This is a genomic window from Roseovarius sp. MS2, assembly GCF_051447875.1.
Taxonomy (GTDB): Bacteria; Pseudomonadota; Alphaproteobacteria; order Rhodobacterales; family Rhodobacteraceae; genus Roseovarius; species Roseovarius mucosus_A.
The window spans coordinates 57672-115342 of sequence record NZ_JBKHVF010000003.1 but is presented as its reverse complement, the minus strand read 5'-3'; the positions used below and the strand labels follow the sequence as shown (position 1 = coordinate 115342).

Annotated in this window: 46 protein-coding genes and 9 pseudogenes (2 of these 55 cut by a window edge); 16 read left to right on the top strand and 39 right to left on the bottom strand. The window is 57.0% G+C overall.

Going from position 1 to position 57671, the window contains the following annotated elements:
* The 3 genes from ACLGGT_RS21205 to ACLGGT_RS21195 all read right to left on the bottom strand — a co-directional run.
* Positions 1 to 448: the 5' portion of a regulator gene (locus ACLGGT_RS21205; RefSeq protein WP_437197602.1), read on the bottom strand. Its footprint begins 146 nt before the window's first position; only the first 448 of its 594 coding nucleotides appear in the window; it begins with the start codon at positions 446 to 448; its stop codon lies beyond the left edge, outside the window.
* Between the two features lie 74 nt (positions 449 to 522).
* Complete coding sequence (locus ACLGGT_RS21200; protein ID WP_437197600.1) at positions 523 to 2505, bottom strand: ParB/RepB/Spo0J family partition protein; 1983 nt, start codon at positions 2503 to 2505, stop codon at positions 523 to 525.
* A 154-nt stretch (positions 2506 to 2659) separates the two neighbouring features.
* Positions 2660 to 3049 (bottom strand): DUF3768 domain-containing protein, encoded by a 390-nt coding sequence (locus ACLGGT_RS21195; protein ID WP_437197598.1) that lies wholly within the window; start codon positions 3047 to 3049, stop codon positions 2660 to 2662.
* Between the two features lie 194 nt (positions 3050 to 3243).
* On the opposite strand from ACLGGT_RS21195, the gene ACLGGT_RS21190 reads away from it, so the two are divergent.
* Positions 3244 to 3891, top strand: coding sequence for a glutathione S-transferase family protein (locus tag ACLGGT_RS21190; protein ID WP_008279832.1), 648 nt, complete (start codon positions 3244 to 3246; stop codon positions 3889 to 3891).
* 99 nt (positions 3892 to 3990) lie between these two features.
* Here ACLGGT_RS21190 and ACLGGT_RS21185 read toward each other — a convergent pair whose 3' ends face one another.
* Together ACLGGT_RS21185 and ACLGGT_RS21180 are read right to left on the bottom strand one after the other, a co-directional pair.
* Positions 3991 to 4929 carry an ArdC family protein gene (locus tag ACLGGT_RS21185; protein ID WP_437197597.1) on the bottom strand — a complete coding sequence of 313 codons (939 nt, stop codon included), beginning with the start codon at positions 4927 to 4929 and terminating at the stop codon, positions 3991 to 3993.
* 40 nt (positions 4930 to 4969) lie between these two features.
* Positions 4970 to 5440: a hypothetical protein gene (locus ACLGGT_RS21180; protein ID WP_437197596.1), complete on the bottom strand. Its 471-nt coding sequence runs from the start codon at positions 5438 to 5440 to the stop codon at positions 4970 to 4972.
* 293 nt (positions 5441 to 5733) lie between these two features.
* Here ACLGGT_RS21180 and ACLGGT_RS21175 point away from each other — a divergent pair, with 293 nt between their 5' ends.
* A complete protein-coding gene (locus tag ACLGGT_RS21175; RefSeq protein WP_045685466.1) occupies positions 5734 to 6936 on the top strand; it encodes a Fic family protein in 1203 nt (400 codons plus the stop codon).
* A gap of 212 nt (positions 6937 to 7148) precedes the next feature.
* Here the strand turns inward: ACLGGT_RS21175 and repC are convergent, their stop codons facing one another.
* The 4 genes from repC to ACLGGT_RS21155 form a co-directional block, all read right to left on the bottom strand.
* On the bottom strand, positions 7149 to 8204 hold the full coding sequence (gene repC, locus ACLGGT_RS21170) for a plasmid replication protein RepC (RefSeq protein ID WP_437197595.1): 1056 nt from the start codon (positions 8202 to 8204) through the stop codon (positions 7149 to 7151).
* Positions 8205 to 8442: 238 nt separating this feature from the next.
* On the bottom strand, positions 8443 to 9411 hold the full coding sequence (gene repB / locus ACLGGT_RS21165; RefSeq protein ID WP_024099295.1) for a plasmid partitioning protein RepB: 969 nt from the start codon (positions 9409 to 9411) through the stop codon (positions 8443 to 8445).
* Positions 9411 to 10610: a plasmid partitioning protein RepA gene (repA, locus tag ACLGGT_RS21160; protein WP_437197594.1), complete on the bottom strand. Its 1200-nt coding sequence runs from the start codon at positions 10608 to 10610 to the stop codon at positions 9411 to 9413. Before repA ends, repB begins: the two co-directional genes overlap by 1 nt.
* 348 nt (positions 10611 to 10958) lie before the next feature.
* Entirely contained in the window at positions 10959 to 11861 is a 903-nt protein-coding gene (locus ACLGGT_RS21155; RefSeq protein ID WP_437197593.1) for a recombinase family protein, read from the bottom strand.
* A 226-nt stretch (positions 11862 to 12087) separates the two neighbouring features.
* Here ACLGGT_RS21155 and ACLGGT_RS21150 point away from each other — a divergent pair, with 226 nt between their 5' ends.
* Positions 12088 to 13155: a helix-turn-helix domain-containing protein gene (locus ACLGGT_RS21150; protein WP_437197591.1), complete on the top strand. Its 1068-nt coding sequence runs from the start codon at positions 12088 to 12090 to the stop codon at positions 13153 to 13155.
* 93 nt (positions 13156 to 13248) lie between these two features.
* The gene (locus ACLGGT_RS21145) at positions 13249 to 13518 is read left to right on the top strand and encodes a DUF3427 domain-containing protein (RefSeq protein WP_437197590.1); all 270 of its coding nucleotides are present in this window, start codon (positions 13249 to 13251) and stop codon (positions 13516 to 13518) included.
* 183 nt (positions 13519 to 13701) lie between these two features.
* Here the strand turns inward: ACLGGT_RS21145 and ACLGGT_RS21140 are convergent, their stop codons facing one another.
* Positions 13702 to 15069 carry a radical SAM protein gene (locus ACLGGT_RS21140; RefSeq protein WP_437197589.1) on the bottom strand — a complete coding sequence of 456 codons (1368 nt, stop codon included), beginning with the start codon at positions 15067 to 15069 and terminating at the stop codon, positions 13702 to 13704.
* Positions 15070 to 15186: 117 nt separating this feature from the next.
* Positions 15187 to 16017, bottom strand: a complete 831-nt coding sequence (locus ACLGGT_RS21135; protein WP_437197587.1) for a DUF547 domain-containing protein — start codon at positions 16015 to 16017, stop codon at positions 15187 to 15189.
* Positions 16018 to 16226: 209 nt separating this feature from the next.
* Between ACLGGT_RS21135 and ACLGGT_RS21130 the strand changes: the two are divergent.
* Positions 16227 to 16390 (top strand): annotated as a pseudogene (locus tag ACLGGT_RS21130) (IS6 family transposase); the annotation flags it as partial.
* A 96-nt stretch (positions 16391 to 16486) separates the two neighbouring features.
* On the opposite strand, the gene ACLGGT_RS21125 reads toward ACLGGT_RS21130, so the two are convergent.
* The gene (locus tag ACLGGT_RS21125; protein WP_437197586.1) at positions 16487 to 17845 is read right to left on the bottom strand and encodes an ISKra4 family transposase; all 1359 of its coding nucleotides are present in this window, start codon (positions 17843 to 17845) and stop codon (positions 16487 to 16489) included.
* 67 nt (positions 17846 to 17912) lie between these two features.
* On the opposite strand from ACLGGT_RS21125, the pseudogene tnpC (ACLGGT_RS21120) reads away from it, so the two are divergent.
* Positions 17913 to 18551, top strand: a pseudogene (gene tnpC / locus ACLGGT_RS21120) (IS66 family transposase); the annotation flags it as partial.
* A gap of 375 nt (positions 18552 to 18926) precedes the next feature.
* On the opposite strand, the gene ACLGGT_RS21115 reads toward tnpC (ACLGGT_RS21120), so the two are convergent.
* From ACLGGT_RS21115 to ACLGGT_RS21080, 8 genes and pseudogenes are all read right to left on the bottom strand, one after another.
* Positions 18927 to 21371 carry a hybrid sensor histidine kinase/response regulator gene (locus ACLGGT_RS21115; protein ID WP_437197584.1) on the bottom strand — a complete coding sequence of 815 codons (2445 nt, stop codon included), beginning with the start codon at positions 21369 to 21371 and terminating at the stop codon, positions 18927 to 18929.
* Positions 21372 to 21524: 153 nt separating this feature from the next.
* Entirely contained in the window at positions 21525 to 22289 is a 765-nt protein-coding gene (locus tag ACLGGT_RS21110) for a type II secretion system F family protein (protein WP_437197582.1), read from the bottom strand.
* Positions 22290 to 22448: 159 nt separating this feature from the next.
* Complete coding sequence (locus ACLGGT_RS21105; RefSeq protein ID WP_437197581.1) at positions 22449 to 23420, bottom strand: type II secretion system F family protein; 972 nt, start codon at positions 23418 to 23420, stop codon at positions 22449 to 22451.
* On the bottom strand, positions 23417 to 24853 hold the full coding sequence (locus ACLGGT_RS21100) for a CpaF family protein (protein ID WP_437197580.1): 1437 nt from the start codon (positions 24851 to 24853) through the stop codon (positions 23417 to 23419). Before ACLGGT_RS21100 ends, ACLGGT_RS21105 begins: the two co-directional genes overlap by 4 nt.
* Positions 24837 to 26162, bottom strand: a complete 1326-nt coding sequence (locus ACLGGT_RS21095; RefSeq protein WP_437197578.1) for an AAA family ATPase — start codon at positions 26160 to 26162, stop codon at positions 24837 to 24839. Before ACLGGT_RS21095 ends, ACLGGT_RS21100 begins: the two co-directional genes overlap by 17 nt.
* A 19-nt stretch (positions 26163 to 26181) precedes the next feature.
* Complete coding sequence (locus ACLGGT_RS21090; protein WP_437197576.1) at positions 26182 to 27060, bottom strand: hypothetical protein; 879 nt, start codon at positions 27058 to 27060, stop codon at positions 26182 to 26184.
* Between the two features lie 400 nt (positions 27061 to 27460).
* Positions 27461 to 28027, bottom strand: a complete 567-nt coding sequence (locus tag ACLGGT_RS21085; protein WP_437197575.1) for a hypothetical protein — start codon at positions 28025 to 28027, stop codon at positions 27461 to 27463.
* A 330-nt stretch (positions 28028 to 28357) separates the two neighbouring features.
* Positions 28358 to 29002 (bottom strand): annotated as a pseudogene (locus tag ACLGGT_RS21080) (IS6 family transposase); the annotation flags it as partial.
* Here ACLGGT_RS21080 and tnpC (ACLGGT_RS21075) point away from each other — a divergent pair.
* Positions 28995 to 29906, top strand: a pseudogene (gene tnpC / locus ACLGGT_RS21075) (IS66 family transposase); the annotation flags it as partial. The pseudogenes ACLGGT_RS21080 and tnpC (ACLGGT_RS21075) overlap by 8 nt on opposite strands.
* 24 nt (positions 29907 to 29930) lie before the next feature.
* Here the strand turns inward: tnpC (ACLGGT_RS21075) and ACLGGT_RS21070 are convergent.
* Positions 29931 to 30862 (bottom strand): annotated as a pseudogene (locus ACLGGT_RS21070) (IS3 family transposase); the annotation flags it as partial.
* Positions 30863 to 32148: 1286 nt separating this feature from the next.
* Here ACLGGT_RS21070 and ACLGGT_RS21065 point away from each other — a divergent pair.
* Positions 32149 to 32784, top strand: coding sequence for a response regulator (locus tag ACLGGT_RS21065; RefSeq protein ID WP_437197573.1), 636 nt, complete (start codon positions 32149 to 32151; stop codon positions 32782 to 32784).
* Positions 32785 to 32853: 69 nt separating this feature from the next.
* Positions 32854 to 33018 (top strand): annotated as a pseudogene (locus ACLGGT_RS21060) (transposase); the annotation flags it as partial.
* 69 nt (positions 33019 to 33087) lie between these two features.
* Here ACLGGT_RS21060 and ACLGGT_RS21055 read toward each other — a convergent pair.
* Positions 33088 to 33480, bottom strand: a pseudogene (locus ACLGGT_RS21055) (ATP-binding protein); the annotation flags it as partial.
* Positions 33481 to 33667: 187 nt separating this feature from the next.
* Here ACLGGT_RS21055 and ACLGGT_RS21050 point away from each other — a divergent pair.
* From ACLGGT_RS21050 to tnpC (ACLGGT_RS21040), 3 genes are all read left to right on the top strand, one after another.
* Positions 33668 to 33961 carry a transposase gene (locus ACLGGT_RS21050; protein ID WP_437197571.1) on the top strand — a complete coding sequence of 98 codons (294 nt, stop codon included), beginning with the start codon at positions 33668 to 33670 and terminating at the stop codon, positions 33959 to 33961.
* On the top strand, positions 33958 to 34311 hold the full coding sequence (gene tnpB, locus ACLGGT_RS21045) for an IS66 family insertion sequence element accessory protein TnpB (RefSeq protein WP_375553144.1): 354 nt from the start codon (positions 33958 to 33960) through the stop codon (positions 34309 to 34311). The genes ACLGGT_RS21050 and tnpB (ACLGGT_RS21045) overlap by 4 nt, the downstream gene beginning before the upstream one ends.
* A gap of 79 nt (positions 34312 to 34390) precedes the next feature.
* Entirely contained in the window at positions 34391 to 35929 is a 1539-nt protein-coding gene (gene tnpC, locus ACLGGT_RS21040; protein WP_375554200.1) for an IS66 family transposase, read from the top strand.
* 17 nt (positions 35930 to 35946) lie between these two features.
* On the opposite strand, the pseudogene ACLGGT_RS21035 reads toward tnpC (ACLGGT_RS21040), so the two are convergent.
* From ACLGGT_RS21035 to ACLGGT_RS21015, 5 genes and pseudogenes are all read right to left on the bottom strand, one after another.
* Positions 35947 to 36357 (bottom strand): annotated as a pseudogene (locus ACLGGT_RS21035) (ATP-binding protein); the annotation flags it as partial.
* Complete coding sequence (istA, locus tag ACLGGT_RS21030; RefSeq protein WP_437197611.1) at positions 36347 to 37807, bottom strand: IS21 family transposase; 1461 nt, start codon at positions 37805 to 37807, stop codon at positions 36347 to 36349. The gene istA and the pseudogene ACLGGT_RS21035, both read right to left, overlap by 11 nt.
* Positions 37808 to 37863: 56 nt before the next feature.
* Positions 37864 to 38109 (bottom strand): IS66 family insertion sequence element accessory protein TnpB, encoded by a 246-nt coding sequence (tnpB, locus tag ACLGGT_RS21025; protein WP_437197570.1) that lies wholly within the window; start codon positions 38107 to 38109, stop codon positions 37864 to 37866.
* Positions 38110 to 38131: 22 nt separating this feature from the next.
* Positions 38132 to 38455, bottom strand: a complete 324-nt coding sequence (locus ACLGGT_RS21020; RefSeq protein WP_437197569.1) for a transposase — start codon at positions 38453 to 38455, stop codon at positions 38132 to 38134.
* Between the two features lie 120 nt (positions 38456 to 38575).
* Positions 38576 to 38878, bottom strand: coding sequence for a hypothetical protein (locus ACLGGT_RS21015; protein ID WP_437197568.1), 303 nt, complete (start codon positions 38876 to 38878; stop codon positions 38576 to 38578).
* 821 nt (positions 38879 to 39699) lie between these two features.
* Between ACLGGT_RS21015 and ACLGGT_RS21010 the strand changes: the two genes are divergently transcribed.
* Complete coding sequence (locus tag ACLGGT_RS21010; protein WP_437197567.1) at positions 39700 to 41478, top strand: BapA/Bap/LapF family prefix-like domain-containing protein; 1779 nt, start codon at positions 39700 to 39702, stop codon at positions 41476 to 41478.
* 103 nt (positions 41479 to 41581) lie between these two features.
* Here the strand turns inward: ACLGGT_RS21010 and ACLGGT_RS21005 are convergent, their stop codons facing one another.
* From ACLGGT_RS21005 to ACLGGT_RS20975, 7 genes and pseudogenes are all read right to left on the bottom strand, one after another.
* Complete coding sequence (locus tag ACLGGT_RS21005; protein ID WP_437197566.1) at positions 41582 to 42763, bottom strand: tetratricopeptide repeat protein; 1182 nt, start codon at positions 42761 to 42763, stop codon at positions 41582 to 41584.
* Between the two features lie 847 nt (positions 42764 to 43610).
* On the bottom strand, positions 43611 to 44159 hold the full coding sequence (locus tag ACLGGT_RS21000; protein WP_297541433.1) for a fasciclin domain-containing protein: 549 nt from the start codon (positions 44157 to 44159) through the stop codon (positions 43611 to 43613).
* Between the two features lie 631 nt (positions 44160 to 44790).
* The gene (tnpC, locus tag ACLGGT_RS20995; RefSeq protein ID WP_437197565.1) at positions 44791 to 46443 is read right to left on the bottom strand and encodes an IS66 family transposase; all 1653 of its coding nucleotides are present in this window, start codon (positions 46441 to 46443) and stop codon (positions 44791 to 44793) included.
* Between the two features lie 60 nt (positions 46444 to 46503).
* Positions 46504 to 46854 (bottom strand): IS66 family insertion sequence element accessory protein TnpB, encoded by a 351-nt coding sequence (gene tnpB, locus ACLGGT_RS20990; RefSeq protein ID WP_437197564.1) that lies wholly within the window; start codon positions 46852 to 46854, stop codon positions 46504 to 46506.
* Positions 46851 to 47153, bottom strand: coding sequence for an IS66-like element accessory protein TnpA (gene tnpA / locus ACLGGT_RS20985; protein ID WP_437197610.1), 303 nt, complete (start codon positions 47151 to 47153; stop codon positions 46851 to 46853). Before tnpA ends, tnpB (ACLGGT_RS20990) begins: the two co-directional genes overlap by 4 nt.
* A 271-nt stretch (positions 47154 to 47424) precedes the next feature.
* Positions 47425 to 47526, bottom strand: a pseudogene (locus ACLGGT_RS20980) (ATP-binding protein); the annotation flags it as partial.
* A 190-nt stretch (positions 47527 to 47716) separates the two neighbouring features.
* Positions 47717 to 49324 (bottom strand): pilus assembly protein TadG-related protein, encoded by a 1608-nt coding sequence (locus tag ACLGGT_RS20975; protein WP_437197563.1) that lies wholly within the window; start codon positions 49322 to 49324, stop codon positions 47717 to 47719.
* Positions 49325 to 49791: 467 nt separating this feature from the next.
* Here ACLGGT_RS20975 and ACLGGT_RS20970 point away from each other — a divergent pair, with 467 nt between their 5' ends.
* The 3 genes from ACLGGT_RS20970 to ACLGGT_RS20960 all read left to right on the top strand — a co-directional run bounded on the left by ACLGGT_RS20970 (position 49792) and on the right by ACLGGT_RS20960 (position 53996).
* The gene (locus ACLGGT_RS20970) at positions 49792 to 51072 is read left to right on the top strand and encodes a BamA/TamA family outer membrane protein (protein WP_437197562.1); all 1281 of its coding nucleotides are present in this window, start codon (positions 49792 to 49794) and stop codon (positions 51070 to 51072) included.
* Positions 51073 to 51141: 69 nt separating this feature from the next.
* A complete protein-coding gene (locus ACLGGT_RS20965; RefSeq protein ID WP_437197560.1) occupies positions 51142 to 51942 on the top strand; it encodes a tetratricopeptide repeat protein in 801 nt (266 codons plus the stop codon).
* 236 nt (positions 51943 to 52178) lie between these two features.
* Complete coding sequence (locus ACLGGT_RS20960) at positions 52179 to 53996, top strand: hybrid sensor histidine kinase/response regulator (protein ID WP_437197558.1); 1818 nt, start codon at positions 52179 to 52181, stop codon at positions 53994 to 53996.
* A 22-nt stretch (positions 53997 to 54018) separates the two neighbouring features.
* On the opposite strand, the gene ACLGGT_RS20955 is transcribed toward ACLGGT_RS20960, so the two are convergent.
* The 5 genes from ACLGGT_RS20955 to ACLGGT_RS20935 form a co-directional block, all read right to left on the bottom strand.
* Complete coding sequence (locus ACLGGT_RS20955) at positions 54019 to 54408, bottom strand: hypothetical protein (RefSeq protein WP_437197557.1); 390 nt, start codon at positions 54406 to 54408, stop codon at positions 54019 to 54021.
* 67 nt (positions 54409 to 54475) lie between these two features.
* Positions 54476 to 55039 carry a hypothetical protein gene (locus ACLGGT_RS20950; protein ID WP_437197555.1) on the bottom strand — a complete coding sequence of 188 codons (564 nt, stop codon included), beginning with the start codon at positions 55037 to 55039 and terminating at the stop codon, positions 54476 to 54478.
* Positions 55036 to 56442, bottom strand: coding sequence for a type II and III secretion system protein family protein (locus tag ACLGGT_RS20945; protein WP_437197553.1), 1407 nt, complete (start codon positions 56440 to 56442; stop codon positions 55036 to 55038). Before ACLGGT_RS20945 ends, ACLGGT_RS20950 begins: the two co-directional genes overlap by 4 nt.
* Positions 56439 to 57620 carry an HlyD family efflux transporter periplasmic adaptor subunit gene (locus ACLGGT_RS20940; protein WP_437197552.1) on the bottom strand — a complete coding sequence of 394 codons (1182 nt, stop codon included), beginning with the start codon at positions 57618 to 57620 and terminating at the stop codon, positions 56439 to 56441. The genes ACLGGT_RS20945 and ACLGGT_RS20940 overlap by 4 nt, the downstream gene beginning before the upstream one ends.
* Positions 57617 to 57671: the end of a type I secretion system permease/ATPase gene (locus ACLGGT_RS20935; protein ID WP_437197551.1), read on the bottom strand. The gene runs 2126 nt beyond the window's last position; 55 of the gene's 2181 nt are visible here — the last part of the coding sequence; the start codon falls outside the window, past its right edge; it ends in the stop codon at positions 57617 to 57619. Before ACLGGT_RS20935 ends, ACLGGT_RS20940 begins: the two co-directional genes overlap by 4 nt.

The window sequence follows — 57671 nt, the reverse complement described above, 5'->3', positions numbered from 1 at the left end:
CGCCGAGGCCCGAGGGCACCTCGTAGGTTCCGCCGATGAGATAGTCCGAGGCCCGGCGCACGAAGACGCGGATGCTTTGGCCATCGGTGGCGAGCCGGATGGCCCCCTGCCCCCGGTCGATGAGCACCTGCACATCGTCCAGGATGTCCGTGTAGAACTGCCCAGTCAGATCACGAAACGCCATGCGGCGCTGCGCCATCCAGTCAGTGTCGCGAAACGGGTTCATGCCGTCGGCGAAGGCGAAGGAGGGATCTGCCTGCTCGGTCGTGACGATGCGGGTTGTCGTGCCATCGATGCCGTTTGAGCGCAGATGCACACCATTGCCGACGATGAGGATCAGGGCCGGCCTGTCCACGGGCCCGTTCCAGTTGGGCAGGAAGGTTTTGCAGGCGCGCGCATGGGCGATCTGCGCCGCAACAGCGGAGGCAGAGAACTTGAGAATAGCCATGGGGATGTCTTTCTGTTCGGTGTTGGAAGATGGACCCGCGCGGGCATTGCGCCTCGCGCGGGTCGCGTGAGGACTCAGGCCGCTTGCGCGATCTCGCTGTCAGGCTCCGGGGTTTCCGCAGTGGGCTCCGCGTCATCAAAAGCGACACCGGCGGTCTGCATCATCGGCGGGCACCAGGCGGCCACGGCAGCGCGCTGCGCGTCCGTGAGCGTGGCGAAGGGCTCGGCGAAGAGCTTGTCGCAGAAGGCGACGATCTCCTTCTTGCTCGACGAGGCCAGCGTCACCGCCTCCTGGGCCAGGCCCAAATCCTCGCCGAGGATCTTCAGGAGCCAGGCCTTCTTGAAGCGGTTGAAGAGCGCCGCATTCGGCGTCCAATGGGCGCGGATGTCGGGCATGATCTCGATCTCGAAGTCATGCATCAGGCTGTCGCGCTGGCGGTCCCGTGCGAAGCAGGACTGCGTCGTGCTGGCGGTCGCATAGGCGACGAGCTTGGCCTTCTCGCCTGCCTCCAGCGCGCGGAACGCCGCGAACTGATCGGCAGGGGACCGGGTGTCATCGAGCCAGGAGAGGTCCAGCGCATCATGCGCCGCCGCCACCTGCTCGAGCGAGGTCTCGTCGATCTCGTCCATTTTGGCATGGCTGCGGTATTCCTTGCGGGCCTCGATCTTGATCGCCTGCGTGACACTCATGCCGCTGGCCAGAACGTCACTGACCAGCTTGAAGAGCGTCAGATCGAGCGTGGCCTCCGGATGCAGCGCCATCGCGGCGCCGAGGGCCATGGCCCGCTCGGTCTTGAGGTCCTCGGCCAGTGAGGCAGGATAAGTGATTTCGCCGGCGTCCGGTGCCTCCTCCCCCGTCGGGTTGACCGACGAGCCGCGCGCGCCTTCCACTTTCACGGTGTCCTCGGGGCGGACGAGGCCAACATGGAGCGTGACCTGCCCACCCTGCCACGACGCGATCACCCCGGACCGCGCGAGGTCCTCGGCGCTGTAGGCCTCCTGCAGATCGCGCACTTCTTCTTCCAAGGCGTCCACGCGCTCGTAAAGGGCATTGTAGGCACCGTCCTCGAGCCCTTCATCCTCCATCTCGAGCTGCAGCTTCTCGAGTTCTGCGGTGATCTCATCGATGCGCTTCTGGGCCGCTTCATCCGGCTCAATCGGGCTGGGATAGACGCGGCCATAGTCCGCCATGGTCGCGTAATCATAGCGGACCATCGCATCGGCCCAGGCAAAGCCCAGCCTCATACGGGCCTCTTCGGCGGCGGCACCGAGCTTCTCGAGCAGGATGGTCTCGACCAGTGCTGCATCCTCAAGCACGGAATGCTCTTCCAGAAGGTCAGCCGCGACAGCACCGCCCCGCGCCTCGTAGTCCGCGCGCACAAAGGCCCCAATATCATCGCTGACCTGCACGCCGCGGGATTTGAGGGCCTGACGGACGGTGTAGGCCTGCAGATAGCCGCCGTCTTTCGTGAGCGCCTCGAAGACCTCGCGCTGCGCCTCCTGGCTCGGGTGCTCGGCGAAGGCCTTCATCGTGTCGAGCGTGATCACCTTGCCCCGGGCTGCGGCGCGGATGTCGGGGTGGATCAGGCCATAGCGCAACCGGCCTTTCACGGCGGCCACCGTGGTGCCGAAGGTCTTTGCGATGGTCTCGGGCGTCTGGCCGTCGACCTCCATCATCCGCGCGAAAGCCTCGAACTCGTCAATGGCGTTCATCGGCGCCTGGGTAATGTTCTCGGCGAGCGACAGCGCCGTGGTGACGTCGCAGTCGTCTGGGACAAGGCGACAGTCGACCTTGGTTTTCGCAGTGAACCCCTTGGTGGCCTTGTCGGCGATCAGCTCCTTCAGCGCGGCATGGCGCCGGCCACCGGCAAGGACAGCGTATTTGCCGTCAAGCTTCTGGACCAAGAGCGGCTGGAGCAGGCCCAGCACAGCGATGCTGGCCTTCAGATACGCGATGTTCTCGGGGTCATAAGTTTCCGGCGCGTTGCTGCGCACGTTGGCTGGATGCGGGACCAGATCGCCGATGGCGACGGTGAGAGGGGCAAAGCTTGTGGTCATGGGATATCCTTCCAGGTGGGTGAGATGCGGCCCGCGCGCTTGCGCGTGACCAATCCCCGGCTTCAGGGATCACCAAGACAAAAGGCCCACTTTCCCTTTGAGGGGTCAGTGGGCCTTGAGTTTTCAGATCGGCACTTTGGGAAGCCCTCCTACCCTACCAGTCACGCGCCAGCATGATGGTCAGCACGCGCATGGTTGTGGCAGGATTGTCCGGGGTCTCGGCCCCGTAGCGGAAATCCGAATCTGCCTCATAGAGATCGATTTTCCAGAACACGGTCTCGCCCCGGATCTCGACCGCGCCAAAATCGTGCCATCCCTCGGGATCATTCTCAGGCTCGAATGTACCGAACGCACCGGTTGCCTTCACCGCCTCGGCCATGAAGCCGTCACCGGCCTCCATAAGCGAGCGGGCGACATGCATTCGGCCCTGGGTGGGCTGCGCGGGCGCCACCCCAAGGCACGCGAGCTTGCGAAACGCGTCGTTCTGTGTCGCGATCACGGTCGGATCTGGACGGTCTGGCTGGGTTTGGACGGTCATGGACATGTGGATCTCCTTTGAGAAGTTGAAACACCCTTCTCAAAGCCCGCTTTTTCTTTTCCGCCCGGCGGAGGAACCCGGTCCAAACCTGCCCGAACCAAACAGTTCCAATAGTCCGCTCTGCGGACCTTGCAGCCACTGGACCTCATGCTTTCGATGGCGGCTTTTTGCACGGATACTTGTTATGGTAGGAGGCGTAGATGGAACATTCAGTTATTCTTCGCGGCTATCGCTACAGTGTTTACAACCGCATTGCGCGCGTCGTGCTGCACGAAAAGGGCGTCGCGTACGAAACTGACGAGATTGATCCTTTCGCACCGGATGTCTCGGAAGACTATCTCAAGCGCCATCCTTTTGGTCGGGTGCCTGTTCTGAGCCATGGTGAGTTTGATGTATTCGAAACTTCCGCAATCTCTCGGTACGTAAATGCGGCCTTCGGGGGACCGGAGTTGATGCCAGCCAAAGCTAAGACATTGGCACGCGTCACGCAGGTGGTCTCAATTGTCGATAGTTACGGCTATCGCCCTATGGTCCGACAGGTTTTTGCCCATCGAGTTTTTCGGCCTGCTGCAGGTGAATGGGCAGATGAAGCTGAGATCCGGGCGGGAATCGATGCGTCTCACGTCGTACTAAGTGCACTGAATAGTATCGCAAAAGAGGGGGGCATCTTGGATGGTCAGAGTTTCACCCTTGCAGACTGCCACCTTGCACCGATGATCGCTTACTTTGTTCAAGCACGAGAAGGTGCTAATGCATTGAAGGCTTACTCAAAGCTTGCAGATTGGTGGGCAGCCGTGTCGCAACGGGAAAGTCTCCACGCCACTGAACCCGGCCTTCCAAGCAACTGACGCATTTCGCCCTTTCGGGAAGCGGTCACTCATGCAAGTCGCAGCATTCGGCGCACCGGGCTCGAAGCTGCCATTTTCTGCGTTGCGGCAAAGCATAGGTCATGCTGCCTCAGCGCCCTCCCCTGCCCTGCCCGTCTCCGATCTGGCGATCAGATAGTCGCAGGCGCGCTGCGCATCCGCGGCGTGCCGGAAGATCGCGCCCTTGTCCGACCGAAGAACGCGCAACCAGTTGTGGAGATAGGCGGCATTCATCTCGAGCGTATGCGCCGTGAAGCCGAGCGTCTGACCCAGGAACACCGAGGTCAATTCCGCGACGATCTCCTCGCGCGCATAGGACGTGTTGCCAAACTTCGAGAATCCGAAATCACGGTTCAGTCGATGGGGGGCCTTCGTGGCATGGGCCAGCTCATGCGCCCAGACCCCGTAGAAATTGCGCGGGTCCTGGAACCGCGTGATGGATGGCATGTAGACCTTGTCCACGGGGGGCAAATAGTACGCCTCCGTGCCCGTGAAGACGGTCATGATGTCGATGGCATCGAAAAACGCCTGCATGTGCGGGATGGGCTCGGACGGCGCATGCTCGGGCACGGGCTCCGGGTCGGGGAAGAAACTGTCGGGCAGGCCATCGATCTGGCAGGCATTGAACACGCGGTAGGATTTCTGGAAGCGGAAGATGCGGGCTTCCTCGGAGCGATCATCGCCATCGCTGCGGTCGTCCTCGCCGCCCGCGTCTTTCCGGCTTTGGCCGTAATAAACGACGACAGAGGACTTCTCGCCCTTGCGGACCTTTGCGTCCAACGCATTGGCTTGCGGCAGCGTCATCCAGAAGGGAGAGCTGTGGCCCGCCATCACGGTCCGCATCGTCAGCAGGAAGTTGTTCACCCCTTGGTAGGGTTCTCCGCCCACGCGCAGGGGACGAGAGCTGCCACCTGCGGTCAATGGCTTGCGCCACGGCAGGACGCCGCGCTCGATGATGCGGATGATTTCGTTTGTGATGACCTCGGAGGCATCGAATTTGGGCGTGCGGGATCGGGCCATGGCTGGCCTCCTTTCGAGTGTTGGTGAGAGGGAATGGTGATCAGGTTGACTGGCGGGGGCGCGGATCGTTGGCGATCCTGGCACCGAGGGCTTCGACCATGTCGATGTAGGTGGTCAGCGAGACGGACCTGCCAGGACCGTAAGGGTCAGGGTCGACCGATCCGTCCCGCGCCACGCACGGCAAGTTCGCGAAGGCGGTGACATCGGTGACGGATCGGATATCGATGAACGGCGTTCCTCGTGCGACCGCGAGGGCGGCCAAGGGAAAGCGCTCGATCGGCGCGAAGGTCGACACGGTGGTCCAACCGAGATGGAGGAATGTCCCACCCTCCCCGCAGATCACATGCGCGTTTGGCAATGACGCCGCCTGCTTCAGATAGCCGAGATCACGCAGGACGGTCTGGCGTTCGAGCCGCTGTGCCAGCGCCGTCTGGCCAGTTCGGCGCAGCTCTCTATGCCGCCACCAGGAGGCGGCGGTTGCGCGGAGCACGCGCAAGACACCTGATTGCATAGGAATGCCCTTCATCCGGAACGGCAGACCGGAACCCGGCCCGGACCCATCTGAGGGACCCCAAAGGCCCTCATCCGTCAGTCACAAAACCCGAAGAACACTTTTTCTTTTTCCGGCCCCTTTGGGCACACAACAAAACCGAAAAGCCCGGCCCTTCTGCCGAAGCCATTGATTTCATGCAGCAATTCCAGATCGGCAGGCAAGATCGGCAACGCATATCGGCAAAACCTTGCTTGAAAGTACGAAATGTGTTTATTTTTCAATTACTTTGCAAACATGGAAGATCGGCAAAAATGCTGGAAACACCCGCCAGGATCGAACCCTGCTTCTTCGAGGAGCATATTCCCACAGAACTGGCAGACCTTTCGGTCGACATCCAGAGGGAAGCCACCGGGCTGGGACAAGGGTTGCATCCTGACAGCGCAGCCGAACTTGCCGATCTCGTCCGTGTGATGAACTGCTACTACTCCAACCTGATCGAAGGACACAACACGCGCCCCCGCGACATCGAAAGGGCGCTGGCTGGTGCCGAGCTTGAGGAAGAAACCCGTCCCCTCGCCCTTGAGGCCCGGGCGCACGTCATCGTTCAACGGGCCATCGACGAGATGCATCGCAAGGGCACCCTGCCCCGCCCCACATCCGTCGAATTCCTGACTTGGGTCCATAAGAGCTTCTACGACGAGATGCCGGATGAGTTTCGGGTCATCGAACATCCCGACGGCACACAAGAGCCCATCGTTCCGGGACGCATGCGCCAGGATGATGATCGGGAAGTTGCGGTCGGGCGCCACCTACCTCCTTCATCGTCGCGCGTCGCGGCATTCATGGACCATTTCGACAAACGATTTCAGATTGCGGCGCGGTCTTCGAGCGGACGGATCATCGCGATCGCCTCTGCGCATCACCGGCTCAACTACATCCACCCTTTCCCGGATGGTAACGGCCGTGTCAGCAGACTGATGTCTCATGCCATGGCCCTCACAGCGGGGATTGGTGGCCAAGGGCTCTGGTCCGTATCACGTGGGCTGGCCCGCGGGCTAACCGACCGGGGCGAGTACAAACGGATGATGGATCTGGCCGACAGTCCACGCCGCGGAGACCGCGACGGACGGGGGAACCTGTCAGAAGCGGCACTGAAGACGTTTAGTGAATGGTTCCTAAAGGTGACGCTCGACCAGATCACCTTCTCAGCAAGATTGTTCGATCTCGGCGGACTAGACCAACGGTATCGTCGTCTTGTTGCAGATACCATCGATGACAAGCGAGCGCCGGAACTAATCTCGGCGGTTCTTCGGCATGGGGCACTGGAACGAGGCGATGCGCAGATTGTGCTCAAGACGTCCGAGCGTACTGCTCGCAACACGCTGAGTAAACTGACCGCCGCCGGATACATGACGTCCGCCTCGCCGAAGACGCCGGTTCGGTTGGCGTTTCCGTTGGATTATCGAGAGCGGCTCTTTCCAAACCTCTTTGGAGACGGTGACCTCCCACAATAACTTTAGGCATTTAGGGTGTAATGCCTGGCCGCCGATTTCTTCCATGGGCGGCCAGATTTTCATCAAGGCTTGCTCGTGTGTCACTTGTCCACCGCGGTGGACATCTGCTGGTCTGAGATAAACTGAAGAACCACCACGCGCCGCTATGTGCGTTTGGACAGTTTTGGTTGCCACAAGCGCCGCTTCTCGTTCGAAGTCCACCGCGGTGGACATTAGACAGTTCGCTCATTGTTTTCGGACAGTCGCTTGATCAAAGCTAATGGATCAAATTGGTTTTGCCTTTGACCCAGGGTGATACTGTGAAAATACGCTCCAAAATCCCTGATGCGTTTTCCAAGCTGTAGCATGATGAAGATCGCGCATGACGCTTTCTGAGCTCCTACAGCATTCTTGGCTTTCTCGAAAGTCTCTGGGTGAATGCCCATCATGGGTGCAAGTGTTCGAGCATGGTTTTCAATGTCCAACCAGTTTCTAAGTCTCTCTGTGGAGAACGATGTCGCCTGATCGCAGACTGAGGTCAGCAAGTCTGGTTTCAGGGCCTCAAGGCCTATGTTGCTATCTAAATCTTTTTTTTCTTCTTCAGACTTAGATTGATGCCGGACAGTTTGTCCGTCATTGGCGGGCAATTCCATAGTTTCAGGCGGGTCATCCGGGGTAGACAAACTCTGGCATTCTGCATCTGTATTGGCGAGCAGAGCGTGGTATTCGGGGAGGCTCAGCTTCCTGCGTAGAGCTTTCCGTGCGTGGTTGATGAATGCGTTGCTAGGATCGTGCTCTTCCAAATGGGCGAGCTTTGTAAGGATCTGTTTGCGGACAAATATCCGATCTCGCCGGTTATTCTCCATCTCTTGCGCGATGGCTATAAGCTCGCTCGCACGTTGGAGCAGGGGGGTGAGAGACAATCCATAACTGATGCACTCCCCGCCGGATGAGCGAACGCGGTAGCGCTTTCGGTTCGAGCTGTCATTGCGCTTGATGAATCCGAGTTCAACGAAGCGGTTGATGTGCCTCCGGAGTGTCCGTTCGTCGATTCCGCCAACGCGCTGGCAAAGTGAATTGTTAGACGCAAAAACCGTTTCGCCATGGCCAGGTTTCAGAAAACTGAGCATTGCTTGAAGTGTCTGTATGTGGCCAGGACGTAGACCAAACACGCTGCGTGCATCTCTCAGGGCTCTGAAGATGGTCCAGACGTCGGTTTCAGATGGGTGAAATGAGCCGCGGGTTGCATCAGCACCTGCGGCTTCGATCGAGAGTTTTGTAAATGCCATGGCTTGTTCACGACGACCGTTCGGCCCACAACTTCCCCGTCTCTTTCCTCGAATTTTCGCGGAAAAAGGCAAAAAATATCAGTCCACCGAATCGGTGACTCTTGACCGGTATGCTGGAGGTTGCTACATCAAAGATGCTAATCAGATGATGAGGGCTCTCCAGGGGAAACTTTGGGGGGCTCTTTTCTTTCGGGTCTTCGCTTTTCTCCTCTGCTCGTGTTGCTCTGTGTGGCCTGGGTTAGGACCCAGAGCCTCTCTCATTCCGCCACTGTACGAAGAGTTGCAAAAGCGTAGCTTCCGCGTGCTCTTCGAGCCATTGGCCGAATTCTGGATTGTCCTTCTTGGTGACCTTGAGCGCGATCGCCTTCTCATCGATTGTCAGCGTGCCCAATGAACTGCCGTTCTCATCATTGATGACCGAAGTCAGCCCACGATTGGGCGGCTTCTTGTCGCTACGTGCTTTGCTCGAGCAAGCCGAATAGACCGCTTGGAACTTTTCGGAACTAGGAGTGTCGTCGGGCAGGGCGGCGAGCGCCTCTTTGGCGATGTCCACCAAATCTACCTTCACCGACAAGGCAGCTAGATCACCCCACTGCCGTCGTCCGATCCCATGTGCTGGCCCGATGAGTTGAACAAGACCGTCTGGCAGTTGTTCTATGACGACCCTGTGGTTGGATACGCCTTGCCGGGTCAGACCTAGAGCATCTTGAATGACACCGGGTTTGTACCCGGATTCTTGCATCTCTTTGATAAAAAGAGACTTTTCTATAAAAGACGGATCAAGCCTGAGGTTGTTCTCCTGGCCTTGAGCGATCAGAGATGCGTCATCGTCCAAGGTTCGAACAATTGCCTTGACCGTTCCACCGACCTTGCGGATCGCCGCAAGCCTGCGGCGGCCGTAGATGATGCGGTATCTGTCCGGTTGGGCTGATGGACGGACCATGATGGGCACTTGTTGGCCATGCTTGCGAATGCTCTCGGCCAACTCATCGATACTGGAATCTTCCAGCACCAACCGATCGCGCAGCCCATCCATGTCAATCTGATCGGGTTCGATATCGCGAATCGAGTTTGCTGTGATCTCGCGCAAAGAGTCGCGCAATCCTCCAACAGATCCCGGCAGCTTTGCCGCTTTTGGCGGGGTAGGGGAGGGGGCTCCGCTCTCCGTCTCATTCCTTGGAGGCTGGTTGAAGATGTTTCGGGCCATCAGCGACGCCCCCATGCCATTTGGATCGTCTGCTCTAGCTCATCGCCAACGCCATTCACGCTGGTCAGGGCGCGATCAATTGTCTTTCTGATGAATTGGCTTGGATCGACTTCGTAGACGGTCTGCTGGGTCATCCCCGCGTCGGAGATCGCCGTAGACTTCAGCATTGGCTCTGTCATGACCTGACCTGCCAGAATTGATCTCAGGTAGCCTGCCATTTGGGTCTGCGGACCGTCCGATGGTTCATATCTGGTAATCAGGAACTTGACAAAATCCCATGTGACACGCCGACCGATGGCTTCCTCCACGGCCTTGACCGTTTCTGAAGCAAGCTTCAGGAATTGGCTCATGGATGCGATGTCAAGCATGCCAGGTACCACGGTAACCAAAAGCCCCGTCGAGGCTGCCAGCGCAGTCAGGGTTAGAAACCCAAGCTGAGGCGGGCAGTCGATCAGGACGATGTCGTAGTTTGCCTCAACCTCTTCAAGCGCCAAGGCGAGGCGCTCTGCAAAGATGGGCTGTACGCGACGGGCGAGAGCGTTTGCGGTCTCGGTTTCGTACTCCGAGAGCATCAAACCGGCGGGCACCATGTCGAGCTTATGGAAGTAGGTCTTTTGGATGACGTTCGAGAGAGGAACTTGGTCCTCATATCTCAAAGCATCATAGATTGTGCCGCCATCGGCGAACTCAAGCTCGGGCCGAAAGCCGAAAAACGTGGTCAAACTTGCTTGCGGATCGAGGTCTAGGACCAGCACGCGGTAACCGCGCAAGGCATACCTTTGCGCAAGATGAATCGTTGTAGTAGTCTTTGATGAGCCGCCTTTGAAGTTGACGACGGATATCACCTGGAGACGATCGCCATCACGTCGACCTGGGCGGTAGCTTTCTGCGTTCTTTCCAGTGCGTCCAAGAACATCGCGCAACTCATCAATCTCTTGGGCTGTGTAGAACCGGTGTCCGCGGTTGTCTGTATGCACTTCCGGGAAGCTGCCGTCCTTGTGCCGGTTGCGCAGGTTAGATGTGCTTACGCGCAGGAGGCCGGCGACTTCGGTGGAACTGAAGCGACGTAAGGACTTTCGTTCTTCGGGTTCGAAAGCGATCTTCATCTGGCGATCCAAAGACTCAGCCAGATTGTCGGCAAATGCTCCGATATCGGAAGAGCCTATGCCTTGCGTGTATCCAATGTTACGATCATCCATGTCCTGCCGCCCACTCTCGGCCTCTGTTGAGGCTCTTAGTCATTCTGACGGTGTACAGCGTGTCTGACGCGTTTTGCCGTCAGAATGGGAATGCCACGATCCAGTGAGTCCGGCAAGAAGAATCTAAATGTAGTGTGAAAGTTATCCACAACACCTATAGGTGTTGTCGTGTAAAAAAACTCAGCAAGTCATTGATATAGATATATTAAATGCAGATCTAACCAAATCGAGCCGCTACTCTGTTGAGTTGGCATATTAGCAGCTAACCCCAAGCAACTAATGGCACTTTCTGCCTCCTGCGGAGTTTTCTCCCGGTCAAATTTTTTGGATTCGGGTCAGAAGCTACATCTAATTTTGGCTCGATTCGTACGGCATGAGGCCAAGTCGTTCCGCCCGCTCCAACAGCATTTTCACCGAAGACGGCTGCCATCTTGTTCGGCCACGAGGCGTGCGTTCGCGCATCGCTTCCAGCCGGGTGCAGATCGCCTGAAGCGTGATGTCGGGGTCCGCGCCCTTGATGCCGGCGACGATGGCGGGCAGACGGTCGTCGGTTTCGCGGCGCCCGGCGCGGGCTAGCACCTCGGCCGGCAGGAAGCCGTCGCCGACATAGGCCTTCACAGCGCGCAAGAGACGGCTTTGGGTCCAGCGACGCGCCTCGGGCAAGGGGCCGTTGATGATGCGCACCACGTCTTCCCAGGCCAAGTCGGGTCGCAACCGGCGCACATGGGGCACCCAATCTTGTGCCGTCTCGTTCAGACGCTCCATGTAGCCGTCTTGTCGCGCCAGCCGTACTTTGCGAAGAGCAGCAGGGTCTTTGGCCCGCAGTCCAGGGTTCCCGCCGACCCGGCCCTTGGTACGGGCGCTCGCCAGCCCTGCTTTGGTACGTTCCCGGATCAGCGCCCGCTCGAACTCGGCCGCGGCGCCCAGAACCTGCAGAGTGAACTTGCCTTGCGGGGATCCGGTGTCGATCGGGTCCTGAATGGAACGAAAGAACGCCCCCTTGGCCTCCAACCGTTCGATCACCTCGAGAAGGTGCGACAGAGACCGTGCGAGCCGGTCGATCCGTACGACAACCAGCGTGTCGCCCTTGCTAATGCGCTCCAGCAAGCGGGCAAGCACCGGCCGGGCACGATTGCCGCCTGAGGCGTGCTCTTCGAAGATCTCGACGCATCCCGCAGTTTGCAGGGCCTCAGACTGGGGCAGGGGGGTTTGATCCTCGGTTGAAACGCGCGCGTAGCCTATCAATGGCATCAAAACAGTCTTTTTGCAGTTTCATATAGCGCCAATAAACGACCGTTTGTAAACGAATGCAAGTAAGTGCTCTCTCGTCGGGCTCGCCCAAAAACCCTTGGTTTCCCTGCGCTGAGCGCCATCTGAGAGGTTCTGCCGGCAGTCGCGCGCGCATACTATATACAGGGCGTCGGCAATCGCCACAAAATCACTTGGGTAATGTGCAAAATACTAGTATTTTGCACATATGAAAACACAAGTCTCTACCTTGACTGATGATTACGACAACCCCCTCATCACCATCGAGGAGGATGAAGAGGCTCACGAAGACGATCTCTGGTTTTTACCTGGGCCACTCGAGGAAGAACCGGATGATTTGCCACCTGGGCCACGGGCGGAACCGCCAGACACTGCTGTCATCGAAGACTGGGCAAAGGCAGAAGGCGTTCACGCTGCGCGACTGGCAAGAGTGGCTGGACGCCTGGGTGCTCTGGATGACAGGCTGCTGCGTGGCCCGGAAGGCTGGCGGCATCGCCTCGCTCTTATCGAGGCAGCGGACCTTAGCTGGTTCGCAGGGGATCGGGTGAGTTCTGATCGTCTGGCGCTTTGGATATCGATGCGGCTGTCAGGTGCACAGGATGACCAGAAGGCCTTGGCACGCGTAGGATGGGCTGTTCGGCGCCTGACAGGCGGTCCCGGACCGAAGGCTGACTTGGCCGCCTTCCTGGATCGCCGCGATCCCAAGAACATTGAAGACAGCGCTGAGCGCCTCAAAGATCGCGCGGGTGGATGGCTGGACGTCATGGCGGCTGCGGGCGACTTGCATCCGATCACTCGAGCCTGCATGGGCTTTCATCTCTGGAGCCTGGCGGGCCTCGGACAGCAGGGAGACCAGATCGAAGCCGCCGTCACCGCGTCTAGGATTGCGGCAAGCGACGGAAGCGGTGCCATCTTTGCGCCGCTCGCCATGGGCGGGGCAGGTGGGCTGCGTGCCTCGGGCTTGCCACCCGAACGCTTGGCCCGCTGGTTGGACGGGATGAACAGCGCAATACTAACGGCGATGCGACATCTGGATTTGATTGAGACTTGGATAGTTCAGGCAGAAGGCGAAATGGCTAAACTGTCGGGCAAGACGCCTCCTGCTTTGCGTGCTTTCTTCGCGGAATGGCCGCTGGTGTCCGCGCCGATGACTGAGACTCAGATCGGTGCCAGTCGCGCGGCGGTGCAACGAAACCTCGCGTGGATGGAAAAGTACGGCTTGATCCGCGAGGTTACAGGGCAGGGGCGGTTCCGGATGTGGCGGATAGAAGCTTAGTATCTGCCCTTGTGATGGCTCAAACACGCGTAAGCGCGCTTATGTCAACTTCCAGACAGTTGCGCCAAAATGCGTCGTCAGGTTTACCAGGTTATGTCGTCACGGCTGAAATGGTTCAGCCAGAAGCAGACGCGGCAGGACAGCAAGCATGGCCGGGTCATCAGCGGTGAGGAAGGCCACGAGGTGCATTTGTTCATCCGCCGCGGTAACAAGGTGAATGGCAAGGTCAATCCGTTTATTTATTGCGGGCAGCTCAGGTTCGCCGGATGGGAAGGAGAGAAACCAATCGAAATACAGTGGGAATTAGCTTCGCCAGCACCGCGCGCGCTTTGGGCGGAGCTCGGAATTCCAGATCGGGATTGATCACTTGGACTGATGCCGCGTGGCGATCCGGACAGCGCCATGCCCATGGCTGAGACAGCCGCGTTGCGGAAATTGGCGGTCGTTGGCATGAAGCGGAACAATGGCTTCTGCTTTCCACTTCTGGAGGCCGTTCCCCCTGAAGAGTTCCAGATGTCATAGCACCAGAAGCGATGAACCCTAGCCTCAAGGCCGGCGAGGCCCTCTTTGCCGCGCCACGGCGGCACGTTGTCGGCCTTTCAAGAGCTTGAAAGGCGTTTGCATGGGCTCTTCCTGATCCGGCGACTTGGTCATTTTCCCTGTGGCAGCACTCCACCACTGGGTGCCTTGTTCATTTTGCACGGGAACAGGTTTGAAGATCAGCGCATCGCGTTTGGCGTTGAAGGCGCACATCGACATCGGACCGTCCGACGTGATCGTCATGAAGACACAGGAGGCGCAGCGCTCCCTGTCCAATTTGTCCGCATCCATGAAACTATGGATCAGAACACTCATCCGGTGCACGCGGGCCCGGCTCGCAATCAGCCCTCCACGCAGCTGCCACAGCAATCCGACCGCTCCCAGAAGACCTCGCAGAGCCAACCCCGGATGTTTGCGCAGCAAGTGCCAGACTACCGGCGCGTTGCGCTGCCCCCCCGGTTGTTCAAGCGCCGGAACCAGCCGGCGCAAAAACGCGGCATCCTGCGTTACTGAAACCGCCTTCTTGGCCGCGACTAGCAAGATGTCATAGCGATTGCACTCGCGATGTCCGATAGCCACGGTATTGTTCAGGTCCGTTTCGAACCCTTTTGAAAGGGCCTCCCAAACAGTGTCGCGCGACAAGGCGCCCGCATGGTGATCCGAAACGCCACGCCCCGTATCGGCACCCATTTGAAATGAAACCAGGGTTACATCCGCGGCGTGGTCGCGAAAAAAACGAGCCACCTGCGGCACCTCCCGAATGTTGCCTTCAAACACGGTCATGTTGAAGAGAATGCGCAGCCCAAGACCTTTCGCCCGTGCAATATAGTCGCGTCTGACGGCGTTCAGGCTGACCTCCGTTGGATAGCCTTTCCGTTCTTCTGTCAGATCAACGTGAAATGCGACATCATTCAGCCCTGCTGCCCGGAGGCGTCGGAGCATGGCTCTCGTTGCGCGGATGCCATTGGTCATCAAACAGGACCGAAGGCCGAGGCGGCGGATCTCCTGGCAGATCGCTTCAAGGTCCTCGATCGAGCGCAATGTCGGATCGCCGCCGCTGATCTGGACTGGCGTATCGGGCCCATAGTGCCGCTCGATCATTGCGATACGGGAAAACAGGATCGGGAGCGGAACGTCGTGGGCAAGCTCGGCACGATCAGACAGATAGCACAGGGTGCAATCGAGGTTGCAGCGCTGCGTTATCTCAAGCGACACGCACGCCACCGGATAGAACCGCCCCGCCGTTTGCAAGTCACCGAATTGACCCGCCGCGAGCAGACCCTCACGCAGAGGTGCTCGCTTGTCTGTCCCCATGAAGTTGCGCCCACGCGCAGCAAATGCCGGATCGCTCGGCGTATCAGTGTCCTTTGCCATGTCGCGCCCTCGTCACTGGTTGATTTCAAAAAAGTTTTTAACAAAGGCTTGCGAGCACGCTTTTGGTGTCATGCGGACGTCTTGAGGGTCAGAGAGTGCAAGGCATATTTCCGGTCGCTACCGCACCTCATTCAACGACCAGTCGTAGTCATACCGATCTATCCGCCCGCGCGCCTCAAGAGCCGCACGCGTTGGAGCCGGGGACTTTGTGATCAGACGCTCAAGCACTTCACCCTCATTGTCTCCGAAATCCTCACGGAACCAGATGTAGATTTTGGAAACCGTGACGCGCCCGTCGTCTCCGATCAGAACCCCTCGCGAATCCGCAAGATAGGCACGTTCTGCGGCCTCCAAAGCCTGCTCGAGGCCTGCACCGCGCCAGGCTTGAGGAGCGAGATTGGGGCAGGAGACCGCAGCGCAATTCAGCGCGTAGTGAATGCGGGGTTCGTTGAAGCTCGGTCGAATGATGCCATGCTCGATATCGTTCAGGCTCAGCGCAACGCCATTAACTGCCAGGTCTTTCCGGTTCCAGGGCCCGATGCTGAACGGCCCGTCCTTGATTTTCCGGATGCTGCTGACCGGATAATGGTCAAGCACCACCCGAATGGTTTGCGCGTTGTAAAGATTGATCCAGAAAGCCAATTGATCGTCACGGGTCAAGTTTCCAGGCGTTATCTGCTGCAAGCCGTTGATGAAACTTACCAGATTGGCGTGATCTGACGCAGTGACGGCATTGTAATTCACACGCGCGACACCTGAGGTATCTTCCGCCCAATAGCGCCTCAGAAACTGGTTGTAAGCCGCGTAGTTCACCCGTTCTGCCCGTTCAGACCTCTGCAAGGCGAAATCTTCGGACAGCAAGACAGGCTTCGGCAAGGCAACCCGTTCAATGGATGCGCAAGCGCCCAGAATGACTGCGAGTGTCGTTGCGATCAGAGCGCGCAGCATGACCAGGTATTCCCTTGTTGGATAAACCGAAGATACGCAGCACGCGGTGAGCGCCACAAGATCGCTCGCGAAGACGTGCGCATTCGCGAGGGGCAGGTGAATGAACTGGACCTGTAACGCTTTCGTGCCGCCCCAAGTGCTTGTTCAAGCCACTTTCCGTTCGGGATTGCCAACTTGTTTGCGGTGCGGCGCCTGGTTAGGCGTTGGGTATGAACATACCATCCTCCATGCCGCGCCTGAAAGGCTACCGTTTCCCTCGTGAATCGTTGCATATGCCGTCTGGGTCTATAATCGCTTCGCGCTCAGCACGGCGGATGTCGAGGATCTTCTCGCCGATCGGGGTGTGATGGTCAGCCGGTGTCGCGTAGCACTTAAATGCGGTATATGAAAGTCAACAAAATCAACGGGGCCGCTTTGCCATTAAATATGGGATCTTGTCTTTAAATCGGGAGTGGGCAAAACTTGGGGGTCATGCGGCTGCTCTTTGGTAGGCGCCGGTTAGCCGACCGTCGAGAACGGCGGCGCGGAGAACAGCCACCCGGTGGGCTCCCTTGGGTGACCATCTCATGCGGCGTCGCTTTCCCATGCGGGTGTTGCCGATGTCGTCCACGCAGCCCTCAGCCCGGGACGAAGAAATCGGAAGACCCGTGCGGTACCGCCGACTATAGTCGGTCAGGCTGTCCATATTGTTCGCAAGGTAGGAATAGAGGTCTCGGCAGCGAGCTTGCACTCGCCGAGCCGCTTCAGTCTCCACGCGGTCATCTGTAACGAGCCGCGCGCAATCGACCATCAACCATTGCAGACTGGTCGTGGCCGTAAGAACTTTTCCATGCCAAAGGTACCATCGCAGCGTTTCGGCCGGACGTTTGAACAGCACTGGAATGCCGGAGAAACTCCTGCTCTGCAGCAGGCCCTTTACGGCGTTCTCGACATGCTGAATGCGCATCGAGATATGCCACCAATCGAGGATGTGGCGGACCTTCCCACCGACGGCATTGCGGACGAGGTTTGGCAGGGCTGGTTCCCCGTCCGAAATTACCGTGACGGCTTGTTCGTGATCCCACCCGAGAGCCCTCAAGTCCTGGCGAAGCTGACTAGCAGGTGACAGGACCGCCTGTTGCACCAAGCCGAAGCGGCGGCACCTATCGTGGCTTTCGATCTTGCCGACCACAACATCGAGGTGTCGCTTCTGATATTCCGGCCTGCATCGGATATGCGCCCCGTCCAGGAAAACCGTCAGCGCAGGCGCCTCTTCGGCGGCTGAAGGAACCAGCGGCTCAGTTTGCTCGCTGTCGCAGATCTCCCGGGCAACTTTACCCAGTCGATTGCGCACCGATGTGTGCATCTGCTTCGCGCAAGGCAGAAAGGTTTCCAGGATACGCGCCGCTTCCCGGAAGGAATGACGCGCCCCAAGTTCGGCTTGAAGGCGTCGCAGTTCCGGGGTCGATCGATCCGGAAAAAAGTGAGTGAGAGGCGAAAGCGGTCCGCCCAACACAACATCGGATTTTGCATTGCAGGCACAGCGGCGAATGCGCGGCACCTTGACCTCGAACCTGCCGAAGAGCGTGTCGAGCACCCGAGACCGATAATCATGTATGGCCCGGACCCCGTCGCAGTCGGGACAGATCCTGATTGCTTGAGAAATCTCCTCGATCTGGTCGAGCAGGATCGCTTTCTGCAACTGCCCGAGGATCGTCTTTGCATCTTCGAGCAACAACCCGAACCCCTCAGGCTGCGTGCGTCGAAACGGGCGGGACAAACGGTCGAAATGATGCCTCTTTGTGGTTCCGTTCTCAAGGGTCGTCTCGACAATAATCCGCACTTCCATGGCAGTCCCCTTCTCAATGAACCACCAACATACACAGACACCCCAAGTTTTGCCCACTCCCCAGTGTGCCGGATTTAAAGGCAACGCGACAGCGCCAGAGCCTGACGGCATGCAGCGTTTGCGGGAGGCCGCCTGTTGGGCGCATCTGCGGCGCGACTTCCATGACTTCTGGACCTCGACCAAATCCGAGATCGCTCGCGAGGCGCTCGATCGGATCGGCAAGTTCTACGACATCGAGCGCGATATCAACGGTCAGCCCGCCAACGTCCGCTATGCGGCACGTCAAAAACTTACCCAGCCCAAGGTCGAGGCTTTCTTTGCCTGGTCTGAACAGCAGCTTCTGCGCATCCCCGGCAAAAGCGATCTGGCCAAGGCGTTCCGCTATGGCCTCGCGCGGCAGGAGGCCTTCAGCCTGTTCCTGACCGACGGGCGTGTGGCCATCGACAACAATCCGGCCGAACGCGCCCTGCGCCCGATTGGAATAGGACGTAAAAACTGGCTCTTCGCGGGCGCAGATACCGGCGCGGAAACCCTCGCGCGCGCGATGACGGTCATTGAAACGGCCAAGCTGAATGGTCTCGACCCGCTGGCCTATCTCGCCGACATCCTCGACCGCATCCACGATCACAAGATCAACCGGCTCGATGACTTGCTGCCGTGGAACTGGTCGCCAGTGGCATCCGCAATGAGCAGTCAAGCCGCGTAGGCCGCGGTATCAACGAGGCGGTTACCGTAAGGTCGACCATAAGGTCGGACTTACCATCACCCAACGCGCCCCGTCAGACGGCCCCCGCCGGAGCGTTACACTACAACGAGGAACGGCCACACAGTGCGATCGGCAACAAAGCCCCGATCATGCTTACGAAATAAGGGAGCATCACCAGCCTGTCACCCTGAGCGAAGCCGGAAAACTCTGCCTTCGGGCGGTCCAAGGTTGGGGTTCGGATCAGAAGCCAAACGGTTCCCAGTCCGGCTGGATGAAAGTTCAGTGGCAGGTCACTTTCTCATATCAACTTTAGGCGGCTTGACCGCCTCGGTCGTGCTGGCAACCCAAAGCCTGTCAGGATCACATGAAGGGTTCTTAGGTCTCGAAAAACTCACTGGCAATTTTGCGCAACTGGACAATTGAAAGGGGTTTCTCCAGTGCGTAATTGGCTCCTGCAGCCTCCAGTTCAGCACACTCCGACCCCATGGTGGATGCTGTGATGCCGACAATCGGCGTGTCGGTGTCCGTTTGCCGGATCAGTTTTATGAGTTCTGACCCGAGAAGGCCGGGCAAAAGTTGATCCATCAGAATGAGGTCCGGCTTATTCTTTTGATACGCAATAAGCCCCTCATCGCCGCTTTCTGCCCAAAGCGTTGTTCCGAATATCCGGCGCAATCTTGCTGTGGTGATCTCACCGACCACGCGATTATCTTCAACCAGCAGTACGGTCTTGCTTTCGTATGTGATGTCTTGCTCGCTCATATTCTTATGCTCCATCTTCGTGTAGCGCGACGATTTCTCCAAGCGTGCCGGATGGGTGAACACAAAAGTGCACCCCGTTTTAGTTATCCCGTCATAGGGCCCTGTCGCCGGTCCATTGATGTCGGAGCGCAGATTATCTTGGTCTACCTTATGTCCCTTGAGATAGACGTCCCCCCCAAGCGTGCGTGCCGCCTTTCTGGCAGTGTAGAGGCCTAGGCCCACATGGTCATCGCCAGCGCCGGTGCCACTTGAATCGAAAGGCCGGAAGATAGTGTCTACCTCTGCGGCAGGGATACCTTGTCCATTGTCACTGATCTGCCAGATGACAGTCAGATCATTGCCGCTATTGAGGCTCAGAAGCACGCTCAGAGTGACCTCTGTCCCGCCGGAATGGATGATAGCATTGTGAAGTAATTTCAGCAGCGCAATATAGACACGACCATAATCACCGCTGAGCAGCGTACTGCTGGTTTGGGACAAGGAGAAGATCAAAGAAACCCCATTGGCAGCGGCCGCACCTCCAAGAGTCTCGCGCAGGTGATTAGCGACTTCATTCAGAGTGAACACCATTTGCTGGGTGCGTAACTCGCCGCCGCTGCTGTGCAGTCTCAGATCGTCTAGAACAGCGACAACCCGCCCGAGGGACTTGCGGAAATTGCCTGACACTTCCCTCCATCCAATACCGGAATCAAGCTCTTCTGCTAGCATACTAAGGATCGCGGCGGGAGTGCGAAGCTCATGTGCGGCCACAGACAGCAGTCGTTCTTCGCGAACCAGTGCCTCTCCCAGCAATTTCTCGAAATGCTGGGCCCGCGTTTCATGTTCAAGTTCCTCGGTCACGTCGAGTGCTCCGATGACCGCGCTGCCAGGGCCTTGAGCCAATACGTGAATTTCGAACAGCCGAGAAGATGACTGCGCTTCAACATTGTGATCGTCGAGACCTGGTAACTGGTCGGCCATAAGCGGAAGCGTCATTACGAGGCGTGGTTGATTGGACGCGCCTTTCCTTCCTTCCATTATGTCGATCAACCGGAGCAGTTGGGCCGGCTGTGATCTGGCAAAGAACCGCGCAAACGAAATCGGACGGCTTCGGGAATCATATGCCGCGATCGGTGAAATCGTCTTGTGCTGCAAGTCGACAGAATAGAGCTTTCCTGCTCCACGATGCGTGAAGAGATGCCAAAGCTTGGCGATGTGGCGGCCTTCACTCTGGCCCCGACGCAATGTTGAGACGTCCTGCTCACGAATAAGGATCAGGGTCACGAACGCGGTAGCTCCCGCTAACAGCAAATCTGCCGGAGCGCCAGCCGCCATTCCGATCGGCATGGGATAGTAGAACAACACCGCGGGCACCAAGAAGATCGCTCCAACCAGCCCAATCGGAGCGGTCAGCCCCCCATCAATCACAACCGAAAGAACAATCATGATCAAGACTACGAACATCAACGCTTCGGTCTCTGCCCCCGGGAGCGCTGTGCGCATACTGGTCAGCATCAAGCCTCCTGCCAAAGCCAGACCGAGTGCAATTCCCCAGATAAGGTTATGCCCGGATCTCTCAACCGCTTGTCCCGCAAACTGCACCACCAGCAACGTCGCCACCGAGAGGCACATGGCGCCAGCGATGCTCTTTGGTAGGGCGTCGAGGCCCGTAGCCAACGTTGTCCCTAAAAACCAATGTGTGGCAAAGAAAATTCCACCGGTCAAAACACCGAACTGCATCAGCAGAACAATGGTCGCTTGCGCTCGGTTAGCCCGCCTCACTGACGCGGGCCATAGTTCTCTCAGCATCCGCGCGGTGGCGTTTAGAAAAATCGCCAATGTCAGCCCGAGGGCAAAAGCGGAAAATCTAGCAAACCAGTCGCCGGTCCACTCTGAGGTTGCGCGCACAAGAATTGCGGGGCCGATCGTAATCATCAAACCGCAGAGTGTGACAATGATCCAGTTGCGCGCGTTGCGCCATTGAAACAGGCTCTGATCCAGAGCGAAAAGCCCGGCTGCCGTCGAAATGCTTAGAACGGTCAGGTAAAGTGCCACATCGTTGATGGGCCACACCGTCATCAGAAGCCAATAACAGATGCTTGCTGCCAACACGAGAACTACGAGCACTCCCCTAGCTTGTCGCGATGACAGGAGGCCTGGATCAAGGGTCGACGTTGCGGTGTCGACCGCTGTCCATTTTTGAGATGATAGTTCGTTCATTTCGCTGTGGGATCAGAAGCTCTGTAAAATGCTGTAGACTGCCGGTGTCAGCAGCAGCAGTAGCAACGATGGCACGGTAAACATCATGGTGCCTAGTGTCATTTTCGTTGGCAGCATATTCGCTTTTTCCTCTATTCTGCTAAAACGGCGCTCTCGTTGTTCTTCTGCATAAATTCGGAATGTGTCTGATATCGGCGTGCCCATGCTTGACGCTTGCAAAACCACCGCTGCAAAGGATTGCAGGTCTAAATTGTCCGTGACATAGGCAAGACGCGCAAAAGCGTCTGCGCGATCTTCTCCAGCTTTTAGAGCCTCTGACGTGGCCGCGAACCTCGCTGCAAGTTCCGGATGAATGCGTTTCATGGACCGCGCAACACGGGTTAGGCTCTGATCTAGGGATTGTCCCGCCTCAACACAGACCAGCATTAGATCCAGAGCATCCGGGAGGTCGCGCGCAATTCGATCGACATAGCGCTGGGCCAACCTCCTAACCAGCAAACTGGGCAGGGTATACCCCATCAAAAAGCCAAACGCGCAAAACAGTAACCAACGATCAGTTGGGAGGTTCGAGAGGATAGACAAACCGATAAGCATGCAAAACGCAATTATGGCGGCGGTCAGCCCGCTTAGCAATTTCACGAACGAGTATTGATAAAGAACGCCCGGCCCCGAAAAGCCTGCCTGAAATAGCCTTTTACGTCGATGTTCCTGTTTGGCACTACCGCCATTTCCCGACAGAAGCCGCATGATCGAAACCAGCTTCGAGTCAGTGTCCATAGTCTGTCGTAGCGAAATTCGAACCTCTTCGGTCTCTTGTGCGCTGGGCCTTTGTGTAACGACACTAACTACTGCCAGCACTATCAGAGCGATGCCTGCCATGGTTGAGACTGACAACAAGACAGGCGAGAAAGACTCGATCATCGGATTACACGGGCCCTATGCTTGCAATCTGATCATGCGCTGCATGAATAAAATGTTGCTCAACAACAAAAATGCGATCAAAGCCAGCATCGGCCTAAAAAAATCGGCCTGTGAAACTTCCGCGAAATAATCCGGCTGAATAAGGAAAAGCATCACAGCCGCAAAAATTGGAAACGCTGATAGAAAGCGTCCCGACCATCGTGCCTCTGAAGTGATAGTGGCAATCTTCCTCTTTAACTTTTGACGGTTGCGGCAGATGATAGTCAATCGCGTCAGTACATCCACCAAATTGCCCCCACTGTTGTTGTGAATCTCGACGACAGTCGCAAAAAAGTGGATGTCCTGATTTTCACAACGATAGGCTAATTCTTGCAATGCAACCGTGAGATCATGGCCATAGCTGATTTCCTGTGCCGTAGTCGCGAACTCTTCGCCGATGGGACCGTCAATGGCGGTTCCGACCATACGCAGCGCATTGTTGATGGGCGAGCCGACCTTTAGAGACCGGATGATCACATCCAGCGCTTCGGGTACCTTTTCGGAAATGAGCGTCAGACGTCGCTTGCGGAGGTGCTGATGTAACACGACTCGCGCCCCAACAACGGCAATGCCGGCTATAAGAAAGGCAAAAACGGGATTAAACTGCAGGACCCACGCGAGACCCAACCAGATCAGAAAAACGGCTGGCACAATCATGAGCGCCTCACGCTTGATATGCCCAACATACCACGTGATTAAATGGCGGGCAGCATCCTTCAGCGAACTCGCTTCATTCCACGCTGCTATTTGTACATCGCGACGCAGAACAATCCGATCCGTTTGAATAGCATTCCCTGCGCGCACATGGTTCGGATTGGACTGCGCATAGCGTGACAACAACCGGTTTCTGCGTTCGCGCCTGATACTGAGAATGCGCAGAACGGTCGACATCAGAATCAGAGTCATACCAATGCTCAAAGTGGCCGATAAGAGCACATCAAGGATCATGCTTCCGAGGTTCCGTAGAGATTCGCAGGTAGGACTACGCCCCATCGTTTGAAGCGCTCTGTGTAATGCGATCTTATACCGTTGCTGACAAATTTGCCCTCAACCCGCCCGTCGGGATCGGTGCCAAGATGCTCGAATTGGAACAACTCTTGCATCGAGACCACGTCCCCTTCGCATCCAGTGATTTCAGTAAGAGATACAACGCGGCGCGTTCCGTCCTGCATGCGGCTGATCTGGATAATCAGGTTGACTGCGCTGGCCACTTGACGCCGCAGCGCGCTCAGAGGCATCTCAAATCCGGCAAGAGCCACCATGTTTTCAATGCGGCCTACGGCATCACGAGGTGAATTTGCGTGAATTGTTGTCATGGAGCCATCATGACCAGTGTTCATCGCTTGCAACATGTCGATAACTTCTTCACCACGCGTTTCACCGACGATGATCCGATCAGGCCGCATCCGAAGCGCATTCCGCAAACAATCGCGTTGTGTCACTTCGCCCTTGCTTTCCATGTTGGACGGCCGGCTTTCTAGACGTCCAACATGTTCTTGTTGCAGATTGAGTTCGGCAGTGTCTTCGACTGTCAGGATGCGTTCACGCGGACCGATGAAAGCAGAAAGGGCATTCAATAAAGTCGTTTTGCCCGATCCAGTACCGCCAGATATCACGATGTTCAACCGGCTTTTCACCGCCGCGCGCAGGTAAGCTGCCATGCTCTCGGACATAGCCCCGAATGCCATCAGTTGATCAATGCTTAGCGTATCCTTACGAAACTTGCGAATGGATACCAGAGTGCCATCAACTGCAATGGGTGAGATGATTGCGTTAAGACGGGAACCATCGGGCAGCCGGGTGTCCACATAAGGATTGAGGTCGTCGAGACGGCGACCCACTGCCGAGACAATCTTTTGCAGGATGCGCCGCAAATGCGCTTCATCGCTGAACTGAATGTCGGTTTTATCAAGAATGCCGTTCTCTTCAACATAGACCCGATCCGGACCGTTGATCAGAATGTCCGATATCCGTTCGTCCTTCATCAGGATTTCCAACGGACCTAGACCCATCACTTCATAATAGAGATGATCGACAATCTGATCCCGATCTGATCGAGAAAGAACAACAAGTTGATTGGGCATCAGCTTGTCGACAATGACACCAATCTCTTGCCTGATATCGGCCTCAGTCGCCTTCTCCAATGCTGAAAGGTTCAGCGTGTCAAGCAGCATGCGATGGGCCTCAGATCGCATCTGCGAGAGAGCCGTCCGCCGCTTCTTGGCTGCATCGCTGTTCGTAACAGACTGTGACCCGGCCGACTGCTTGGCTGGCGGCATCGGCATCTTGCTCAGTTTAGCAAACTGCATTGTTTCATCATCGGCGGTGCCACTGCCTTCGGCCGCATTCTCGGCCCGAGTATCTCTATAATTCTTGAACATGCATTCTTCGACCGTGCTGCGCGGATTTACAGAGCGTCAAGATACTCTTACGGAGTGGGTTTCCAGGAGTGTGTCGCGCGAGAGGACTGCCAAGATCGCAGGCGTCGCTCACCTCAGCTCCCCCAGCTGAAAAGCTATAGGCAAGCTCGGCGTCAAGGCCGATAAGAAAGGGCGCCATTAAATCCGGCCAGTCTGCGGGCAGAACGTTCGGCACCTTGTTCAATATATAGCAAAAGGTCAGGCTAGGAATATTATTCTCATCCAAGAGGCTGCGCAACTTGTGAGCGTTGCGCACACACCGAATCTGCCGGTTGGCGACACAGATCACCATATCCACATTTTTATAGATATCTCCACTCCAATCGCTGACGATCGTTGGCATGTCAATTATTATGATCGGCGCTAATTTTTTTGCCATGTCAATAAGTCGGACCGCCCCACCAAATCCAAGTGCGTCGACAGGAAGCATCTGAGCAGGAGAGGGTAACACATTGAGATTGGCGGAATATGCCGTGATGCACTCTTTGAAGCCCTGATAATCTAGAACATCGATGTTTTGGTATACATCAATGATGCGCGAGGTTTCATCAATGTTGAGATAGGTCGCCACATTCCCATGCTGTACGTCAAAATCCAGAAGACAAACAAGGTCACTCGGCTCTAATGCAGCCAGTTCATAAGCGATATTCACTGCCAGTGTCGTCCCGCCGACGCCTCCGGCCAAGCCCTGCACTGCGATGGATAACGGTCGTTGTGCCATCGTTTGATGCAGAAAACGCGTTCGTTCGCTCGGTACGTTGGCCAGTTTGCGCCGTGGGTTCAATTTGGAAATGCGGTTCAAAAGGGGCGCGAAGAGTGAATGGACCTGTCCCTCGCCCGACTTTTGGGCACTTACGGACGACACCTGTTCAAACCGCTCGTTGCTTGGTGGGTTTTTCAATACATCCGGCAGCTTATTGATATTCCGAGGGTCCAAGACTATCGCGGAAAGCGGCAGTTCAAGATTTGCCAGAGTGGCTTGGCCACAGATAACGATGAGATGGCGTGAACAGCGCCCCGCAAGCTCGAGGATTGCATTTGCCTGTTTCATGATTGAGAGTTCTGTTGGCGCGAGCACAACAAGAATGATATCTAAAACCTCTGCCTCATCCGCGGCAGCGCGCTCAAGCATGCTGAGCGCCTCGCGCAAGTGGAGATCCTTCCTCAGATAATCCGGCAGCAACGGCAAGCATTCTGCGAGGATCAGAACCGCTGCCGTACTGTCAGAAATAGTGAAAATGCGTTGTTTCTCCTGTCCGCGCTGATTCATGCTCGGCACCTGTTTGCCATCATCTGCAAGGAACCTCTATTTGAGTGCGCTGCGCGGATCGCACCACGGTAAGCGAACAGGTCTGCTCTTGTTCGTTGGGGACAACTGTAGACACATACCGCTCAAGCGAACCCAACACGTTGCCTGAGCCTCGTTGGCCTGTCTCTGCCTGCGAACGCTCAGTCTGCTGTATTACAGGCTCTTGCTCGGATTGGGTGGAGCCCGCGCTTAAAAGGGTTCTTCTCTCCTGAGTGAGCCGGAGATCGTTTCCTGCGTAAAGACCGCCGAGCGTGTCAATCAGCTCCTGAGGCCCGAGCAGAACGACCTGTGCTCTTCCCTCATCGCCCAAATCGATGGCCGAAATCAGAATGAGATCTTTGGCCAGAGTGCGAGTCATACTCGGTCTACCGGATTGTTTGGTTGCGCCGCTTACGTCCACGACGGCACCGACCTGAAAGCTGGCAATGTCCTCGTTTGTAACTTCGATTACTATCGCGGCATTGCCTAGGGGAAGCGGAACGTCTTGCGTCACAATCTGACCCGCACGCACCACATCACTCCAAAGAACCAGATCACCTGCCTTCAGAGCACGAAGGGCCATCAGAGGTCGATCACTGTCGTCACTCAAATCGTCCAGATTACGTATCATTCTGTCGTGAAGATGATCAGAATATAGATCCACGTGCTGCAGATCCGCATCCTGCAAAATCGCACCAGGTTCAACGTTCCGCACCAATACCACGGCTGTCGCCCGGGCCGGGAGCTGCGCACGGACTCGAACCGCCTCTTCAAGGCGCTGCTCGGCCGTGTTTACATATCTAAAAGTAAAGAAACCAGATAGCAGAACCAGACTGCATCCGCCTACAAGCAAGTAAATGTACCATACCCGTCTCAGCATGGTGGACACTCCATCTGAAGCTCTGCACTTTGAAGGCCATCAGCTAGACGGCGGGGCAGGTCCAAGTGCATCGCTGATCAAATCCCTGAATGTTCCAAGTACGCCACCGGCATCTTCACTCAGAATAATCTCTCTGACGCCCACCGCAAGTGCAACGAGCGCCGCAGCCAATACAACCCATTCGATAGTCACAGCCCCCGAGGTATCGCTCCAGTGCGACCTGAGCTTAGATATCATCGCCCGAACGTATTCTCTATACGGTTTCATAGCACTACTCCTATTCTCAAACAAGTTTTCCCTGCTTGAAATCTCGCTGTCCGATCACGCTTTATCCAATAAGTTGATCAGTCCCTATTGGACCCGATTGTTGTTTGTGCTCGAAACCGATTTCAGTCGACCGTTAAACGACAACAGAGTGACGAAACTGGGCATTGTTCCGTCGTGCAGAAATAACGCCGCGAACAAATTGCTCCTCATTCAGCGGGAACTTCAACGTCACGTCACATGCCATCATGCGCTCTGCCGTCAGATCGTCTCCGCGCACCTCACTCGAAATGAGCATTAGAGGCAATTGTGGTGCAGCACGGCGCACCCGCATGCAGAAATCAACGGCGTCCTCAACATCTCCAATAAAGTCTGAGTCAACGACAAGATAGTCCACAAGCTCTGCATATTTCAGCAACCATCCTGTATCCAGAGCCGGTTCAGACACGATCATGAGGTCACCGCCCAATTGGGCGAGCCACTCGCGACAACTCAATGCACTCGTGTCGAACTCGCCACAATAAAGCGAGAGGCCACGCGGACAAAGCTCAATTGCATGATCGTGCCGCGCCTTAGATCTGAGGCCGAACGGATCAGCATCGCTTGGGTTCGTTACGAGATCGACCCTTCCGGCCTCGCCGTTTCGAGCACTGCCTTGTGCTAATAATTTTTGGCGTTCCCCTAGTCTGTAAACAGCGGCCATGACATTTCCTATCCGGGTCAGTGCAAGTACATGTATCCGAAAGATACAACCTTTTGATTCAAATCTCAAGGCACTCAAGCGGACACTTTTGGCGATAATGTGGTACGGTTCCGCCGTTGTTCCGATCTAACCATCCACTACTGTCTCCTCGAAGCTCTCGAAGCGGGGAGTGGGCAAAACTTGGGGTGTCTGTGTATGCTGGTGGTTCATTTAGAAGGGGGCTGCCATGGAAGTGCGGATTATTGTCGAGACGACCCTTGAGAACGGAACCACAAAGAGGGCATTGCCAAGTTGTTTCGGATTTATTTTAGAAAGCCACTTAAGTTGATTTCAAGCCACCATCTCGGCAGCATAGTCTGTCCAGAGGCAAAAAGCATCTGCCCGGGCATGGCGATAGGATATGGCAGTGAGGCTGTAGCGACGCGGTCGGAAGATGTTGTTAATCTGGTCGTGTGCGGTAAGGAAACGTTGTGCTTGTCTGGGCGACTTGAATCGGCCCATGATTTTCTCCCGTCGTCGCGTCGGCCTGTGACTGCCTTCAATCTTGTTGTTGAGGCCTTTGTGGGCGCGATGATCGACGCCCGGTGCTTGATGGGCAATCGGCTTGATGTAGCTACGCAGCTTGTCTGTGGTGACAACCCTTGGCTTGCCAAATTGCGCGATCAGCCTTGCCATGAAACGCTTGGCAGCTTTCGCATTTCGGCGCGTTTGAACAAGAATATCGAGCGTATCACCGTTGGCGTCGACAGCACGCCAGAGCCAATGCTTCAAGCCGTTGATCGGAATCACAACCTCGTCGAGGTGCCATTTGTCGTTCGGTCGCGGCCGGTCACGGCGGATGCACGCGGCGAAATGCGCTCCAAACCGATTGACCCAGCCGCGTATTGTTTCCCGGCTGACCATCACGCCACGTTCGGCAAGCAGATCTTCAACATCCGCCGTACTCAGCGCAAAACGATGGTATGCCCTGATCGAGGCGCATGTCTTCACCGCGGCCCGGCTGCATGGTGACGACACCACGGTGCCGCTGTTGGCCCGTGGCGGCACGAAAACCGCCCGGCTCTGGACCTATGTGCGCGATGATCGTCCCTTCGACGGGACCGCGCCGCCCGCGGTCGTGTTCCGCTTCTCCCCCGATCGCGCTGGGGAACATCCGACGAAACATCTGACAGGCTGGCAGGGCATTCTGCAGGCCGACGCCTATGCCGGGTACAACCAGCTCTACGACGCCGCCCGGCAGCCCGGGCCGGTGACATCGGCGCTGTGCTGGGCCCACGCGCGGCGCAAGTTCTTCGAACTCGCCGATGTGCAGACCAACATCCGCAAGGGCAAGTCGCCCAAGGAGATCTCGCCCATCGCCGTTGAGGCGGTGAAGCGCATCGACGCGCTGTTCGAGATCGAGCGCATGGTCAACGGGCAAACCCCGGAGGCACGGCTGGAGATGCGACAGCACCAATCGGCCTCGCTGGTCGCGGACCTGGAGCGCTGGCTTCGCAGCGAACGCGCCCTTCTGTCGAAACATGCCAAGGTGGCCAAGGCCATCGACTACCTGCTGTCATCCAACCACTGGCCTGGCTTCACGCGGTTCCTCGAGGATGGGCGTGTCTGCCTCTCGAACAATGCCGCCGAACGCTCCCTGCGCGCGGTGGCCCTAGGCCGGAAGGCGTGGCTCTTTGCAGGCTCCGAACGGGGCGGCCAGCGCGCGGCGGCGATCTACACCTTGATCGGCACGGCCAAGCTCAACGACATCGACCCCCAGGCATGGCTCGCCGACGTCATCGCTCGCATCTCCGACATGCCTGTCTCACGCCTCCACGAATTGCTCCCGTGGAACTGGAAACCGGCAGGCCAACCCAAAACCTCCGTCAAGGCCGCATAGCCGCGGTACTCGGCGTATGCTTACGAACTTGCCATTGAAGGCTTCGATGAAGGCGTTGTCCGTCGGCTTTCCTGGCCGTGAGAAGTCGAGCGTGACGCCACGCTGATAGGCCCACAGGTCCATGTCGCGGGAGATGAACTCACTACCCTGATCGACCCGGATCGTCTTGGGGTAGCCCGATCTTCGACATACACGGTCCAGCGTGGCGACAACGTCTTCACCCCGGTTGAACCGAGCGTCGAGCACCGGAACGTAGCGCGAGAACGTGTCCACCACGGTCAGAATCCGAAGCTTCTTGCCCGTTGCGAGCTGGTCATGGACAAAATCCATGCCTCAGACATCGTTTGGACAAACGGCTTCGGTTCGGTCATCACGCAGCTTGGCTTTCACCCGCCGCTTCGGCGTCTTGTTCCTGAGCTGCATGCCCAACTCCCTGTAAATGCGATAGACTTTCTCGATGTTGATGCCCCAGCCCTCGCGGTCCAAGAGCACATGAACCCGGCGATAACCATAACGCACGCGTCTCTCGCAAATCTCCTTGAGCCGCTTCTCCACAGCAGCCTGATCGACGCGGCGGGATTTGTAGTGAAACGTCGAACGGTCAAAGCCGATGGCCCCACAGGCCGTTCGGATCGAGACCGCCCAATCGCTGCACATCCCGCGAACCAGTTCGCGCAAACGACCAGGCTTCAGATCTTTCGCCGGATGACATCCTGCAGCATCTCTCGATCCAAGGTCAGGTCGGCCACGATCTTCTACAACCGACTGTTCTCGTCTTCGAGCTGCTTGAGCCGCTCCATCTTGGACGGCAGCAAACCCGCATACTTCTTCTTCCAATTGAAGTAGGTCGCCTGGCTGATGCCAGCCTTGCGGCAGATCTCGGCAACAGGTGTGCCTTCCCCGCCCTGCTTGAGGATGAACGCCTTCTGCGCGTCCGAAAACTTCGATGCCTTCATGTGATTCCGCTCCTCTCCCAGCCGGGAAATCGTAGCGGAAAACTCCACCTTCAAACGGTCCAGTTTGCGGGGATCAGATCAGGAGCTCACATCGCCCTGAGCAGAAGGTTGCGTCGATAACATCGGAACATCCGCATGACAAAACGCCGCCAAATGGGATGGCCACCGCCGGGCGCACATCGCGTCGCCGTTACAAAGGCTGGTGTTCTTGACGGGGGCGGCTAACGGTTTCAGGGATTGACGCTTGCCCACCACGTTCTGCCGCCCCCTCGAATTGATACGTAACACATCTCGACTTAACGTCATTCAAAAAAAGCACCCCTCCAACTGGGGGTTTGGAGGGGTGAAAAGCGGTCATCACAAACACAAACCGCAATCATGAGTGTAAATGGCTTTGGTGAGAGTGGTGAGTATGTTATAGCCCAGTTACGACCTCATAAGATAATATGATATACATACTTAAGTATTTTGCAAGAGCTATTTTAAGGAGAACTGGTTTTTAAATCCTTGGGCATAAGATCGCTGGCAGAGCCTCCAGCGAAGCGGAGGCCCGCTTCGGACAGGAGTGAACCAAGAGCACAACTTTTGTCACGATCCAATGCCAGAATTTCTCTTTAGATTATTGGAATTTAGTGGTTTTCAATCAGTGTGGGAGCCCGTTCGCGATGATGGTTGGCCAGAATTACTTTGGAACCGCCTCTAAAATACGGGCCGCCTCTCCGCTAGGATGGAGCGGCTTAAGGTAAAGGTGATATAGGTCTATCACCCAAAGAAGATAGGTGTGTAATTGACATAAATATCTTTTGATATATCTTCAAGGCGTATGGTGCGATGTGGCCAGATGGCTCTGGACCGTACTAAGTTCAAGCGGGGCTTACGAGGAGATTAAATAATGAGCGCGGTTTATGCTCTTTGCGGCTCCGTCGGCGGCGCTTTGACTGGAGTCGGCTTTTTCTTGTTGGGATTTCCCCTAGCGACGCTCATACTAGCTTACGTCGCTGGGGCAACTCTTAGCATCATTTTTGCGGTTCTACTGGCGGCCCTAGTGACTCCGCCCTGCGAGGACGAGAAGATCAGCCTGCATTACGACCCATAGCAACGGATGTATCGCCTCCCTCTCGGGCCGCAGCGAAGTATGCGTTGGTCCGCAGAATAGAGGATGAATTCTACTTGCTTGACGTGGTCACACAATACGTTGCTATGATATGGTTTATTGCGTTCCATTGGCAATTCCGATACCACCTTAGGTAACGCGACAAGAACGTGGTTTAAGGTTTTGTGAGCACATGATGGACTCTGATGATGGGCTTAAGGTTCTTTTGGCAGACGATCATGGCATGATCCTTGAAATGATCGACATGTATCTTTCACGTGTTCCAGATATTCACCTGACGACCGCCAAAACGCTTGATAAGGCTCTGGAGCACATCGAAGCGGGCGAGAGTTTTGACATTGTCGTACTCGATCTGAACATGCCCGGCATGGGTGGCAGTGCGGGAGTGACGAAGGTTAAGAAGCGGCTTCCAGACTGCCCCGTGGCGATTTTGACTGGCGAAGTTTCTTCACAGGGCGTGCGGGATCTGATCGATGTCGGAACGGACGGCATCGTCCTCAAGACGACACCCCTGAAAACCCTTGTGAATGCCATCAGGTTCATGGCGGAAGGCGAGCAGTTTTTTCCCAAAGAGCTTATGTTTCAGATTTTTCCATCCGAGACAGCCAAGACCGACACACCGCTTTCTCCGAAGGAACAGTTGGTCCTAAGCTATTTGGCCGAAGGCATGTCGAATAGACAGATTGCGTCGCGTCTTTCCCTTGCGGAACCGACTATTAAGATGCATGTCCGGTCTGTCTGTGTGAAGCTAAGATGCAAGAACCGAACGCAGGCGGTGATTGCTGCGCAAAGCCAAGGCCTCGTTTGACCCAACGACGATCTGAACTGGCCCCTTTTTCGACCGGACACTTGGGCATAACCATGGAGTCTTAGGTATATGGCGGAGCACGTGCTTATGTCTGAGATAGAAATCATAACTGATGGCAGCCGTCGCCGTCGCTGGAGTGCGGCCGAGAAGCTGCGCATTGTCGAAGAAACGTTGGATGACCGGGCCAGCATTTCCGTAGTCGCGCGCCGCAATGGCGTGGCCCCCAATCTTGTTGATTGCCACTGAGAATTGACCCGGCATTGTCACCGAGATCTGACCCACCCAGTTGTTATGTTCTGCGCGTCATGATGGCGTCAATGCTGCTGTCTCCTTCCGTTTCTTTTTGGCCGTTTCGGAGCTTGCCTTGAAGCGATAGCTGTCGTTTCCGGTCTCCAGAATGTGGCATCGGTGGGTAAGGCGATCGAGTAGCGCGGTGGTCATCTTGGCGTCGCCGAAGACGCTGGCCCATTCGCTGAAGCTCAGGTTTGTGGTGATGATGAGGCTGGTGCGTTCGTAGAGCTTGCTGAGCAGATGGAAGAGCAAGGCCCCGCCGGAGGCACTGAACGGCAAATATCCCAACTCGTCCAGGATCACGAGATCGGTTTTGACCAGCGCCTCGGCGATCTTGCCAGCCTTGCCCTGAGCCTTTTCCTGCTCCAGGGCATTAACCAGCTCGACCGTTGAGAAGAAGGTAACCGCTGTTCTGACCCCACCTTCCCGTTGAATCCGTAAGCTGCGATGCGGGGCGAAATTGTGGTGATTTGCACGGGAGGTGTCATTGGGAGTCCATCGGGAGCGCGGTATGGAGGCTGTTGGGTTTGTGGAGCTTCTGGCGGCTCCGGCGGCCAAGCGGCGATGGTCTGACGAGGCGAAGGGTCGGATGGTGGCCGAGACGCTGGTTCCTGGCGTCACCGTGAACGAGGTGGCACATCGGCATGGATTGAAGGCCAACCACCTGTCGTCCTGGCGGACGCTGGCACGGAAGGGCAAACTTGTTGTGCCCGAGGTTGCGGGAGCTGAGTTCGCAGCACCTTTGTCGACGGCGCAGGCAGTGGACACGCCGGTTGCAACTGCGACGATTGATCTGTTGATCGGCCCTGTGACTGTGCGTCTGGATGCAGCCACGCCCGCAGCCCGGATCGCGGAACTGGCCATGGCCTTGCAGGCCCGCACGTGATCTTCCCGTCGAACCGGGTGCGGATCATGGTGGCGACGAAGCCCATAGACTTCCGCAAAGGTCATGACAGCCTGGCCGCGATGGTGAAGAACGAGCTGCGCAAGGACCCGTTCACCGGGACGGTCTTCGTGTTCCGCGCGAAGAAAGCCGATCGGCTGAAGCTGCTCTACTGGGACGGCACCGGGCTGGTGATGGCCTACAAGAGGCTGGAAGAGCATACGTTTACCTGGCCCGCCGTGAAGGACGGGTTGATGCTGATGAACCACGCGCAGTTCGAGGCGCTGTTTGCTGGTCTGGATTGGCGGCGGGTTCGGGCCATTAAAGTGAAGGCTCCCGAAGCGGTGGAATGACCGGTTCAGCCCTGCGGCAGGATGACTCGGTTGGTGCTTTCGACGGGCATCCTCTGTGCCGGTTTGGTAAAAACCGGCCATGCCGAAGACCTCTGATCTGCTTGAAGAAATCGCCACGTTGAAGGCGTTACTGACTGCCGCAGATGCGCGCGAGCGGCGAAAGGACGAGCGGATCGAACGGCTGGAGAAGCTGGTGGCGGCCTTCAAGCAGGCGGCCTTTGGGCGGCGGTCGGAAAAGAGCGATCCGGACCAATTCGAACTGGCGTTGGAAGACCTCGAAACGGCGATGGCGGTGATCCATGCCGAAGAGGATGCCGAGGACCGGGCCGCCAAGCGCCCTGCCAAACCGCGTGCAGCCAACCGCGGTGCATTGCCCAAGCACCTGCCGCGCATCGAGGAGATCATCGAACCAGACAGCCTGACCTGCGCCTGTGGCGGCTGCCTGCATTGCATCGGCGAGGATGTCTCGGAACGGCTGGACATCGTGCCTGCTCAGTTCCGTGTCATCGTGACCCGCCGTCCCAAGTATGCCTGTCGGTCCTGCACCGACGGGGTCGTCCAAGCCCACGCACCGGCACGGCTGATCGTAGGTGGCATGCCCACCGAGGCCACAGTAGCCTATGTGTTGGTCAGCAAGTATGCAGATCATCTGCCGCTCTACCGACAGGCCCAGATCTACAGCCGCCAGGGCGTCGATCTCGACCGCTCCACCCTTGCCGATTGGGTGGGTCGCGCCGCCTTCGAACTGCGCCCTGTCCATGACGCGCTGATGGCCGACCTGAAACTGTCTACCAAACTCTTCATGGACGAAACGCGCGCCCCGGTCCTCGACCCGGGGGCGAGAAAGACCAAAACGGGATACTTCTGGGCGCTTGCCCGCGATGACCGACCTTGGGGCGGCGCGTCTCCACCAAGCGTGGTCTTCACCTATGCCCCCGGTCGCGGCGGGCAGCATGCCGAGCGGATCTTGCAGGGCTTTGGCGGCATCCTGCAAGTCGACGGCTATGCCGGATACAACCGCCTGATCGCAGCAGACCGGATCGGTCCGGGCATCCAGCTCGCCCATTGTTGGGCGCATGCGCGCCGCAAACTAATCGAGATCACCCGCACCGGATCCGCGCCGATTGCCGAGGAAGGCGTGGCCCTCATCCGCGACCTCTACGCCATCGAGGCCGAGATCCGCGGCAGTGACCCCGTAACGCGATTGGCCATCCGGCGGGACCGCTCCGCTTCGATCATCGCCCGTCTCGACGATTGGCTGACCCACCACCGCGCCCGCGCCTCGGCAAAGTCGCCCTTGGGCGAGGCCCTTGCCTACATCGCAAAATACCGCGACGGCCTTGGCCGCTTCCTCACCGATGGCCGCGTCGAGATCGACAACAACACCGTCGAACGCACCATCCGCCCCATCGCCCTGAACCGCAAGAACGCCCTGTTCGCAGGACACGACGCCGGAGCTGAAAACTGGGCCGTCATCGCCTCGCTGATCGAGACCTGCAAGATGAATGGCGTCGATCCCCACGCATGGCTATCAGCCGCGCTCACCGCCATCGTTCAAGGCCATAAGCAAAGCCAGATCGACGATCTCCTCCCGTGGAATTACCCCGTTCCAGTGTGATCGGGACACCGCTTACAGAAGAAGCGCACGCGTTTGCGATGGTGCTCGATGGCCTGGATGCCGAGGGCCGTGGCCACGTGGGATTTCCCCGTGCCGGGCCCTCCGATCAACACCACATTCTCAGCAGCATCCATGAACTCGCATCGATGGAGCTGGCGGACCAGAGCTTCCCGCATTTCACTGGCCGCGAAGTCGAAGGCAGACAAGTCCTTGTAGGCGGGGAAGCGGGCAGCCTTCATGTGATACGCGATCGAGCGCACCTCGCGCTCGGCCATTTCGGCCTTGAGCAGCTGCGACAGGATCGGCATGGCAGACACGAACGCAGGCGATCCTTGCTCGATGAGATCGCCCACGGCCTGCGCCATCCCGGGCATTTTGAGGCTACGCAGCATGATGACGATGGCTGCTCCGGCAGGATCATGACGCATGGCGTGTGCCTCCCTCATTCCGAGCCTGTCGCAGCCCGTCGTAGCGTGCAACATTGGCCTCAGGTTCCTTGCTCAGAGAAAGGGCCGACGGCGGCGTTATATCGCGCTGGTCGGTTGGTTTGCCGTCCACCAACCTGTGGAGCAGGTGCAGAACAAGCGACAAAATATCGACCATCTCACGGTCCCCACCAGGCCTGCGCAGCATCTGTCCCTGCAACTTGCGGAAGGCCTCTGGCATCTCGGCAAAGGGTGCCCCATTGCGCAGCGCACCTGGCTTGCGCTGGACCACGGCCAGATAATGGCGCCAGTCATAAACGACGCGCCCAGGCTGGCGGTGCGACCGCTCAATGATGCGCTCATGTGTGCAGATCGTATGCCCCTCGGCCACGATGACCAGCCGTTCAGGGTAAATACGAAGGCTTACAGGTCGGTTCGCGAAGCTGGCGGGCACGGAATAGCGATTGCGGTCAAAAGTGACCATGCAAGTGGGTGATACGCGCTTACTCTGCTCGACAAAGCCATCGAAGGCCGTGGGCAGGGGCATTAGCGCAGGTTTCTCATCCTCCCACACATCAGCAATGCTGCCAGACAAAGTGCCATGCTCCGTCTCGGCCCAAAGCACCTTGCAGCGCTCTTCCAGCCAGTCGTTGAGTGCATCAAGGTCAGCGAAGGCTGGCATCACCTGCCAAAGCCGGTGACACGCATCGCGCACGTTCTTCTCGACCTGACCCTTCTCCCATCCTGCGGCGGGATTGCAGAACTCAGGCTCGAAGACATAATGGCTGGTCATGGCCAGAAACCGCGCGTTCACATCGCGTTTCTTGCCAGTTCCGACTTTGTCGACGGCCGTCTTCATATTGTCATAGATTCCGCGACCCGGGACGCCTTCAAAGACGCGGAAGGCATGCCAGTGGGCATCAAACAGCATCTCATGTGTCTGCAGCAAATACGCCCGCACCAGAAATGCGCGACTGTGCGATAGCTTGATATGGGCCACCTGCAGCTTGATGCGCTCAGCCCCGACATAGGCCCAGTCCTCGCTCCAGTCGAACTGGAACGCCTCGCCTGGTGCAAACACCAGTGGCACGAAAGTTCCACGATCCGTCGTGTGATGCGCCCGCTGCCGTTCGCCTCTCCATTGGCGCACGAAGGCCGCAACGCGCTCGTAGGAGCCGTCATATCCAAGCTTTACCAGATCGGCGTGCATCAGCTTCGCCGTCCGGCGCTCTTTACGTGATTTGCGCTGGTCGGTCGTGAGCCATGCTGTCAGCTGCTTGGCATAGGGATCCAGCTTGCTCGGACGATCCGGCGTCTGAAACGCAGGCTCAACAATCCCCTCCCGCAAATACTTCTTGATTGTGTTACGCGATATGCCCGTGCGCCGCGCAATCTCGCGAATGGGCATCTTGTCTCGCAGCGCCCATGTCCTGATAACCTTCAAAAATCCCATGTCGATCACTCCAAATGCCCCCAGCTGGTTCAAGCCGGGGCAAGGTTGCACATGGGTCAATTCTCAGTGGCAATCAACAGGGCGTGGTTCAGCTGGACACGGACATGTACGATGCGCGGCCAGCAGAACGAGGATTTCTCCAGGCGCTTTGCATACAGACATACGCCGCTGCCGTCCCACCAAACAATCTTGATCCGGTCTGCCCGCTTCGCACGGAATACGTAAAGTGCGCCACTGAACGGATCGCTCCCGGCATCCCGAACTAGCGAAAGCAGGCTGTCTGGTCCTTTCCGAAAGTCCACTGGACCTTCACGCCAGAGGGGATCATGCTAAGCGCACCGCGCGAAGAATGCGCAGCAACGCAGCCTCGTCAACATCCGGGCTCACCCGAACGATGATGCCTCCCAACACAATTTCCACCAGCGGCACGGCACTATCTGAAACACCGACCCGTTTCTGCTTGTTCAGGAAAGCTTTGCGCCACCCGAAGAGTTGCGGCGGCGAAATCCCGAGACTGCGGACAAGAGCTGACACATTCACCCCGGGCTCCAGCGCCGCGGCGACGGCTCTCTCCTTGAACGCGTCAGACCACCGCCGTCGCTCACCAATCGGCGCACCGTCGAAATGCTCTGCAACTGCTTCAATCAACTGTAAGCTACCAGTCGCAGGCATGGGCGTAGAACTAGTCGTAGACATGAAACCTCGGCGATCAGACCATCGCCAAACGCTTACCCCAAAACAGAACGGCCATTAACCCACGGGGTCGCCTTACCGCTTACCACCCACGCGCCCAAGGGCACACAAGTAAACCACAAAGGGCAGATCCTCACCGACAGATGGTCGGTCGTGACGGAGAAGTGTCCGGGTCTTCGCGGCATTGGTTTTCCAACTCTCTGGATCCTGTACCAAGGCCAAAGTCTCATCAAAGAACAGCTTGAATGATTGCTTGAGATGGTCGGCCAGCACGGCAAGGCCGGAGCGCGGCACAAACACTGTACAGATGAATAACTCCTTGAGCAGCAATGATAACACTATGATCACTAGACTATCAGGACCTTCGCTGAAGTCCATGGAATGCGTCTAGACCAGAGCCCGCACGCGGTGCGACGGGAACATCATCGGCTGACTTCCAAGCTACGCATAACTGATAAGACTCCATCAGCCGACGCCTCGGCTTTTAACGGATCAGGACTGCGCACATGACAATCTCCGACCGAAGCATCGTGCCAACCTCGTCACGCCAGGCATCTTCAAACGTAACAACGATTCATGACGCGAAAACCGCCCCACCTTCCGGCGCAGATAGCACCAACTACCCGCTCAGCGCCAGCGTTCGCCATGCCGACAAATAGTTCGCAGCATGCCATGCCGCCACGAAACAGCAGTAACGGTACCGCCCGGCACCAGTGTCTCCACTGCGATCTGCGCTTTCAAATCATTCGACCATTTCCGATTCCGACGGCCCTCTACGCCAACCGGAACAACTATAGACGTAGTCTCCATGGAAAAAAGTCACTCTAGCCATCAACGGGATCTAACGAACCCATCACGATGACAGACAGAAGGGGGGCGGGAAACCATTGCTGTATAGGTATCTATTTCTCAACAATCTCAATCGATTGATAGAACGAGCCCATGCGGAACTCGCTCAGTTGGCCGCCTTCCAGCGCTGACATGGCCACAGCCCAATACAAAAACAAAAAAACACACAAAAGTACTTTATATAATCTTTCGGATGGGTCTAATGCCTATTAGAATGTATCTGCCGCTATTTGGATTGCAACCCTTTGGCGGGCATAATGCCGATCTGTCGTGCTGTGATGTCATGTGACTCGAGGGAATTGGGCACAAGATCGCCGCGAAAGCTGGGATGAAATCAAGAGGTTATGACTATGAGAGAGAAAACAATCGTCACCGACAGCGCCACAATGCACAGAGTTGGCGTTCGGCGAGATGAGATCAAATCAGCTAAGCAAGAAGGTGGCGACCTCGTGCTGGTGCTTGAGAGCGGAGAAGAGATAGTTGTTTCTGAATTCTTCGCTCCGAAAGATGGAGACAAGCGATCGCAACTGGTTCTCCTAGATGGACCGGTTGAAATCCTGTCGGGGGAACAAATTGAAAACGGTGAGCATCTCAGCACGCAAGGAAAACTTTCTCCAACGTTGATGGAAGCCGAAGTTATCGCGCCGGAAGAGCCCAGCCCTGTTTCCAGTCTTAACAAAGGTGCGTTGTTGTTAGGTGGAGGTCTGTTGCTGGCGGGGCTTGCCCTGTCGCGCTTCAACGATGACGATGACGATGGTGATCCCACGGACCCGACCGATCCCACGGACCCGACCGATCCCACGGACCCGACCGATCCCACGGACCCGACCGATCCTACGGACCCGACCGATCCCACGGACCCGACCGATCCCACCGACCCGACCGATCCTACGGACCCGACCGATCCCACGGACCCGACCGATCCCACGGACCCGACCGATGATCAAACTGGCATTCTTGATCCGGTTATTGGCGACGGCGGACTGCTCGGGGATGTCACCGGTAACGATGGCCTTCTCGGCGACGTGACTGGCTCGGACGGGCTGCTTGGCGATCTGATCGGCAATGACGGGCTGCTTGGCGCCATTACCGGCTCGGACGGGTTGGTTGGCGATCTGACCGGAGAGGGGCTGATTGGCGACCCCGGCGCCGAGAGCGAACTGGGTGACGGTTTGCTTGACCCGATCCTGGCCGATGATGGCCTGCTTGGTCCGATCACCGGCGACAACGGTGTCCTGGGTGCGCTGACCGGCTCTGAGGGCTTGGTTGGCAATCTGATCGGCAACGACGGAACGCTGGGAGGCCTCACTGGCGAGGATGGTCTCGTGGGCAGCCTGCTTGGCGAAGGTCTGATCGGGGATCCGGCCGACGGTGGCACCCCGGGCGACGGCGGCGGTCTGCTGGATCCGATCATTGGGGAGGATGGCCTTGTCGGCGGCCTGCTCGGTGGCGACGGCGGCGGTCTGCTGGATCCGATCACTGGCGAGGATGGCCTCGTCGGCGGCCTGCTCGGTGGCGACGGCGGCGGTCTGCTGGATCCGATCATTGGGGAGGATGGCCTTGTCGGCGGCCTGCTCGGTGGCGACGGCGGCGGTCTGCTGGATCCGATCACTGGGGAGGATGGCCTTGTCGGCGGCCTGCTCGGTGGCGACGGCGGCGGTCTGCTGGATCCGATCACTGGCGAGGATGGCCTCGTCGGCGGCCTGCTCGGTGGCGACGGCGGCGGTCTGCTGGATCCGATCATTGGGGAGGATGGGCTTGTCGGCGGCCTGCTCGGTGGCGACGGCGGCGGTCTGCTGGATCCGATCACTGGGGAGGATGGCCTTGTCGGCGGCCTGCTCGGTGGCGACGGCGGCGGTCTGCTGGATCCGATCACTGGGGAGGATGGCCTTGTCGGCGGCCTGCTCGGTGGCGACGGCGGCGGTCTGCTGGATCCGATCACTGGCGAGGATGGCCTTGTCGGCGGCCTGCTCGGTGGCGACGGCGGCGGTCTGCTGGATCCGATCACTGGCGAGGATGGCCTTGTCGGCGGCCTGCTCGGTGGCGACGGCGGCGGTCTGCTTGGCAGCCTGCTCGATCCGGTGACGGGTGAGGACGGTCTGCTCGGCGGCGGCGGCCTTCTGGGCTAAGCTTGCGCAACGCGACATGAGGACCGGGGAGAAATCCCCGGTCCTCTCTTTTAGGGAAGCGCTTTGTAGAAAGTTACACTATCCCCAGCTTGGCTGGGGCAGGTCAATCGGAGCCCGGCTTGGGCATCTGAACATATGTCGACCAATGAGGCATCTTCTTGACTGCCCCGCCAACGTGTATCATCCCGGGAAGGTCGTAGCCGAGTGGAAATGATGTCCCATCCGGAAACCTGTATTCTGTGTCGTGAATGCGCACGTCCTGTCGGATGAGCGGCCAGATCATATCAGCGAGAAAGGCTTGATCTCCGAACTTGCTATCAAAATAGTCGGTTGCATTGAGCAGCCAGCTTTCCAGATTTGGCAATACTCCTGACATCCCACCCCACATGCCAGCCAGAATCAATTCATGGTGATAGATGTGATCGCGCATCACGTGGAACCGCTTGCCTGAAGACAGCCAGTCCTGAACCGCCAGAAGTTCCTTTGCATTCAGACGTGAGTCCGCATCCCTGCACAGGAAAACATTGATGTCTTGATCGTCTGAAGCCAGAAATCGCCACATGGGTCGTATTTTCGCATGGCGCTGTTCGGTCATGAGAATGACCTCTGCGCCGTAGGTCTTCAAGGCCTCGCGGGCGTCATGAGGGACGGACGTGTCGCAGTAGAAGCGCGCTGTCCAGTGAACATAGAGATGCTGCGCGATCTGCGCATTTATGATGGCGCCGGTCACATATTCGGGACGATTTCCCCATAGCGAAAAAGAAATGATGTTTCGGCGCCGTCTTTCTGGGTCGAACCCCCGGCCACCGTCGGCAAGGTTGTATGACTTGAACGGAGAGCTGGAGAACCTTTCAAGAGCGAGTTTGTGCTTTGCCTTCAGGTTCTTGAGCCCTTCCTCTCGGGCGGCATCATGCGCGCCGGTGCGCCAGAGCGACGCGATATAACTGTTTCGAGTCGGAATCTCGTCCCTTAAGGCAAGCGCACGGCGAATTGGTTCGATGGCCTCTGCATAATAGCCGTTTTGCTTACAGAAGGTTCCAAGACCGACCCAGCCCCTATAATCGTCCGGATGCTCGCTTGCGTAGGTCTCAAACGCCTTTCGGGCGAGATCAAGCTTGCCCGCGTCGCGCAGTGCATAGGCGGCAAAGAGACCGGCATCGCTAGATGGATGCATTTTTGCAATTTGCGCATATGCCTCGGCAGCCTCGAGAACGCGCCCCTGAGCCCTGAGCCTGTTCGCTTGCCTTTTCTTTTCCGTCGCGGCAGATGAGTTAGCAGCGATCATCACATAACCCTTTCTCAAAGCCGACACCAAACGTCGAGCGGGCGGCTGGCCTCCCGCTCAAATGCATACGCGTTATTAAAAAGTATGCCAGATCATTAGAAAGTATGTAATCGGCCCAAGTCAACAGTCACATATTCTGATCCAGATCTAGAAAAACGTTGAAGGAATGCCGCTTGAAGGCCGGTCATCGAAATCGTGTCAAAAGACGGTACCTGGCATTTTAAAGACAATCGAAAGTGTCCACGCCGATCGGAGAGAAGAGCAGAGGTACCTGACAATCGAATGGGAATATCGGAACTTTGAAAAGTTGAACCGCCTTTAGGTCATCCCAACGCCTGCGGCACTCAATATTCTAAGAACTTTGTAACAGTATGATTGCTTGACAGAACGAGCTGTCCGTCGCCCTTTAAAATGGGGATTAATCACCGTGTGAGCATCGGACGCTCAGATTCGTTTGTGTGATTGATTTTGCTGCGTGTTTTTGGTGTTACGAGCGGCATTGGCGAATTGCTTGCTTATGATCTTCTGCATTTGCCTCAGAATGGCTTTGTCGCGCCAGCAGTAGACGTCGATGTGTGTAAAGTTTGTTCAGCCATCGTTGATCCTCCAGTTTACGGGACAACTCTATTCCAAGTGTTGAACCCCTGTCAGGGGGTTAATCCAGCGCGATTCGGAACAGATGCCGCTCAACGGGGACTAGCGCGCCAGTTTTCCTAAATCCGTTCAAGTTCGGCTTGCGCAGAGGGCGCGCGCATGGGTTTTCAGAAAGCATATCCGCATCAAGCTGCGTAAAGCCCCCCCGCCATCCGTGCGGCGGAGGGGCAGATCCCGTGCCAGTGTGGGGGTATTACTTTGGCACGAGAACAGCGTTGATCACGTGGATCACGCCGTTGGATTGGTCTACATCCGCCACCGTTACACGGGCCGCGTTTCCGCTTTCATCAATGATGTAGACGTTGTTGCCTTTTACCTGCGCCGACAGGGCGTCGCCCGACACGGCGTTGAAGTGGTAAAAGCCATCTTTGCTGGCGCGAGCGGCGGCGATGATGTCGGCAGCAGACCAGTCACCGGCGACCACATGAGCCGTCAGGACCTTTTGCAGCATGGCCTTGTTCTCGGGCATCAGCAGCGTCTCGACCGTGCCTGCGGGCAGGGCCGCAAACGCATCGTTCACCGGCGCGAACACGGTAAACGGCCCAGGCCCCTGCAATGTCTCGACCAGATCGGCGGCTTTCACCGCCGCAACCAGCGTTGTGTGAACCGGCGAATTGACAGCATTCTCGATGATGTTGCGCTCTACGAGCATCGGCGCGCCGCCCACTGTTGGGTTGGCGGCATAAACGGCGGTGCCAAGGGCAATGGCAGTGGCCGTGCTCAGAAAGGTTTTGAAGGTCATTGGTCGTTCTCCCTTGTTTTCAAAGGCTCGTCTGAGCCGCTGATGCAGGAGACACGTCAGCCGGGAAGCAAAAGTTTCAAACCGCCCAAAGTTTATTTCATCAGAGCATCCGAACTCACCCTCACCGGGCAGGATTCGTGTCATTTTAATGACGGATCTATAACATGAGACGTACCAGGCAGCCTTGAAATAGTTCCAGAATTCTTCTGGCGAGAATAGACCGCAGACTTCTGTGAGGGCGTGGAACATATCGGTGAAGTTTTGAGCGCCGATCCTGCGTAGGTGGGCTTTGAGTTTGGAGAATGCCATTTCAATCGGGTTCAGGTCAGGGCGGTATGGCGGCAAGAATCCTGCATAGCCTTGACTGCGGCGGCGTTCTTGCGGGTGGCGAGGTTGTTCAGGATTACCACCGTTCCTGACGTCAGTTCGTGGACCAGCTACCTGAGTGGCGTGAGCCGCAAAGGCTTCGGCATCCATCGCGCCCTTGATTACCCATGGTGCGTTCAAGGCATCGGCGCTGAGACTCGCAATGAAGGTCTGCGTGTGCCACGTGCTAAAGACGCCATCCATCAAAAGTCGATCCTCATGTTAACGGCAGAGTAAAAGTGTAAGCATACGCCGAGTACCGCGGCTATGCGGCCTTGACGGAGGTTTTGGGTTGGCCTGCCGGTTTCCAGTTCCACGGGAGCAATTCGTGGAGGCGTGAGACAGGCATGTCGGAGATGCGAGCGATGACGTCGGCGAGCCATGCCTGGGGGTCGATGTCGTTGAGCTTGGCCGTGCCGATCAAGGTGTAGATCGCCGCCGCGCGCTGGCCGCCCCGTTCGGAGCCTGCAAAGAGCCACGCCTTCCGGCCTAGGGCCACCGCGCGCAGGGAGCGTTCGGCGGCATTGTTCGAGAGGCAGACACGCCCATCCTCGAGGAACCGCGTGAAGCCAGGCCAGTGGTTGGATGACAGCAGGTAGTCGATGGCCTTGGCCACCTTGGCATGTTTCGACAGAAGGGCGCGTTCGCTGCGAAGCCAGCGCTCCAGGTCCGCGACCAGCGAGGCCGATTGGTGCTGTCGCATCTCCAGCCGTGCCTCCGGGGTTTGCCCGTTGACCATGCGCTCGATCTCGAACAGCGCGTCGATGCGCTTCACCGCCTCAACGGCGATGGGCGAGATCTCCTTGGGCGACTTGCCCTTGCGGATGTTGGTCTGCACATCGGCGAGTTCGAAGAACTTGCGCCGCGCGTGGGCCCAGCACAGCGCCGATGTCACCGGCCCGGGCTGCCGGGCGGCGTCGTAGAGCTGGTTGTACCCGGCATAGGCGTCGGCCTGCAGAATGCCCTGCCAGCCTGTCAGATGTTTCGTCGGATGTTCCCCAGCGCGATCGGGGGAGAAGCGGAACACGACCGCGGGCGGCGCGGTCCCGTCGAAGGGACGATCATCGCGCACATAGGTCCAGAGCCGGGCGGTTTTCGTGCCGCCACGGGCCAACAGCGGCACCGTGGTGTCGTCACCATGCAGCCGGGCCGCGGTGAAGACATGCGCCTCGATCAGGGCGTTCAGCGGCTTCAGCAACTCGGCCACCGCGCCGACCTGGTCGGCAAGCGTGGAGAGGCTGAGGTCCACGCCTTCACGGGCGTAGCGTTCGGCCTGACGGTTGAGGGGCTGATGCTGGCCGTACTTTTCGAAGACGATCATCGCAAGCAGGCTGGGGCCTGCCCATCCCCGCGGGATCGGATGGAAGGGCGCCGGGGGCTGGGTGATCTTCTCGCAGGCCCGGCAGGTGAACTTCTCCCGCACCGTCTGGATCACCTTCCACTGGCGGGGGATGACCTCGAGCGTCTCGGTGATGTCCTCGCCCATCTTCACGATGCGATCGGAGCCGCAGCAGGAGCAGGTGCTGGGCGCCTCGACCACCACGCGCTCGCGCGGCAGGTGTTCGGGGAAGGCTTTCTTCACCGGCTTGCGCCGCTCGAAGGCACCGACCTTGGCCGTCAGCCGTTCGGCCTGCACCCGGTCCTCGGCCGCATTTGCGACCAGCTCCTCGAGCTGCAGTTCCAGCTGGTCGAGGAACTTGGCGCTGCGCTCCGCGCTGCGGCCATACTTGTCGCGCTTGAGCAGCGCGATCTCGAGCTTGAGGCCCGCAATCATCGCCTCGGAGGTCGAGACGACCGCGCGCGCCCGTGCCAGATCGGCTTCGGCCGTCTCGGCGCGCCCCTCTGCCGCCGTCGCGCGTTGCTCCGAAGCGGCGAGCGCGGCGCGCAATTTTTCGAGCTCGGAGCGGGCGTCTGACATGGCGAACGTCTACCATGTCGGCCCGCCAAGGACCAGTAAAACAAGGGCTTTCCCGCTGATTTATCCAACCTTTGCAGGGCGTTGCGTCCAGCGCGGATTGCGCCAGTCGATCCCCTCCAGAAGATACCCCAACTGGGCCGCAGAGATCGCGACAGCCTGTCCCGACTGGCTGACCGGCCAGATGAACTTTCCCGCCTCCAGCCGCTTGGCATAAAGCGACATGCCGACCCCGTCATGCCAAAGCAGTTTCACGAGATCGCCTCGGCGCCCGCGGAGGCAGAAGATCTCGCCGGCATGCGGATCACGCCCGAGGCCCTCTTGCACCTTCAACGCCAAGCTGTTCATGCCGCAGCGCATGTCCGTTACGCCGCCTGCGATCCAGACCTTCGTGCCAGAAGAGAATGCGATCATTTGCCCTCCAGGATCGGCAGCAGCCGGGTCAATGCGTCCGGCTCCACGCACGAGGGCACAAGCAGACGCCTTCCGTTCCTCAGAACGATCTCAAGCTGGACGGCGGGGTTCGGCTGCCGCGGCGGCTGAGTGTCAAGGTCCGGCGTCATCTTCACCGGCACGAACGCAGCGCCGCTTGCCATCGAAAGCTCCCCGTTCCGATATTGTCGCCGCCAGACCGTCAGCAACGAGCGGGAGATGCCATGCCGCCGTGCGATCGCAGAAACCTGGCGATGTCCACGGTGACTTTCCTCGACCACCCGGATCTTGTCAGAATCGCTCCAGTGCCGACGCCGCGGCACGTCCTCGGCGGACAGGATCTCGATGTGCGGTGTGAACGTAAGGCGACCATAAGGTCGGACTTACCATCACCCAACGCGCCCCGTCAGACGGCCCCCGCCGGAGCGTTACGTAAAAGTGAGCCAAAGGGCAGCGCATAATCTTGCCAATTTGGGGTGGGTATGACTGTCCGGATGCTTTGGCCTGTCAGGGCCAAACTCTGGCGATTTGGAGGATAGCTACCGCCTTGTCCTAGCGTGCCTTGCCAAGGCGGCGGCGATAGCTCTCGCCATTCATCTCAAAGATGTTGACATGGTGTGTCAGGCGGTCGAGCAGCATGCCGGTCAGTCGTTCTTCAACCAATTTATGAAACCTCGGCCGAAGCGCGTCTGGCTACGGTGCTGACATGATCCGTCCTCCCAATCAGGATGAATCACAGATCAACGCGTCAAGGTATACCTACCGATTCTGGTTTTGCGCCGAACGTTTTAGGGCTCGGTCAGGCATAGCCCGGAATCAGGAATTTTGGACGCGCTATCTGAAATTACTGCACCAACACACTCCCACCGGGCGACACACAGGAATAACTTTCGAGAATGATTTCAGCCCGCGCGACATCCAGGCCGAGCAATTCCAGAAGCGCCCGCGAGAGATCATCGAGCGCGCTGCCGGCGAGTATCGCTGTCACTTGGGAAATGAGATTGTTCAGCACGCCGAGCAGACCCCCGAGAATACCGCCGAGCAGACTCCCGAAAATGCCGCTTCGCTGCGTATTGAGGTCGGACCTGATATCGTCGAGCAAAGATCCAACTGACCCTGACAAACTGGAGAGTGTAATGAGCGAGGGGATCGGAATGGGTACGCCGACCTGATCGCGTCTAATATCAATGAACTGCGTCGTTGCGCCGATCGGGGTGGTGTTCGATTGATCCGCGTCATCAACGCCTGACGGCGGCGAGAGAAGTCCAATATCCAAATCGAGACTCGCGGCGCCTGTGTCAATCTGAAAGCGCGCCACGATATCGGCATCCTCCTGCGCCGCACAATCCAGCCGGATCAAACGCGCGGTCGCATCCGCCGCTGAGAGATCGGCCCGGATGTCCAGAATGCTGGCCGCGGATGCCGTAACGCCGACCCCAACTTGTGAAATCGATCCTACGAGCGGGGGATCGTCCTCAGGAGAGCCGATAAAGGTGATGGGGGCGCGGACGATCCCGGCATTGAGGTTGACATTCGCAAGAGGAGCAAGATTGAGGCCTGTTGCCACAGTCAAGCGTTCGCTCGGATCAAAGCTTGCCAGTCCTGCAGTAGCGAGCAACAGGTCAAACAGGCTTACATCAAGGTTGAAAGGAACCTCTTCAATCGCAATGTCGCCCAAAGTGTCAGACACTTGAATCAGGTCGCCGATCCGAATCCCGCCATTTGGAACAAATCCGTTGACAATCCCGTCCAAAGGTAAGCCGGTCAGGTTCGCGAGGCTGATCAAAAGCTCTGGTGTACTGATGGCGAGATCCAGCACATCCTGAAAGGTCAGAAGATCGACCTCCGAGTTCAGGCTGATGAAGTCCAGCAACTCGCTTACGTTCACTTTTGTATCGAGCACGCCCTCGTAATTAATCAGACTCAGATCAAGACCGAGGCCACCGGGGCCAAGCAACCCATCGAGAATGGGAGCGACCAGAGCGGAGTCGCGCGTATCGAGATCAACGAGCGTGTTTCGTAGGGTAAAGGCCACGACTGGTGCTCCAATGCTTGAAACGGCATCGCGTCTGATGGTGTGTTCACCGCTGGAGATCAGGGGCGCCAACAGCAGCGTGCGCCATGGCATTACAACGGAAACCCGGACGGCATTGGGGCTGTTCGGAGCTGATTGGTCACTGTCACGCACAAATCCAGCGTCAGAAGAGAACCTGCCGAACTCGATATCGGAGTCCGCAATATCTATCTCGCCATATTGGTTGTTTTTGCGAACCACTGTCCTTGCAACTGCCCGGGCTTCGACTGGATCGTGCAGATGCAATGCGGCACTTTGGGCGGCAAGGTCAGCTTGTCCCTGCGCATAGGATTTTTGCGCGTTCAACTGTGCGATATCCACCGCAAAACCGGCAATAAGTATAAGGCTTGGAAGGAGAATGAGGCTGAATAGGAGCAAGGCTCCACTTTCATCCTCTGCGAAACGGCGCAATGCCCGCTTTGCACACAAGGCGCGTGCTGCGCCCACAGGTGACAGAAGCGAAATCCAACCCGTCTGCCGATCTTGTCGCGTGTTTGCCCGAGGCACTACCCTGTTCCGGCTCATCCATATTCCATTGATGACCTTATAGCATGTCGGGTTGGATATACGATAATCATACTCTGTCAAAATATTAAAGCCGAAAGCTGTTCTTTAGATTTGCGAAGATAGACCCCTTAAGGTCGACCGTGATATGTGGTTAGTAACCAGTAGATTCGATGTATCTCATGTGAGCCCTGCTTTAACGATTGGTAATATAAAGCGGTCTGGTGTGGCGACACAAAAGATATGAAACCGATGAAGTCGCTGAAGCAAGATCCGTAAACTGATCTTTTCCAGCAAATGGCTATGACAAGACCCTCGTTCCAGGGTAACGAGATGTATGAATGGAAGGAATTGCGATGCCCGCAACAAAGGGATGGATTGTTTTCGGAGCCTCTGCGTTTGCGCTGCTTTTGCTATCCACTTATTCGACAGTAGCACAGTTTTACGACACGATGGAAGTGCGCGGAAACCAGTTTCTGCAAGAGGACGAAATCCTGACAGCTTGCGGTTATTCTTCTGAAGAGGGCCTCAATGCAGAGGAGGTAAGCTTTGCACGTGATTGTCTCATTTCCACAGGGAAATTTTCAAGCGTTGAACTCTATCCCGAGAATGGGACGATGATCGTAGACGTAACTGAAGTGAACCCGCGGCCCGGCCGGATTGAGCTTGGTTTGCAGATTGACAGCGGTGAAGGGCTGGTCGGAAGCCTCTATTTCGAGCGTTACAACATTTTTCCAAAGACATTCGGTGCCGTCGAGTTGCAATTTTCGAACGAGTTTGCATCGCTGGAAACAAATTTGTATCGAACAGATATGTTTGGCGATGGCTGGGACGCCGGGATTGATTTGCTCGCGATCCAGACCGAGTATGACGACCGGCGGTTTAGTACACGGCGAGTGACGGTCGAACAGTTTGTGGCGCGACGATTCGGGCGCGGGCGGGTTGAGGTCGGATTGGGGTTTCGAAGCGACTCTGTCTTTGATATTGACCCCGCAGCTAGTGCATTGGTTCTTGCCGATGACGGAACGGACCGCGGTGTCTATTTGCGGTTCGGCTATCAGTTCAAAGAAGAGACCTGGCAGGTCTCTGCAACACAGCACTTTTTTGATATCGGCCAGGACGCCGTTGTTAGCCGCTCCGAATTGGAGGGGAGTTCGCGCGTGACGCTGGTGTCTGGCAACCTTGATCTCAATCTCCGAGCCGCGATCGGGTATGTTGAGTCTCTGTCGGGGCGCTCGCCGCGGATTTCTGACAGGTTCTTCGTCGGGGGCACAAATTTGCGGGGGTTTGCACCACGCGGTATCGGACCAAGGGACGGTTCCGACTTTTTGGGTGGACAAAAGTATGTCGTCGCAAGCGCCGAGTTGCAGCAGAGCGTCGGGGATCTTTTTAGCGTGCCCGCGCGGGTCAGTAGCTTCATTGACGTCGGGACCACATGGGATATTTCGGATACCCTTGGAGGGACGGTAGATGACGGCCTGAGCTGGCGATCCTCGGTCGGGGTGTCGCTTACCTTACAACTCGGGAACGTCCCGTTATCGATGTATGTCGCCAAACCTATACAGAAAGCCTCTGGTGATGATGAGCAGACCTTTGGTCTCAGTATTTCTACAAACTTTTGATTTTATTGTAATAATCTAACCGATTTTCAGGAAAGGGGAGTGCGGCGTGAGAGAAAAAGGGAGGCGCGGATGAGGATTGGCTATTTCACGCGTTTTCTGGCGCCTGTCGGCCTTGCTGTTGTATTGAGTGGATGCGCCGCCCTTGAAGGCACTTTTCAGGTGTCATCCGCAAGCTCCGATGGCGACGAAGCGGTTGAGGTCGCGCAGGCTGTGTATTCTGGGGGGGCCTATCAGGAGGCCGCACGGCTGTTCGAGCGTGCGGCACAGACGCAACCGGACTCTGCCGAAGCCTATCTTGGTCTTGGCCGTGCTTATATGGCCTTGGATCAGACTAGCCGAGCGGAGCTGGCCTTTACCCGGGCGCGTACACTGGACAAGCGAAATCCCGAAGTCTTGATTGAGCTTGGGCACTTGGAAGTGCTGCGCCTGCACCCGGAAAGAGCCATCACTCATTACGACAGGGCTCTGGATATTGACCGGCGGAATCTCTCGGCGTTGACGGGTAAGGGGGTCGCTTTGGATTTTCTGTCTCGCCACGACGAAGCGAACGCAGTCTATCGTAGCGCCGTGGGACTCTACCCGACGAATTTCATTCTGTTGAATAACTACGCGCTTAATCTCGTTCTTTCGGGGCAAATTGGTGCGGGCCTGACTATCATGCAGGATCTGATGCGTGACCCCGAGAATGACGAGTTGGTTCGCAGCAACATGGCGCTGGCCTTGGTGCTGGATTCGCGCATGAACGATGCGCGCGCTCTTCTCGAAGGCAGCATGTCCACAATCGAGATCGACGCGACGGTACGCAAGTATATGCGTATCAGAGAGCAGTTTCTTGCCGGCAAACCGGTGGGTTACATGCTGTTCAACTAAACCATGAGCTGGATTGAGATACAGCCGTGGTTCTACGCGGTCTCCAGCAAAAAAGAGCCAGAATGAGGTTCAATCCGAACAGATGGATCAAGAAAATCGGCACGCTTTGAAATCCGCTTGCAACATGACAATCAAGTTTCAACATGTGGTCCGGGGCGTGATGACCCCTTGTCGAATAACAAAAATCAGAAACGTATCGAGTTGTGTGGCGAGCGCGTTTCAGCGAAGAGGATAGCATGGACCCAACAGAACATGCCCGTAGGGATGAGATTGGCCGCCTTAGCGCGCATGCAAGGCTGATTGTTGAGACAGCAAGCTATCCAATGGCTCTGATCGATGAGGCCGGTTCGTGGCTGGCAAGCAGTCCCACCATGAGCTCAATGGTTGCCCAAAGTGGCGTGCCAAAGCTTATGGCGGATTGGACCGATCACAGCCAACATGTGTCAAGGGTGCCGAGAACTGAAGAGATTACACTGCGTTTTGGTAAACGTTCCATTCTAGGCACGCTCAGCGCAGTCCCCACCTTAGATGGCAAGCTTTTTCTTTTGCAACTCCCTTCGTTAGATCAGGGCATTTTGGACGCTTTCTCTTATGGAATCCACGATGCCCGCACCGAGCTTCAGTCGATTTCAGCCTCAGCTGCGCTTATGTCTGAGGCGGATCTAATCCCTGATGCGGCCAGAACCAACCTGAGCGATCAGATCATCGAAGCTTGCGGTGCAGTTCTGGAAATATTTAATGACATGATGGCGGCTGTCCCGTCTCGATACCACCGACCATCGGAAGACATGGATAGCAATTCTGTCGCTGAAATCATAAAGAGGATCGCATATCGCCTCGAGCCTCTTGCGCAGCGTAACGGGAGCCATATCAGTTTTCTGACGAAACAGTCTGTACCTTGCTCTGCCAGTCAGCGGCAGGCGGTGGAATCGATTGTCCGAAACTTAGTTAGCAATGCGATCAAATCCACCCAGAACGGCGTGATCAGTATCACGCTTAAGGAAGAGTTCCTAAGCCTCCCAGAGCATTATGCCGTAACGATTGAAGTGTCTGATACGGGACACGGAATGTCGGCAGAAGATCGGAATTATCTGCTCAAGCCCGAGACCCATCGGCCCTCTTCTAAACATGAGGTTCGCGGGGGCGGTTTAGGCAGCCGCATCATTCACCGAGCCCTTGCATACCTTGACGGCCAGATGACGGTAGAGAGCCATGCAAAGACCGGTACGCATATCACCGTCAAGTTTTTTCTGCCCGTCATTTGTACTCCAGATTCGAAGTCAAAATACTTACCGCCGGCTGCGAACGACATGTCCGGCTTGGATCCCCTCAAGAATGCGCGCATCCTCATAGTCGAGGATAATGATACCAATCGCACGTTGTTTGTTCATTTGCTCGCCAAGAGCGGGTCGCGAGCGGAAGCGGTGGAGAACGGGGCTCTGGCGCTTGATCGACTTACTTTCGGCGAACCGGTTGATCTGGTGCTGATGGATTTGTCGATGCCGGTCATGGATGGGTTGGATCTGGCCTGCGCCCTACTGGCAGCCAATGCTGACGCTGGCCCGATACTTGTCGGATTGAGCGGTGAGATTGATGAAAAATGGCGCACGGCCTGTCTGCGGACTGGCATGAAGGACGTTCTTCTCAAGCCCATTTCGCCGATTAGCTTGCGACAGCGACTTTCGGACCTATTGGCGGAGCGAGTGACATCCGGCCAAGAGTGTTCCCTCCCTGTTGTGGCGCGGCAGACGGTTGAAGACCTCTACGAAGATCTCGGTCGGGATGAAACCCGCCGTCTGATGCGGCAAGCCCTTGCCCAAACCGCGGCACTTGTCACGCTCATCGAAAGAGATGGCTTCGACGATGACCTCTACAAAGAGATCCACTCGGTCCTCGGGGCGTTGAGTTTGATCGGGCTGGTGCGCTTGAATGACCGATTGCGGATCGTTCAGGCCGTTTCACACGTCAAGCCGATGACGAGTCCCGCCATGCAACATGTTATAAGCGTGCTCAGAAAAAGCTTGGCAGAGACTACAATCGAGCTTGATGACTGAAGCGACCATTCAGACGTTCCCGTTACAAGTCGATGGTCGCTGATCGTTCAATTCTGGCCATCCCGGAGCCGAGAAGATCTGCGACAGTGTGGACCACACCTACGGGCACATTATAGACAAGTGTGAGGGTGACGGTGCCGGACTCATCCGGCTGGTCCGCGCAGCTAGTCGGAAACACCACATTGTCGATCTGCAAGAAAGGGCTCTGTTCGATGATCCTATCAAGCACTTCCGTACTTAGCCTTGCGCACAGGTCGCCCACGGGTGCTGGGCCATATTGGATGCCCACTGAGGCCCGTGCAAGGCGCTGGACTGCCTGTTGTACATCACTCGCTATCCCGAGGTATAGAGTGACACCGACGATAAAGATCAAGAACAGAATCAATGCCGGAAAGAGAATCACAAACTCCACCGTGACCGCTCCGGTGCAATCTCCACTCAAGCGTCTTAGTGCCTTTTGGATTCGAGATACGGGCATATCAGTTCACCGAACCTGATCGCGTGTTGGTGGATGAGGGTCCGCGCAAGCTGCGCTTGGTTTGACGCGGCAGATAGCTGTCCGATTTGTTGGATAACATTGCTGCAAGATTGCGCGCTGACGCACAGCCAAAATCGATGTCTCGATCCAGACATTCCGCCCTGACCGACAGAACCCTAACAACACGAATAACGCCCTCGCTCTGCGATCGACAATCGGTTCTAAAATCCCGTTCTCCGATAAACCGTACCTGAGCGGCTTGGCCACTCAGAAGTTGCTCCATTCTGGCACGACGCTGCACATCCCGTGTTGGATTGCGCCCTTTCGGCAAACCAACAATAATCACATCTTCCGCGTCAAGCCGGAGTTCCTGGAGAAAGGTCAAAATCCGGCTTTGCTCGCCACCGGCCAAGGTGCCGGTACATTCGTTGAACGTGTAGAAATGCACAGCTTCTGCTGTTTGCGGAGTGAGGCGATCTACGACCCCCCTCGGACTTTCAGATTGCGCGCAGCCTGTAAGAGCCATAGCGGAACCCAAGACGAAAGACAGACACAGCCCCTTCATTGAAGTCTGAAACCTGCGCCTGCGGGACGCACCCGCGAACCACCCCTGTCAGGGGCCACCGAAGGGCGCGTCAGGCGTCCTGTGCCCCATTGTTCAAACCCGCTGCCTACAGGGTTGATTTCTTCGAAGGTCGTTGAGAGATTGGCTGGATCTGTCGGATCAACCAGATAGGGTGTGACGATGATAATCAGTTCAGTTTCTCCTCGCGAGAACTCTGATGACCGGAAAAGCGCACCGATGATCGGCAGCTTGGACAGCCCAGGAAAGCCTTGAAGAGCTTGTCTGTTCGAGGATTGAAACAGACCTGCGATCGCAAAACTCTGACCGGAACCGATTTCGACAGTAGTTGACGCGCTCCGTTCTGTAAGGGCCGGGCCGATGCTGCCGCTGCGGGCGAAGTCGGATGTGTCGACCTCTCGTACGCTGGTGTTTAGCTTGACCTCGATGCGACTACGATCGTAGACGCGTGGCGTAAACTCGAGTTTCACGCCGATATTTTCAAGCTGGATGCGTGTGTCATCCTGGCTATCTCCGACGCGAAAGGGGATTTGACCACCGGCGAGAAACTCAGCCTTTTCACCCGATCGGGTTGTGAGGTTTGGTTCTGACAGGATCGTAACCAGACCCGATCGCGATAGGGCATCCAAAACCAGACTGCCATTCATCCCAAAAGGCGAGACCGACACTGAAAATCCGTTCTCTATAGTCGAGGCAGGTGGCGTGAAATTGCCACGCGAGCCTGATCCTGTAAGATTGAGGCCAAGATCCTCACGAATGTTTCGAGACACTTCTGCGATCTTAACCTGCAGGTTCACCTGCGCAGATTGTGCGAGGTTCAGACGGTTCACGATAATCACTTCTTCACCTGTGAGCATGGCCAGTACGTCCTCGGCTGTCAGCAGGTCCTCGGCCGTATCGACCTTTCCGTTCAGAAAAATGGCACCTTCGATCTCATCGACAGAGACCATGCCGCCACTTACGGCATTATTCACCGCTCTGCTCAGACGCTCTGTATTCACGCCGACCGAGACTGTCGTTCTAATAATTGGCTCACCATTTTGACCGAGAATAAAGAGCGTGGACTCTCCCACTGAGCGACCTACGAGATATATATATTTCGCTGATTGAAAGTCGATGTCCGCCACCACTGGATTGGACAAGAACACAGCCTTTGCAGGTTCCTCAAGTCTGAGAAACTTCGCTTCGGTCAAATTGATCTCGATTCGCTGATCGTCGACGGTCAACAAGTCCTGAGCATGGGCCTCTGCACTGAAAAACCAAACAGTAAGGGCTAGCGTCAGAAGGCTCAGCACCGTGCCCGCTTTTGAGCCGCGCGCTTCGGTAAGGATGTTTAGTGTGCGTTTCCCGCAAAGTGTTACAACGTGCCACGCTCTTACTTTCATCTGAGTTGTGCCTGTAGCAATGGCCTCAGCAGATAGCCAAGCACGGACCTGCGTCCCGTTTCGATATCAACATTTGCGATCATTCCCGGTCGAATTGGATATTGTTCTCCCTTAGCTTCAAGGAAGTTCTGTTTCGCTCTGACCATTACACGATAATATGACTTTGTGCCCGATATACTCTCTTCGTCAACCGTATCCTCACTGATCCGAACGACATTTCCGCGCAAATCACCGTAGATTGAGAAATCATAGGCCGTCAGCTTGACGCTTGCCTCCATCCCCGGCGTCACAAAGGCTACATCTCGGGGAACAATGCGGGTTTCGATAAGTAACTCATCATCAATGGGGGTGACTTCCATGATTTGATCACCAGGTTGCACCACGCCACCTACGGTATTGATGTTGACGTTGTTTACGCGCCCGGTCACCTGTGCTCTGATTTTGGTTCTGTCAAGTTGATCTTTTCTCTGGAGCAACACTTGCTGAAGGGACAGCAATCTCGCTTTTTTTTCAACCATATCATCATATGCCTCTTGCACATAGGCGTTGCGTAATCCGGCAATCTTACCTGACAGCGCGGCTACTTGTTGCTGAAGCCGGAACAATTCCACCCGGCTGACAGACCCAGATGTGGTCAGAGGCTCCGTGATCGCAATCTGTTCGTTGATAATCCGCCGTTCCTCTTCCAGCGAGGCGACCGAGTCCTCCAACTTGGCGCGCCTTGCGTTGAACAGCATTAGTTCATTGTTGCGGGTTTCATGCTTCGCTTCGCTGTCTTCGGGAAAAACAACCTGATCCCGCTCCATCACTTCCGCTTCCAGACGCGCTATTTCTGCTTCCAGCGTTGCAATTTCCGCAGCGGTTTCGAGATAGGCAGACCTAAATCGAGTCTCGTCAATAGTCACAAGAACCTCACCAGCCTTCACGACATCGCCTTCGCGCACGTGAAAGGCCGAGATAAGGCCGCCCTCAAGGCTTTGGATAACTTGGGTTCGCTGCATGGGGATGACGGTTCCCTCACCGCGGGTGATCATGTTGATTGGTGCGAGGGCGGCCCAAACAACCGCTGTCAGCAGTGCCGCAAAGACACACCATATAGTCTGCCGCGCCACGTAACGGCTCTGGGACCGGGACGTTCCGTCCAGATCGTCCAGGAGTTTATCAGCGGCGGTGGTCACTTTACAGCCTTTAGGTTCGTGTCTTGCGACACGGTAGATTTATTGGCGAGC

Coding starts and splice junctions, on each gene's coding strand:
- ACLGGT_RS21200 (WP_437197600.1), bottom strand. CDS start 2,505: ATGACCACAAGCTTTGCCCCTCTCACCGTCGCCATCGGCGATCTGGTC.
- ACLGGT_RS21195 (WP_437197598.1), bottom strand. CDS start 3,049: ATGTCCATGACCGTCCAAACCCAGCCAGACCGTCCAGATCCGACCGTG.
- ACLGGT_RS21190 (WP_008279832.1), top strand. CDS start 3,244: ATGGAACATTCAGTTATTCTTCGCGGCTATCGCTACAGTGTTTACAAC.
- ACLGGT_RS21185 (WP_437197597.1), bottom strand. CDS start 4,929: ATGGCCCGATCCCGCACGCCCAAATTCGATGCCTCCGAGGTCATCACA.
- ACLGGT_RS21180 (WP_437197596.1), bottom strand. CDS start 5,440: ATGCAATCAGGTGTCTTGCGCGTGCTCCGCGCAACCGCCGCCTCCTGG.
- ACLGGT_RS21175 (WP_045685466.1), top strand. CDS start 5,734: ATGCTGGAAACACCCGCCAGGATCGAACCCTGCTTCTTCGAGGAGCAT.
- repC (WP_437197595.1), bottom strand. CDS start 8,204: ATGGCATTTACAAAACTCTCGATCGAAGCCGCAGGTGCTGATGCAACC.
- repB (WP_024099295.1), bottom strand. CDS start 9,411: ATGGCCCGAAACATCTTCAACCAGCCTCCAAGGAATGAGACGGAGAGC.
- repA (WP_437197594.1), bottom strand. CDS start 10,610: ATGGATGATCGTAACATTGGATACACGCAAGGCATAGGCTCTTCCGAT.
- ACLGGT_RS21155 (WP_437197593.1), bottom strand. CDS start 11,861: ATGCCATTGATAGGCTACGCGCGCGTTTCAACCGAGGATCAAACCCCC.
- ACLGGT_RS21150 (WP_437197591.1), top strand. CDS start 12,088: ATGAAAACACAAGTCTCTACCTTGACTGATGATTACGACAACCCCCTC.
- ACLGGT_RS21145 (WP_437197590.1), top strand. CDS start 13,249: ATGTCGTCACGGCTGAAATGGTTCAGCCAGAAGCAGACGCGGCAGGAC.
- ACLGGT_RS21140 (WP_437197589.1), bottom strand. CDS start 15,069: ATGGCAAAGGACACTGATACGCCGAGCGATCCGGCATTTGCTGCGCGT.
- ACLGGT_RS21135 (WP_437197587.1), bottom strand. CDS start 16,017: ATGCTGCGCGCTCTGATCGCAACGACACTCGCAGTCATTCTGGGCGCT.
- ACLGGT_RS21125 (WP_437197586.1), bottom strand. CDS start 17,845: ATGGAAGTGCGGATTATTGTCGAGACGACCCTTGAGAACGGAACCACA.
- ACLGGT_RS21115 (WP_437197584.1), bottom strand. CDS start 21,371: ATGACGGTGTGGCCCATCAACGATGTGGCACTTTACCTGACCGTTCTA.
- ACLGGT_RS21110 (WP_437197582.1), bottom strand. CDS start 22,289: ATGGACACTGACTCGAAGCTGGTTTCGATCATGCGGCTTCTGTCGGGA.
- ACLGGT_RS21105 (WP_437197581.1), bottom strand. CDS start 23,420: ATGATCCTTGATGTGCTCTTATCGGCCACTTTGAGCATTGGTATGACT.
- ACLGGT_RS21100 (WP_437197580.1), bottom strand. CDS start 24,853: ATGTTCAAGAATTATAGAGATACTCGGGCCGAGAATGCGGCCGAAGGC.
- ACLGGT_RS21095 (WP_437197578.1), bottom strand. CDS start 26,162: ATGAATCAGCGCGGACAGGAGAAACAACGCATTTTCACTATTTCTGAC.
- ACLGGT_RS21090 (WP_437197576.1), bottom strand. CDS start 27,060: ATGCTGAGACGGGTATGGTACATTTACTTGCTTGTAGGCGGATGCAGT.
- ACLGGT_RS21085 (WP_437197575.1), bottom strand. CDS start 28,027: ATGGCCGCTGTTTACAGACTAGGGGAACGCCAAAAATTATTAGCACAA.
- ACLGGT_RS21065 (WP_437197573.1), top strand. CDS start 32,149: ATGATGGACTCTGATGATGGGCTTAAGGTTCTTTTGGCAGACGATCAT.
- tnpC (WP_375554200.1), top strand. CDS start 34,391: ATGCCGAAGACCTCTGATCTGCTTGAAGAAATCGCCACGTTGAAGGCG.
- istA (WP_437197611.1), bottom strand. CDS start 37,807: ATGGGATTTTTGAAGGTTATCAGGACATGGGCGCTGCGAGACAAGATG.
- ACLGGT_RS21015 (WP_437197568.1), bottom strand. CDS start 38,878: ATGGACTTCAGCGAAGGTCCTGATAGTCTAGTGATCATAGTGTTATCA.
- ACLGGT_RS21010 (WP_437197567.1), top strand. CDS start 39,700: ATGAGAGAGAAAACAATCGTCACCGACAGCGCCACAATGCACAGAGTT.
- ACLGGT_RS21005 (WP_437197566.1), bottom strand. CDS start 42,763: ATGATCGCTGCTAACTCATCTGCCGCGACGGAAAAGAAAAGGCAAGCG.
- ACLGGT_RS21000 (WP_297541433.1), bottom strand. CDS start 44,159: ATGACCTTCAAAACCTTTCTGAGCACGGCCACTGCCATTGCCCTTGGC.
- tnpC (WP_437197565.1), bottom strand. CDS start 46,443: ATGTCAGACGCCCGCTCCGAGCTCGAAAAATTGCGCGCCGCGCTCGCC.
- tnpB (WP_437197564.1), bottom strand. CDS start 46,854: ATGATCGCATTCTCTTCTGGCACGAAGGTCTGGATCGCAGGCGGCGTA.
- ACLGGT_RS20970 (WP_437197562.1), top strand. CDS start 49,792: ATGGAAGGAATTGCGATGCCCGCAACAAAGGGATGGATTGTTTTCGGA.
- ACLGGT_RS20965 (WP_437197560.1), top strand. CDS start 51,142: ATGAGGATTGGCTATTTCACGCGTTTTCTGGCGCCTGTCGGCCTTGCT.
- ACLGGT_RS20960 (WP_437197558.1), top strand. CDS start 52,179: ATGGACCCAACAGAACATGCCCGTAGGGATGAGATTGGCCGCCTTAGC.
- ACLGGT_RS20950 (WP_437197555.1), bottom strand. CDS start 55,039: ATGAAGGGGCTGTGTCTGTCTTTCGTCTTGGGTTCCGCTATGGCTCTT.
- ACLGGT_RS20945 (WP_437197553.1), bottom strand. CDS start 56,442: ATGAAAGTAAGAGCGTGGCACGTTGTAACACTTTGCGGGAAACGCACA.